This window comes from Streptomyces sp. NPDC001941 (assembly GCF_040296945.1).
In the GTDB taxonomy this organism is placed as follows: Bacteria; Actinomycetota; Actinomycetes; order Streptomycetales; family Streptomycetaceae; genus Streptomyces.
Genome location: NZ_JBEOYE010000006.1, coordinates 57672 through 112761, shown reverse-complemented (window position 1 = coordinate 112761; position 55090 = coordinate 57672). Strand labels below are relative to the sequence as shown.

At 72.8% G+C, this 55090-nt stretch carries 58 protein-coding genes (2 of these 58 only partly in view); 20 read left to right on the top strand and 38 right to left on the bottom strand.

Features of this window, described 5'->3' with window-relative positions:
* The 9 genes from ABT160_RS07895 to ABT160_RS07855 all read right to left on the bottom strand — a co-directional run.
* Positions 1 to 1154, bottom strand: the 5' portion of a protein-coding gene (locus tag ABT160_RS07895) for a glycosyltransferase family 4 protein (RefSeq protein WP_351644949.1). 4 nt of this gene lie to the left of the window's left edge; 1154 of the gene's 1158 nt are visible here — the first part of the coding sequence; it begins with the start codon at positions 1152 to 1154; the stop codon falls past the left edge of the window.
* A complete protein-coding gene (locus ABT160_RS07890; RefSeq protein WP_351644946.1) occupies positions 1151 to 2290 on the bottom strand; it encodes an endonuclease/exonuclease/phosphatase family protein in 1140 nt (379 codons plus the stop codon). Before ABT160_RS07890 ends, ABT160_RS07895 begins: the two co-directional genes overlap by 4 nt.
* On the bottom strand, positions 2287 to 3318 hold the full coding sequence (locus ABT160_RS07885; RefSeq protein WP_351644942.1) for a glycosyltransferase family 2 protein: 1032 nt from the start codon (positions 3316 to 3318) through the stop codon (positions 2287 to 2289). The genes ABT160_RS07890 and ABT160_RS07885 overlap by 4 nt, the downstream gene beginning before the upstream one ends.
* 65 nt (positions 3319 to 3383) lie before the next feature.
* Positions 3384 to 4355 carry a UbiA prenyltransferase family protein gene (locus ABT160_RS07880; protein WP_502984179.1) on the bottom strand — a complete coding sequence of 324 codons (972 nt, stop codon included), beginning with the start codon at positions 4353 to 4355 and terminating at the stop codon, positions 3384 to 3386.
* Positions 4356 to 4480: 125 nt separating this feature from the next.
* Positions 4481 to 5527 carry an NAD-dependent epimerase/dehydratase family protein gene (locus ABT160_RS07875; RefSeq protein ID WP_351644937.1) on the bottom strand — a complete coding sequence of 349 codons (1047 nt, stop codon included), beginning with the start codon at positions 5525 to 5527 and terminating at the stop codon, positions 4481 to 4483.
* A complete protein-coding gene (locus ABT160_RS07870) occupies positions 5515 to 7047 on the bottom strand; it encodes an aspartate aminotransferase family protein (RefSeq protein WP_502984178.1) in 1533 nt (510 codons plus the stop codon). Before ABT160_RS07870 ends, ABT160_RS07875 begins: the two co-directional genes overlap by 13 nt.
* On the bottom strand, positions 7044 to 8132 hold the full coding sequence (locus ABT160_RS07865; protein ID WP_351644935.1) for a lysylphosphatidylglycerol synthase domain-containing protein: 1089 nt from the start codon (positions 8130 to 8132) through the stop codon (positions 7044 to 7046). The genes ABT160_RS07870 and ABT160_RS07865 overlap by 4 nt, the downstream gene beginning before the upstream one ends.
* Positions 8129 to 9157 (bottom strand): glycosyltransferase family 2 protein, encoded by a 1029-nt coding sequence (locus ABT160_RS07860; RefSeq protein ID WP_351644932.1) that lies wholly within the window; start codon positions 9155 to 9157, stop codon positions 8129 to 8131. The genes ABT160_RS07865 and ABT160_RS07860 overlap by 4 nt, the downstream gene beginning before the upstream one ends.
* A complete protein-coding gene (locus tag ABT160_RS07855; protein WP_351644930.1) occupies positions 9127 to 9507 on the bottom strand; it encodes a hypothetical protein in 381 nt (126 codons plus the stop codon). Before ABT160_RS07855 ends, ABT160_RS07860 begins: the two co-directional genes overlap by 31 nt.
* A gap of 510 nt (positions 9508 to 10017) precedes the next feature.
* Between ABT160_RS07855 and ABT160_RS07850 the strand changes: the two genes are divergently transcribed.
* Positions 10018 to 11013, top strand: a complete 996-nt coding sequence (locus tag ABT160_RS07850) for a helix-turn-helix transcriptional regulator (RefSeq protein WP_351644928.1) — start codon at positions 10018 to 10020, stop codon at positions 11011 to 11013.
* A 76-nt stretch (positions 11014 to 11089) separates the two neighbouring features.
* Here ABT160_RS07850 and ABT160_RS07845 read toward each other — a convergent pair whose 3' ends face one another.
* The 3 genes from ABT160_RS07845 to ABT160_RS07835 form a co-directional block, all read right to left on the bottom strand.
* On the bottom strand, positions 11090 to 12130 hold the full coding sequence (locus tag ABT160_RS07845; protein WP_351644925.1) for a trypsin-like serine peptidase: 1041 nt from the start codon (positions 12128 to 12130) through the stop codon (positions 11090 to 11092).
* A 26-nt stretch (positions 12131 to 12156) separates the two neighbouring features.
* A complete protein-coding gene (locus ABT160_RS07840) occupies positions 12157 to 13005 on the bottom strand; it encodes a S1 family peptidase (protein ID WP_351644922.1) in 849 nt (282 codons plus the stop codon).
* Positions 13006 to 13206: 201 nt separating this feature from the next.
* A complete protein-coding gene (locus ABT160_RS07835; protein WP_351645066.1) occupies positions 13207 to 13662 on the bottom strand; it encodes a MarR family winged helix-turn-helix transcriptional regulator in 456 nt (151 codons plus the stop codon).
* A 91-nt stretch (positions 13663 to 13753) separates the two neighbouring features.
* On the opposite strand from ABT160_RS07835, the gene ABT160_RS07830 reads away from it, so the two are divergent.
* Positions 13754 to 14602 (top strand): alpha/beta fold hydrolase, encoded by an 849-nt coding sequence (locus tag ABT160_RS07830; RefSeq protein WP_502984177.1) that lies wholly within the window; start codon positions 13754 to 13756, stop codon positions 14600 to 14602.
* A 74-nt stretch (positions 14603 to 14676) separates the two neighbouring features.
* Here the strand turns inward: ABT160_RS07830 and ABT160_RS07825 are convergent, their stop codons facing one another.
* On the bottom strand, positions 14677 to 15630 hold the full coding sequence (locus ABT160_RS07825; protein WP_351644917.1) for an NADP-dependent oxidoreductase: 954 nt from the start codon (positions 15628 to 15630) through the stop codon (positions 14677 to 14679).
* A 57-nt stretch (positions 15631 to 15687) separates the two neighbouring features.
* On the opposite strand from ABT160_RS07825, the gene ABT160_RS07820 reads away from it, so the two are divergent.
* A complete protein-coding gene (locus ABT160_RS07820) occupies positions 15688 to 16302 on the top strand; it encodes a TetR/AcrR family transcriptional regulator (RefSeq protein WP_351644915.1) in 615 nt (204 codons plus the stop codon).
* A gap of 147 nt (positions 16303 to 16449) precedes the next feature.
* On the opposite strand, the gene ABT160_RS07815 is transcribed toward ABT160_RS07820, so the two are convergent.
* The 4 genes from ABT160_RS07815 to ABT160_RS07800 form a co-directional block, all read right to left on the bottom strand.
* Complete coding sequence (locus ABT160_RS07815; protein WP_351644912.1) at positions 16450 to 18780, bottom strand: serine/threonine-protein kinase; 2331 nt, start codon at positions 18778 to 18780, stop codon at positions 16450 to 16452.
* A 278-nt stretch (positions 18781 to 19058) separates the two neighbouring features.
* Positions 19059 to 21080 (bottom strand): Ig-like domain-containing protein, encoded by a 2022-nt coding sequence (locus tag ABT160_RS07810; protein ID WP_351644909.1) that lies wholly within the window; start codon positions 21078 to 21080, stop codon positions 19059 to 19061.
* Positions 21081 to 21332: 252 nt separating this feature from the next.
* Positions 21333 to 22148: a L,D-transpeptidase gene (locus ABT160_RS07805; RefSeq protein ID WP_351644906.1), complete on the bottom strand. Its 816-nt coding sequence runs from the start codon at positions 22146 to 22148 to the stop codon at positions 21333 to 21335.
* A 250-nt stretch (positions 22149 to 22398) separates the two neighbouring features.
* Positions 22399 to 22878, bottom strand: a complete 480-nt coding sequence (locus tag ABT160_RS07800; protein WP_351644904.1) for a hypothetical protein — start codon at positions 22876 to 22878, stop codon at positions 22399 to 22401.
* Between the two features lie 443 nt (positions 22879 to 23321).
* Here ABT160_RS07800 and ABT160_RS07795 point away from each other — a divergent pair, with 443 nt between their 5' ends.
* Entirely contained in the window at positions 23322 to 23711 is a 390-nt protein-coding gene (locus tag ABT160_RS07795) for a hypothetical protein (RefSeq protein WP_351644901.1), read from the top strand.
* A gap of 99 nt (positions 23712 to 23810) precedes the next feature.
* Here the strand turns inward: ABT160_RS07795 and ABT160_RS07790 are convergent, their stop codons facing one another.
* Both ABT160_RS07790 and ABT160_RS07785 read right to left on the bottom strand, forming a co-directional pair.
* Positions 23811 to 24656: an RNA polymerase sigma factor SigF gene (locus tag ABT160_RS07790; protein WP_351644898.1), complete on the bottom strand. Its 846-nt coding sequence runs from the start codon at positions 24654 to 24656 to the stop codon at positions 23811 to 23813.
* A gap of 504 nt (positions 24657 to 25160) precedes the next feature.
* Positions 25161 to 25568 (bottom strand): ATP-binding protein, encoded by a 408-nt coding sequence (locus ABT160_RS07785; protein WP_351644896.1) that lies wholly within the window; start codon positions 25566 to 25568, stop codon positions 25161 to 25163.
* Positions 25569 to 25697: 129 nt separating this feature from the next.
* On the opposite strand from ABT160_RS07785, the gene ABT160_RS07780 reads away from it, so the two are divergent.
* A complete protein-coding gene (locus ABT160_RS07780; protein ID WP_351644893.1) occupies positions 25698 to 26072 on the top strand; it encodes an STAS domain-containing protein in 375 nt (124 codons plus the stop codon).
* 40 nt (positions 26073 to 26112) lie between these two features.
* Here the strand turns inward: ABT160_RS07780 and ABT160_RS07775 are convergent, their stop codons facing one another.
* Positions 26113 to 26442, bottom strand: a complete 330-nt coding sequence (locus tag ABT160_RS07775; RefSeq protein WP_351644891.1) for an STAS domain-containing protein — start codon at positions 26440 to 26442, stop codon at positions 26113 to 26115.
* A gap of 294 nt (positions 26443 to 26736) precedes the next feature.
* On the opposite strand from ABT160_RS07775, the gene ABT160_RS07770 reads away from it, so the two are divergent.
* The 3 genes from ABT160_RS07770 to ABT160_RS07760 are packed head-to-tail and all read left to right on the top strand — an operon-like array spanning position 26737 to position 29008.
* Positions 26737 to 28440 (top strand): PP2C family protein-serine/threonine phosphatase, encoded by a 1704-nt coding sequence (locus ABT160_RS07770; protein WP_502984176.1) that lies wholly within the window; start codon positions 26737 to 26739, stop codon positions 28438 to 28440.
* Positions 28437 to 28613, top strand: a complete 177-nt coding sequence (locus ABT160_RS07765; RefSeq protein ID WP_351644889.1) for a hypothetical protein — start codon at positions 28437 to 28439, stop codon at positions 28611 to 28613. Before ABT160_RS07770 ends, ABT160_RS07765 begins: the two co-directional genes overlap by 4 nt.
* Positions 28610 to 29008 (top strand): STAS domain-containing protein, encoded by a 399-nt coding sequence (locus ABT160_RS07760; protein ID WP_351644886.1) that lies wholly within the window; start codon positions 28610 to 28612, stop codon positions 29006 to 29008. The genes ABT160_RS07765 and ABT160_RS07760 overlap by 4 nt, the downstream gene beginning before the upstream one ends.
* Positions 29009 to 29048: 40 nt before the next feature.
* On the opposite strand, the gene ABT160_RS07755 is transcribed toward ABT160_RS07760, so the two are convergent.
* Both ABT160_RS07755 and ABT160_RS07750 read right to left on the bottom strand, forming a co-directional pair.
* Positions 29049 to 29318, bottom strand: a complete 270-nt coding sequence (locus ABT160_RS07755) for a hypothetical protein (protein WP_351644884.1) — start codon at positions 29316 to 29318, stop codon at positions 29049 to 29051.
* Positions 29319 to 29479: 161 nt separating this feature from the next.
* Entirely contained in the window at positions 29480 to 29890 is a 411-nt protein-coding gene (locus ABT160_RS07750; protein WP_351644881.1) for an ester cyclase, read from the bottom strand.
* Positions 29891 to 30034: 144 nt separating this feature from the next.
* On the opposite strand from ABT160_RS07750, the gene ABT160_RS07745 reads away from it, so the two are divergent.
* Positions 30035 to 30433: a winged helix-turn-helix transcriptional regulator gene (locus tag ABT160_RS07745; RefSeq protein WP_351644878.1), complete on the top strand. Its 399-nt coding sequence runs from the start codon at positions 30035 to 30037 to the stop codon at positions 30431 to 30433.
* 69 nt (positions 30434 to 30502) lie between these two features.
* Entirely contained in the window at positions 30503 to 31798 is a 1296-nt protein-coding gene (locus tag ABT160_RS07740; protein WP_351644875.1) for a pentapeptide repeat-containing protein, read from the top strand.
* Between the two features lie 21 nt (positions 31799 to 31819).
* On the opposite strand, the gene ABT160_RS07735 is transcribed toward ABT160_RS07740, so the two are convergent.
* The gene (locus tag ABT160_RS07735) at positions 31820 to 33907 is read right to left on the bottom strand and encodes an MMPL family transporter (RefSeq protein WP_351644872.1); all 2088 of its coding nucleotides are present in this window, start codon (positions 33905 to 33907) and stop codon (positions 31820 to 31822) included.
* A 370-nt stretch (positions 33908 to 34277) separates the two neighbouring features.
* On the opposite strand from ABT160_RS07735, the gene ABT160_RS07730 reads away from it, so the two are divergent.
* The gene (locus ABT160_RS07730) at positions 34278 to 34913 is read left to right on the top strand and encodes a lipocalin family protein (RefSeq protein WP_351644869.1); all 636 of its coding nucleotides are present in this window, start codon (positions 34278 to 34280) and stop codon (positions 34911 to 34913) included.
* 182 nt (positions 34914 to 35095) lie between these two features.
* Positions 35096 to 35653 (top strand): DUF4383 domain-containing protein, encoded by a 558-nt coding sequence (locus ABT160_RS07725; RefSeq protein WP_351644866.1) that lies wholly within the window; start codon positions 35096 to 35098, stop codon positions 35651 to 35653.
* 64 nt (positions 35654 to 35717) lie between these two features.
* Here ABT160_RS07725 and ABT160_RS07720 read toward each other — a convergent pair whose 3' ends face one another.
* The 7 genes from ABT160_RS07720 to ABT160_RS07695 form a co-directional block, all read right to left on the bottom strand.
* Entirely contained in the window at positions 35718 to 36539 is an 822-nt protein-coding gene (locus tag ABT160_RS07720) for an SDR family oxidoreductase (RefSeq protein ID WP_351644864.1), read from the bottom strand.
* A 131-nt stretch (positions 36540 to 36670) separates the two neighbouring features.
* Positions 36671 to 36985 carry a transcriptional regulator gene (locus ABT160_RS07715; protein WP_351644861.1) on the bottom strand — a complete coding sequence of 105 codons (315 nt, stop codon included), beginning with the start codon at positions 36983 to 36985 and terminating at the stop codon, positions 36671 to 36673.
* Between the two features lie 3 nt (positions 36986 to 36988).
* Positions 36989 to 37411, bottom strand: coding sequence for a hypothetical protein (locus tag ABT160_RS07710; RefSeq protein WP_351644858.1), 423 nt, complete (start codon positions 37409 to 37411; stop codon positions 36989 to 36991).
* Positions 37412 to 37643: 232 nt separating this feature from the next.
* The gene (locus ABT160_RS07705; RefSeq protein ID WP_351644855.1) at positions 37644 to 38822 is read right to left on the bottom strand and encodes an MFS transporter; all 1179 of its coding nucleotides are present in this window, start codon (positions 38820 to 38822) and stop codon (positions 37644 to 37646) included.
* 119 nt (positions 38823 to 38941) lie between these two features.
* Positions 38942 to 39106 (bottom strand): tryptophan biosynthesis modulator TrpM, encoded by a 165-nt coding sequence (gene trpM, locus ABT160_RS47120; RefSeq protein WP_502984175.1) that lies wholly within the window; start codon positions 39104 to 39106, stop codon positions 38942 to 38944.
* A 272-nt stretch (positions 39107 to 39378) separates the two neighbouring features.
* Positions 39379 to 40020: a polysaccharide deacetylase family protein gene (locus ABT160_RS07700; protein WP_351644853.1), complete on the bottom strand. Its 642-nt coding sequence runs from the start codon at positions 40018 to 40020 to the stop codon at positions 39379 to 39381.
* A gap of 412 nt (positions 40021 to 40432) precedes the next feature.
* A complete protein-coding gene (locus tag ABT160_RS07695) occupies positions 40433 to 41272 on the bottom strand; it encodes a S1 family peptidase (protein WP_351644850.1) in 840 nt (279 codons plus the stop codon).
* 498 nt (positions 41273 to 41770) lie between these two features.
* Between ABT160_RS07695 and argJ the strand changes: the two genes are divergently transcribed.
* Complete coding sequence (gene argJ / locus ABT160_RS07690) at positions 41771 to 42967, top strand: bifunctional glutamate N-acetyltransferase/amino-acid acetyltransferase ArgJ (protein ID WP_351644847.1); 1197 nt, start codon at positions 41771 to 41773, stop codon at positions 42965 to 42967.
* A gap of 16 nt (positions 42968 to 42983) precedes the next feature.
* Positions 42984 to 43838, top strand: a complete 855-nt coding sequence (locus ABT160_RS07685) for an arginase family protein (protein ID WP_351644844.1) — start codon at positions 42984 to 42986, stop codon at positions 43836 to 43838.
* A gap of 109 nt (positions 43839 to 43947) precedes the next feature.
* Here ABT160_RS07685 and ABT160_RS07680 read toward each other — a convergent pair whose 3' ends face one another.
* Complete coding sequence (locus ABT160_RS07680; RefSeq protein ID WP_351644841.1) at positions 43948 to 44607, bottom strand: hypothetical protein; 660 nt, start codon at positions 44605 to 44607, stop codon at positions 43948 to 43950.
* Between the two features lie 339 nt (positions 44608 to 44946).
* On the opposite strand from ABT160_RS07680, the gene ABT160_RS07675 reads away from it, so the two are divergent.
* The gene (locus ABT160_RS07675; protein WP_351644838.1) at positions 44947 to 45897 is read left to right on the top strand and encodes a terpene synthase family protein; all 951 of its coding nucleotides are present in this window, start codon (positions 44947 to 44949) and stop codon (positions 45895 to 45897) included.
* A gap of 22 nt (positions 45898 to 45919) precedes the next feature.
* Here ABT160_RS07675 and ABT160_RS07670 read toward each other — a convergent pair whose 3' ends face one another.
* From ABT160_RS07670 to ABT160_RS07660, 3 genes are read right to left on the bottom strand one after another with little or no spacing between them, the layout of a single operon-like run.
* The gene (locus ABT160_RS07670) at positions 45920 to 46444 is read right to left on the bottom strand and encodes a hypothetical protein (RefSeq protein WP_351644835.1); all 525 of its coding nucleotides are present in this window, start codon (positions 46442 to 46444) and stop codon (positions 45920 to 45922) included.
* The gene (locus tag ABT160_RS07665; protein WP_351644832.1) at positions 46441 to 47886 is read right to left on the bottom strand and encodes an ATP-binding protein; all 1446 of its coding nucleotides are present in this window, start codon (positions 47884 to 47886) and stop codon (positions 46441 to 46443) included. The genes ABT160_RS07670 and ABT160_RS07665 overlap by 4 nt, the downstream gene beginning before the upstream one ends.
* Positions 47883 to 48566: a response regulator gene (locus ABT160_RS07660; protein WP_351644830.1), complete on the bottom strand. Its 684-nt coding sequence runs from the start codon at positions 48564 to 48566 to the stop codon at positions 47883 to 47885. The genes ABT160_RS07665 and ABT160_RS07660 overlap by 4 nt, the downstream gene beginning before the upstream one ends.
* Before the next feature lie 144 nt (positions 48567 to 48710).
* Here ABT160_RS07660 and ABT160_RS07655 point away from each other — a divergent pair, with 144 nt between their 5' ends.
* From ABT160_RS07655 to ABT160_RS07640, 4 genes are read left to right on the top strand one after another with little or no spacing between them, the layout of a single operon-like run.
* The gene (locus tag ABT160_RS07655) at positions 48711 to 49295 is read left to right on the top strand and encodes a hypothetical protein (protein ID WP_351644828.1); all 585 of its coding nucleotides are present in this window, start codon (positions 48711 to 48713) and stop codon (positions 49293 to 49295) included.
* A complete protein-coding gene (locus ABT160_RS07650; RefSeq protein WP_351644826.1) occupies positions 49292 to 50380 on the top strand; it encodes a peptidoglycan-binding protein in 1089 nt (362 codons plus the stop codon). The genes ABT160_RS07655 and ABT160_RS07650 overlap by 4 nt, the downstream gene beginning before the upstream one ends.
* Entirely contained in the window at positions 50377 to 51078 is a 702-nt protein-coding gene (locus ABT160_RS07645) for an ABC transporter ATP-binding protein (RefSeq protein WP_351644824.1), read from the top strand. The genes ABT160_RS07650 and ABT160_RS07645 overlap by 4 nt, the downstream gene beginning before the upstream one ends.
* Positions 51075 to 52304 (top strand): ABC transporter permease, encoded by a 1230-nt coding sequence (locus ABT160_RS07640; protein ID WP_351644821.1) that lies wholly within the window; start codon positions 51075 to 51077, stop codon positions 52302 to 52304. Before ABT160_RS07645 ends, ABT160_RS07640 begins: the two co-directional genes overlap by 4 nt.
* Before the next feature lie 32 nt (positions 52305 to 52336).
* Here ABT160_RS07640 and ABT160_RS07635 read toward each other — a convergent pair whose 3' ends face one another.
* The 4 genes from ABT160_RS07635 to ABT160_RS07620 all read right to left on the bottom strand — a co-directional run bounded on the left by ABT160_RS07635 (position 52337) and on the right by ABT160_RS07620 (position 54755).
* On the bottom strand, positions 52337 to 52498 hold the full coding sequence (locus tag ABT160_RS07635) for a hypothetical protein (protein ID WP_351644819.1): 162 nt from the start codon (positions 52496 to 52498) through the stop codon (positions 52337 to 52339).
* A gap of 201 nt (positions 52499 to 52699) precedes the next feature.
* Positions 52700 to 53629 carry an FG-GAP repeat domain-containing protein gene (locus tag ABT160_RS07630; RefSeq protein ID WP_351644817.1) on the bottom strand — a complete coding sequence of 310 codons (930 nt, stop codon included), beginning with the start codon at positions 53627 to 53629 and terminating at the stop codon, positions 52700 to 52702.
* Between the two features lie 227 nt (positions 53630 to 53856).
* Positions 53857 to 54270: a hypothetical protein gene (locus tag ABT160_RS07625; RefSeq protein WP_351644814.1), complete on the bottom strand. Its 414-nt coding sequence runs from the start codon at positions 54268 to 54270 to the stop codon at positions 53857 to 53859.
* Positions 54271 to 54425: 155 nt separating this feature from the next.
* Positions 54426 to 54755, bottom strand: a complete 330-nt coding sequence (locus ABT160_RS07620) for a putative quinol monooxygenase (RefSeq protein ID WP_351644811.1) — start codon at positions 54753 to 54755, stop codon at positions 54426 to 54428.
* A gap of 58 nt (positions 54756 to 54813) precedes the next feature.
* Between ABT160_RS07620 and ABT160_RS07615 the strand changes: the two genes are divergently transcribed.
* A protein-coding gene (locus tag ABT160_RS07615; RefSeq protein WP_351644809.1) for a MerR family transcriptional regulator crosses the window boundary here: on the top strand, positions 54814 to 55090 show its 5' portion. It continues 83 nt past the right edge of the window; the window shows 277 of its 360 coding nt (coding positions 1-277); the start codon lies at positions 54814 to 54816; the stop codon falls past the right edge of the window.

The window sequence follows — 55090 nt, the reverse complement described above, 5'->3', positions numbered from 1 at the left end:
GCCACCGCCCGGGCGACGTCCGCGGTCTCCTGGAACAGCGCCTCGTACGCGTCCACGCAGGCGTCCGTCCCGTACCGCGCCCGCGCGTCCCGCGCCCCCAGCTCCCGCCGCTCGGGCGAGAACGCGGCCACCTCCGTCAGCGCGGCCGCGAGGGCCCGCGCGTCACCGGGCGGGAAAAGCCGACCGAACCCGGTCTCGGTGACCGGCACCCGCATCCCCGGCGCGTCGCTCGCCACCGACGGCACGCCCAGCATCATGGCCTCGGCCTGCGAGATGCCGAACGACTCCTCGGCCACCGACGGGAGCGCGAACGCGTCCAGCGACCCGTAGAACCCGGCCACCCGCGCGTCGTCGAGGAACCCGGTGAACCGGACGCGGGTGTCGCCGCCGGCCCGCTCCCGCAGCGCCTCCACCACGCTCCCGCCCGCGACCTTCGAGTAGTCGCCCGCGATCAGCAGCCGCGCCTCGGGGTCGTCGATCGTCCGGAAGGCGTCCACCAGGTGGTGCAGCCCCTTCTCCGGGGCGATCCGCCCCAGGAAGCCGAAGTGCGGGCCGGACGTCTCGCGGAACTCCGCCCGCGCCGGCTCGCGCGGGCGGCACGGCGGGGCGATGGCGAGCAGCCGCCGCTCGCGCATCAGGTGCCAGTGCCGCGAGTGCTCCGCGTGGTCCACGTTGTTCACGACGACCGCGGCCGAGCGGCGCAGCGCCGCGCCCACGGACGCGTCGACCACCTTGACCTGGAGCGGGGCGAGCGCCCCGCCCGCCAGCCACACGTCGTCGTGGTGGGTGGCGACCACCGGCGTGCGCCCGGCGAGACGGGCCACCGCCCCGGCCTCCAGCATCGGCAGGTGGACGTTGACCACCCGTGAGTCACGGGCCAGCCGGCCCGCCAGCGGGGCGAACCCGGGGCTGAGGACCCCGCGCCCGAACCGGGCTGCCACCGGCGCCCGGAACACCTCGACCCCGCCGACCGTCTCGCGCGCCGGGTGCGACGGGTCGTGCCGGGAGGCGACGACCGCGACCCGGCGGCCCCGCGCGGCCAGCCCCTCGGCGACCGTGCGGGCCACCTCGGTCAGGCCGCTGGTGTACGGGAGGTAGTAGGTGAGGGCGATCGTCACGTCGAAGCGGGGCGAGCGCGCGGGGCGCCTGGTCATGGTCGGTCCTTCTCGGTGGGCGGGCCGGAGCGCGCGGCGGCGGGCAGGGACAGGCGGAGGTCGATCAGCGCGTGGGTGGACAGTCCGGCGGGCGGTGCGTCGACGTCCTGGCGGTGCAGGTCGACCCCGGGCGAGACGAACGCCCAGTCGAGGCGCCACAGGGCCGGACCGCCGGCCGGGAACGTCGCGGGGTGCAGCGGACCCGCGAGGGCGGCGGCGTCGCGCAGGCCGTCGAACCAGCGGAGGTCCCCCGTACCGGGCAGTACGTTGAGGTCCCCGCCGAGGACCACCGGGTGCGGGTTCGCGTCCAGGTCCTCGCGCAGCGCCCGGAAGTGCAGCGCGCGCCGCTGCGCCAACTGCCGGACGGAGCGGTGGTAGGCGGCGGTGAGCGGATTGCGGTCGACGTTCAGAAGGTCCGGCAGGTGGGTGTTGTAGAGCGACAGCGTCCGGCCGTCCACGTCGACGTCGGTGCGCAGCACCCGTACGTTCCAGTAGTCGGCCCAGGAGGTGTCGGGCGGCGCGAGCCCGCCGGGCCGCAGCGCCCTGGTGGAGACGATGGGGTAGCGCGACAGGGTGAGGAACTCGCCCTCGGTGGCCACGTGGTAGCCGGGGAACGCGGCCCGCAGACGGGCGAGGTCGTCGACGGGCACGGGCTCGTCGCCGCGGGCGTTCTGGTACTCCTGCAGGAGGTACACGTCCGCGGCGCGGTCCTTGAGGTAGGCGTAGAAGGCGTCGCGGTCGTTGTCCTGGTCCCAGAAGAAGGTGTTCCAGCTGACCACCCGCAGCGCCCCCGCGGGCACGTCGCGCGCGCCGCGCAGCAGTGCCTGCGGGTACAGCCCCGTCTGCCAGGAGCCCAGGACCAGCGAAGCCAGGACCACCCCGACGGTCACCCGCCGCCCCCGCCGTCCCCGCCCGAGCAGGGCGGCGGGGACCAACAGGGCCAGGGGGACCAGCAGATGGGCGACGGGCGGGGTCAGCCCCAGGCCGTTCCACGCCCACCACCGGCCGCTGAGGCCCGCGCGGGCGGCCACGTACAGCGTCCACAGGACGGCGACGGCGAGCAGCAGCCGGCCGGGCCACGCCCGGGCCGCCTTCCGGTCGGGCGCGGGGGCCTCGGGGTCGAGGACGGCCGTCACGCGGCGGCCCGCACGGGGGCGAGGTGCTCACCCGGCTCGTACAGCCGACGGAAGCGCCGGGAGGCGAGCCACTGCAGGACGCCGACGCCCGCGCCCGCCCCGATGGCCGCGTTGACCACCGTGTGCACCAGCGCGAAGTACGCGGTGAACAGCGGGCCCCTGCGCCGCAGTACGAACCGGTACAGGGCCGTGTCCGCGAGCAGGGCGCACACCAGGAGGAAGGCCGGGAGCAGCAGCCAGTGCGGGGCGAGGAGCCCCAGCGGCAGCGCGAGCACGGCGAGCAGTGCCGCGACGCTCGCCCCGGCGCGCGGACCGGTGGCGATGCCGCCGGGCAGGTCGCCGCGGCGCACGTACAGCGGGATGTGCAGCCGCGTGCGGTGGAACACCTTGCGCAGTACCACCCGCCAGGTGTCGTCGTGGTCGTGGCGCCCGCGCACGGTCGTGGAGCTGTGCACCTCGTAGCTGCGGCAGATCCGCGCGGCGTAGTCGCCGTCCTCGGTGTGCCGCAACCGCGGGTTGAACGGGCCGACTTCGGCGAAGACCCGCGAGGGCATGGCGCAGATCGCGGTGTGCAGGGTGCCGATGCGCCCCTCGGTCTCCGCCAGCCAGTAGTACTGGTGCAGACAGCGGTACTCCTCGATCAGGCTGTCCCGGATGAGGGGTTCGGCGTCGTACGTCCCGCAGACCGCGCCGATCCGCTCGTCCGAGCCGAGCAGCGCGACCGCGTTGGCGACCGCGTCCGGTTCCATCGCGACGTCGGAGTCGACGAAGACGACGATCTCGCCGCGCGCGTGGGCGGCACCGGTGTTGCGGGTGATCGCGACACCGCTGTTGACCCCGGTGGAGATCACCCGCACCCCGCACGCCTCGGCGACGGCCACCGAGTCGTCGGTGGAGCAGTCGTCGACCAGCAGCACCTCCATGGGCGCGTAGGTCTGGGCGAGCGCGGCGCGCAGGCAGAGCTCCAGGGCCCGGCCGTAGTTGTAGTTGGGGATGACGACGGAGACGAACGGCTGCTTCGGGTTCATGGGGTCCGCACCTTCGAGCGGTCGGGGATCAGCGGGACGGGAGGGAGCGCCGCGGCGGCGCGGGCTCAGGCCGGCGGCGGGGCGAGGAGCAGGGCGAGGCACACCAGCACCGACCACAGCGCGGCGTTCACGAGCGTCACGCGGTCCCGGAACAGCACGTGCACCGGGTTCCCGCCGCCGTCCTCCACCAGGAGCAACTGCAGGTAGCGGGCCAGGCCGAACACCGCGCACGGCGCGGACAGCAGCGTGACGAACGACGCGCCGGCGGCGAACCCGGCGTCGTCGCGCAGGTAGAGGACGTACGACACGGCGGTCAGCACGGCCACCAGGACGACCAGGTGGTCCAGGAAGGGCAGCGTGTAGCCGCGCAGGGCGGGGCGGTGGGCCCGGCCCGCCGCCGTCATCTCGTGCCGCCGCTTGCCCAGCGTCAGCATCAGGCAGAGCGCGAAGACGCACAGCGCCAGCCACTCCGACACCCCGCCGCCGACCAGCAGCGCCCCCTGCACCAGGCGCAGGACGAACCCGGTAGCGACGATGAAGGCGTCCACCAGCGGTACGTGCTTGAGGCCCTGGCTGTACGCGATGCTCAGCGCCAGGTAGACGCCCGTGGGCCACCACCGCCAGGCGGGACCTGCCAGCGCCCACGCCACCAGCGCCGCGGCCAGCACCCCGGCCACGGCGACGGCCGCGGCGGGGGAGACCCGGCCCGAGGCGATCGGCCGGTGCCGCTTGACCGGGTGCAGTCGGTCCCGCTCCTTGTCGGCCAGGTCGTTGACCACGTACACGAGCGCGGAGGCGAGGACGAAGCCGAGCACGGCCCACCCGGCGAGGCCGAGGGAGGCAGGGTGCCAGGGCCGGGCGTCGAGCAGCGCCAGCGGCACCACGACCAGGTTCTTCACCCACTGGCCGGGCCGGACGAGGGACAGCAGGTCACGGGCGGGCCTGCGGCGCGCGGGTGCGGGTGACGGGGAAGTGGCAGGTGTGGGGGACGGAGCGGGGGCGGGTGCGGGTGCGGGCGGCGACGGTAGTGCGGGCACGGGCTGGACGGTCTGGACGGGTTGAACGGGTTGAACGGGGGGTTGCGGTGCTTCGGGCGGCGGGCTCACCACGCGTACGGGCGTGGGTGAGGACCGGGTGACGTCCACGGCAGGCCTCCCCGCTCTCAGAAGAAGACCTTGGCCAGGCCCAGTGCGCCCTGGCGCCACGGGTCCCGGCTGGTCCGTCCGGCTCCGGGGGCGGGTGCGCCGCCCCGCCGCTGGGTGCGCCACCACTCGTAGGTGCCGAGGATGGCGTCCTGGTTGGACAGCTGCGGACGGAAGCCGAGGCGTTCGCGGGCGCGGCTGATGTCCACGTACGAGTCGTCAAGGAGCTTGAACAGCAACCGGCCGTAGACGGGGGAGAGCCGGGTCCGCTCCAGCAGCCGCAGGACCGACAGCGCGGGCCCGGCGGGCAGCGGCACGACCCGCTTGCCGTGCCCCGCGGCGTCCAGGACCGCCTGGAAGTCCTCGCGCAGCGTCCCGAACTCGGCCGCGCCCAGGTTGTACACGTCGTTCGCCACCTCGGGCTCCGCGTGCAGGGCCAGCACCACAGCGTCCACCAGGTCCGCCATGCCGAACATCTGGATGCGCACGTCGCCGCGCCCCAGGACGGGGAAGTTCCGGCGCTCCTCCGCCCACTCGAAGAGCATCGAGAACAGTCCCATCCGCCCCGGCCCGAGGAACGTCTTCGGCCGCAGCACCGGCAGGCACGTCCCGCGCGCCCGGAACTCCTCGCACACCTCCTCCGCCTCGGCCTTGGCCCTGCTGTACGGGTCGACGGGCTCGCGCGGGTGCTCCTCCGGCGTGGGCACCCGCTTGGGCAGGCCGTACACGGCGGTCGAGGAGATGTGCACGACCCGCCCGACCCGGGCGCGCTCGGCGGCCGTCAGGACCGACCTGGTCCCGTCGACGGTGATCGAGCGGATCTGGTCCGCCGGGTAGCTCGGCAGGGCGGCCGCGCAGTGCACGAGCGCGTCCGCGCCGTCGAAGGCGCGGCCCAGCGCCGCGCCGTCCCGGACGTCCGCGACGACGTGCCGGGCACCGCGCGGCGGGTGCGGGTCCTCGCGGAGGTCGACGCCGACCACGTCGTGGCCGTCGGCGGCGAGCCGCGCCACCAGGTGCGAGCCGAGCATGCCGGCGGCGCCGGTCACGGCGATGGTCATGCCGCCCACCGGGACACCGCCTTGTCCTTGAAGAAGGAGACCAGGAGCCGGTTCATGCCCCGGGCCAGCGTCTTCTCGAACGCGTCGAGGAAGACCTCCACCTCTTCCCGCCCGGCGACCAGCGAGGGCGCCGCGACCAGTGGACTGCGCCCGTTGAGGGTGTAGTACATGTACACGCCGTGGTCCTGGTACATCGCGTTGACGACCGCGCAGGTGATGACCTTCGTCCGCAGCAGCGGGTCGCGGGCCAGGCCGCCGGGGGCCAGCTTCGCCGCGAGGTCCAGCATCCGGGGACCGCCGTCGAGGAAGACGCCCCACAGCGCCCCGGCGCCCCGCACGTCCGCGATGACGTCCGGGTACCGCTCGCGCAGCCGTCGCAGGCCCGGCGCGAGGACCTCCTCGATGGCGCGGGCCCGGGCCGGATAGTCGTCCTCCACCGCGATGTTGACCGCTTCGAGCGCGGTGGCGGTCTCCTCGCCGAAGCCGTAGTAGGTGGTGCTGGTGGACTGGAGCATCGCGTCGCCCAGGCTGTCGTACGCCTTGCGGAACACGGGTTCGCGCGCGACGAACGCGGAGATGGACGACTTGCCGCCGCCGAACGACTTCGACGTCGTCACCACGTCGGGGACGAGTCCCGGATGGCGCATGAAGTGGAACAGGCTGCCGGTCTTGCCCCAGCCCGTGTAGATCTCGTCGAAGATCAGCACGATGTCCTCGGCGGTGCACAACTCCCGCAGTCCGTAGAGGAACTCGGCCGAGCACTCGGTCATCGTCGACGCGGAGAACGGCTCGATGAGCAGTGCGTACACGTCGCAGCGCCCCCGGTCGTCCCGCGCCGCGGCCACCGCCTCGCGCACCGACTCCAGGTCGCCGTAGCGGAAGGACGACACCCCGGGTATGCCGGGGAAGGCGAAGCTGTTCTGCGCGCTCCCGGTCAGGCTGCCCGAGCCGAGCAGCTTGCCGTGGAAGCTGATGTCGGCGTGCAGGATCCGCTGCCTGCGCCCCTCGTGGTACTTGTACGCGAGCTTCACCGCGCCCTCGACCGCCTCGGCGCCCGAGTTGGGGAAGAACGACATGTTCAGGTCGGCGGGCAGCAGTTCGGCCAGGTTGTGGCCGAGCGCCGCGATGTAGGGCGAGAAGTAGGTCTTGTGGACCTCCATGCGGCGCCGCTCCTGGAAGCGGCGGCGCGCGGCGAGGATGCGCGGGTGGTTGTGGCCGTGGTTGAGGACGCCCACCCCGCCGGTGAAGTCCAGGATCCGGCGCCCGTCGCGGGTGTGGATCCAGGAGCCCTCGGCGTGGCTGACGAGCTCGCGGCCGAAGCCGAAGGACGTCATCAGCGAGACCTGGCTCTTGTTGACGTGCGCCTTGTACAGGTCCTGGACCTGGCGCGCGGACAGCTCCTCGCAGGCGTCGAGGGTGATCAGCGGGGTCGCGCCGGCGGGCAGGGGAGGCACGCCGGGCGACGGTCTCCCGGTCGCCGCGGTGGGCGTCGCCACCTCGGAGGACGGGGGAGTGACGTCGGTGGTCATGCTGTTCCTTCCTGGAACGCGGATCGGGGTACGGGTACGGGCAGGGGGCCGGCGGCACGCGCCCAGAGCAGTGCGGCGCCGGTGGCGCCGACTTCGCTGAGCACGCACACCAGGCGGCTGGCGACGACCGCCGCGGCGGCCGCGGGCAGGGGCATGACGGCGCTGAGCGGCCCCAGCAGGACGAGTTCGCGGGCGCCCCAGCCGTCGGGCAGGACGAAGGCGAGGCTCCCGGCGACGGTGGCGAGCGCGAAGCCGCCCACGCACACCGGCAGCGAGGCGAGCGGTGGGGCTCCGAGGAGCACGGCGAGCGCCCACAGGTGCAGGCCGGAGACGGCCCAGGAGGCGCAGGCCCAGCCGATGGACAGGCGCAGGGAGCGCGGCGAGGACGCGGCGGCCCCGGCCGGGCGCCGGACCAGCCGCATCGTCCAGGCCACCAGACGCCCGACCCAGCCGGGCCGGACGACGGCCGCCACCGCCACCAGGACGAGCGGTGCGAACACCCAGGCGTACGTGCCGAACACCGCGGGGGCGACGAGCAGTCCGGCGGCGGCGCCGGTGGCGGTGCCGATGACGAGGCCGAGCCCGAAGGCGGCGACCATCCGCTCCGGCGCGATGCCGACGGCCTTGCCGAGCTGGACGTGGGCGAGCACGCCCCAGATGCGGCCGGGCACGAACTTGCTGATCACGCCGATGAAGAAGATCCGAGCGGTGTCGCAGGCGCGGGCGGCGGACCCGCCGTCGACGACGAGCACCCGCCAGGACAGCATCGACAGCACGAGCCCCGCCGCGTTGGCGAGCAGCGCCGCGACGAGGAGCGCCGCGCCCCCGGGCCGGCCGGCCGCGCGCACGACCTCCGTACCCGCCCCGCGCAGCGAACCGCCGACGGCGAAGCAGGTGGCGGCGACGAGGGCGAGCGCCACCAGCAAGCGCAGGACGCGGGAGCGCCGCGAGCGCACCGGGGCGTCGCCGTCGTCGTGCGGCGTGGGGGTTGCCGTGGGGGTGGCTTCCGTACGAGCGGCTTCCGCACGGGAGGCTTCCACACGGGAGTCGAGGGCGTCCCCGTCGTCGTGCGGCGTGGCGCTCATCGCGCCGCCACGGTCGGCGTCCGGTCCCGGCGGCGGCGCACGCTGGGGCCGAAGCGGGGGTCCACCAGCCAGCGCACCGCGCCGGTCAGCGCCCCGGCGACCAGGGCCAGGTGGACCGCGAAGTGCAGGGCGGTGAACCGCGGGAGGAAGAACCACCCCTGCCGCCGCGCCACGAACCGGGACAGCTGTACGTCGGCGAGCGCGAACGCCACCGCGCAGGCGGCCGGGACGGCGAACAGCCACGGGGTCCAGAGCGCGAGCGGCAGCGTCACCGGCACCAGCGCGGCGGCCAGGACGCCGCGGGTGGGGTTCGCCCGGAGCCCGCCGCCGCGCCGCCGCTCGACCGCGGCGACGGGGACCAGTAGCTGGGACCGGCGGAACTGCTCGGCGAGCATCGGCAGCAGCCGGTCCACGTCGTCGTGGCGGCCGGTCACCCGCTCGCTGAGCCGGATCCGGTGGGTGGCGGCGAGCCGGTCGCTGTACTCCACGTCCTCCGAGTCCCGCAGGTTCTCGTCGAAGGGCCCGGTCGCCTCGAAGACGCGGCGCTCGATCGCGGCCAGCGCGAAGAACGCGGTGCCGACGAGTCCGGCGCTGCGGCGCCGCCAGAAGTGCGCGTGCAGGCAGTGGTACACCTCCACCGGGCCGTCGTCGAAGAGCGGTTCGGGGTCGAGCACGCCGTGCACGCAGCCCGTCTCAGGCTCGTCCGCCAGGAGCGCGACCGCATTCTCGACCGCGTCCGGGGCGAGCGCGGTGTCGGAGTCGAGGAAGAACAGCACCTCGCCCCGTGACGTGGCGACGCCGAGGTTGCGCGCGGCCGACACCCCGCCGTTGTCCGGCCGGGCCACCAGGACGCACGGGAACTCACGGGCGACGTCGCGGGAGCCGTCGGTGCTGGCGTCGTCCACGACCACCACGTCCAGCGGCGGCAGGCTCTGGGCGAAGACGGACGCGAGGCAGGCTCGCAGCGTCTTCTCGCTGTTGTAACTGGGCACGATCACGGACACGGTGGGGTGCTCCCGTGACATGGGGGTTCCGGTCCTTTCGGTTCGGGCGGCCGGTGGGCCTCCTGGAGGCCGAGGGCGGCGAGGTACCAGCCGCGGCATCCGGGGTGGGCGGCGAGGGCGGCGAGGAGGAAGTCGAGGGCGGACAGCTCGGCGTGACAGGAGTCGGAGTCCTCCATGTAGAGCACGGCGCGCACGGTCCGGCCGGGGTGCGGGGTGGCGTACAGGTGGACCGGTACCGGCTCGTCCGCGCGGGGCCGCCGCGCGCGCTCCGCCGCGCAGGAGGAGCGCAGCCGCCGGGCCAGTTCCCAGGCGGTCCAGGTGGCCGGCCCGGGGGGACCCGTCCGCTCCAGCAGGGCGGTCACCAGGTACACGGGGGGACGTTCCTTCCCTCGTGGGTCAGCCCCAGGAGAAACCGTTCAGACCGGTGGACACGAGGACGGTGAGCAGCACGGGAGCGAGGGCGCACACCAGCGGGAGTCCGCGGGCGGGGGTGCGGCGGGCTTGCATCCTGAGCTCCTTCGCAACAACAGCGTGTGAATGTCTGGGCACGGGACGAGCATGGCGTCGACCGGGGCCGGGGGACATGGGCCGGGGGTGGCCGGGACTGCGCGGCACCACGCTGCCAGCCTGTGCCACGCGTCAAATGCCGCTGTCACCTGGGCTGTTGCCCGATTGGCAGCCGAGGGCCAGGCAGCTAGCGGCCACGGGTGACACGGGGTGCGGTGGCATCAGGCGGTGGCGCCCGGTGTCCATCTCGATGTCCACACCACGGACTTGGTCTATACCTATGCGGTCGGCTCGCTCTACACTCGCGCCGGTGCCGGGGAGGTTGCCCGGCGTCAGCGTTCACGCACACTGCGACATCGGCGGGGGAGCCAGAGGTGTTTCAGGTACTGGGACTGGATACGCGTACGGAACTCGTCTACCGGCTCGTCCTGGAGGAGCCCGAGCTGCGGCTCGACGAGATCGTCACGCGCCTGGGCAGCGACGAGCGGGAGGTGCGCGCGGCGCTCGACCGGCTGGCGGACCTCTGCCTCCTGGACAGTCACGACACCCGCGCCCCCGGAGGGGGGCAGCCGGTCTTCCGGGCCCTCGACCCGGCCGCCAGCCTGCCCTTCCTGCTCTCCCGCAGGGAGGCCGAACTGGCGCGTCAGCAAAGGGGGTTGGAGGTCGCCAGGGACGCGGTCACCGCCCTGACCGCACGCCGCGGGCGCAGGGCGCGCCGCGGGTTCGACGTCATCAAGCGGCTCGAAGGGCTCGACGCCGTGCGCGAGCGCATGACCGAACTCGCCGAGCTCGCCAAGGAGGAGTGCCTCTCCCTGGTCCCCGGCGGCGCCCAGTCGCCCGACACGCTGGCCGCCAGCAAGCCCCTGGACCAGCACGCCCTGGAACGCGGCGTCCGCATCCGCTCGATCTACCAGGACAGCTTCCGCAACGACGCGGACACCCTGAAGTACGTCAACTGGCTGGGCGGACTCGGCGCGGAGAGCCGTACCCTGCCGACCCTGCCCCTGGTCATGGTGGTCATCGACCAGGAGGTGGCCCTGGTACCCCTCGACCCCGAGGACGGCAGGGCGGGCGCACTGGAACTGCGCAGCAAGGGCGCCGTCGCGGTGGCCCGCCAGCTCTTCGAGAAGCTCTGGGCCGACGCCACCCCGCTGGGCAGCGAACCGCCCAAGGACAGCGACGGCCTCACCCCCCAGGAGACGGAGTTGCTCGCCCTCCTGGCCCAGGGCCACACCGACGCGACGGCGGCCCGCCGCCTGGGCGTATCGCTGCGCACGGTACGCCGCATGAACGCGGACCTGACGGCCCGCATGGACGCCCGCAGCCGCTTCCAGGCGGGCGCGGAGGCGGCGCGGCGGGGCTGGATCTGACGGTGGGTGCCCGGTCGCTGCCGGGCACCCGTGCGGACCCGGTGCCGCGCACCTCAGGCCCTCGACCGGACAGGTCCTACTTCATCCGCGCGTCCGCCTCCGCGAACAGCGGGCCGAACGTCCGCGACGTCAGGCGTCCCAGGGCCGTGGCCGAGCCGCTGCTGACCCCGCCCTGGGAGACCACGCCGACCAGGGACGTGCGTCCCGCCGTGTCGGTGCGGAACACCGGGCCGCCGCTGTTGCCCGGTGTGGCCAGGCAGTTGCGGGTCTCCATCTGCGGCCCGTCCGCGAAGGAGAGCGTGGCGCGCGCGGTGCAGTGGAACTGGCGGGACGCCCCGTACTTGCGGCCCGGGTAGCCGCGTACGTCCAGGCCGTCGAGCGCCGGCTCGTCGGCGTCGGTGAGCCGGGCGTCGACGGAGCCGGCCGCGTCCTGGAGGTGCTGCCCCCGCTCGTTCGGCGCGGTGCCGATGACCGCCACGTCGTAGCGCTGGCTCTCGGTCATCGGGTCGGCGGCCCAGTTCTCGGGCACCCACGCCTGGACTCCGGGGAACGCCCCCACCGGTCCGGTCGGCGCCTGGTCCTGCCGGTAGGCGGGGACGAACAGGAAGTTGCCGTGCGCGTAGGCGAAGGCCGTGCCGGGCGGGGCGATCCGGGTGGAGACGCAGTGCGCGGCGGTCAGCACCAGGCTGCGGCTGCCGGAGGTGACCACGGCCGCGCTGCACGAGGACGTGGTCTTCTGCAGCGGCTTGTAGAAGTACAGCTTGCCGGTGACCCTGGACTCGGCGTCCTGGTACGGGGTGGCCACGGGCGCGAAGCCCTGCCGGTCGCCGCCCGGGGTGAGCAGCAGGTCCGAGGGGACCTCGGGCTCCCCGTCGACGGGGTTGCGGCCCGCCGCGTCGGTCTCGGCGATCCGCTCCGGGGTCCAGAAGTCCCGTACGGCCTGCGGATCCTGACGGGGCGTGGCGCCCCAGCCCTGTCCGTCGGCGACGGAGACGTACTCCGGCTCGGGGTCGGCTTCGGCCGCGCCCGCGGGGGCGGTGCCGAAGGCGACCCCGGCGAGTGCGGCGGCCACGACGGCGATGCGGGCCGCGCGGGGTGTGGGGGTGCGTGCGTTCACGGTGCGGTGTCCTGTCGGCAAGGTGTTCAGGAGGAGGCGGCGACGCCGGTCACGGCGGTGATCCACGCGACGGTGTCCGCGCGCGTGAGGTCGACGCCGACCCACGGGTGGGCGCCGTACTGGTCGCCGGTGCCGGTCGGGCCGCCCCCGCCGCGCACGGACGCGACCTGCGTCCACCGGCCGTCGCGCTTGACGACGACCGGGCCGCCGGAGTCCATGGACGCGGCGGACTGGCCGCCGGGGTTGTCCAGGCAGACGGAGTAGCCCGGGTACTTCGCCACGACCTCGTTGCCCGCGCAGTCCGGCTCCGGCCGGTAGCTCACGTCGAGCTGCCGCAGCCGCACGGCGGGTTCGGTCGCGCCGATCGCCGTCATGCCCCAGCCCAGTACGCGGGGCCGTTCCGTGACGTCCTTGGCGGTGGTCAGCCGCACCGGGCGGGCGCTCGCGGGGGCGGGGTCCTTCAGCTTGAGCAGCGTCACGTCGTCGGCCCGGCCCTCGGCGCCGCCGCCGTAGCGGGGCGCGTAGTCGGGGTGGTCGACGGCTTCCTCGACCTCGATGAGGGTGCCGCCGGACGTCTGGTCCAGGGAACCGACGCGTACCTGGGCGCCGGCGACGATGCCGCAGTGCGCGGCGGTCAGCACCCAGCGGTCGGAGATGAGCGAGCCACCGCAGTAGTGGTGGCCGTACTGCTGGACGGAGACGGCGAACGGGTGCTCGCCCTCCTGCGCCTCCTGGCCGCCCACGATGGCCTGCGCGGGCGTCGCGGTGGCGAGCAGCACCGTGCTCGTGGCGGCGGCGAACAGCGCGGTGGCAGTGGTCAGTTGCCGCCGGGCGGTCCGGAAGGAGGAGAGGAACGGGGACGTCTTGAGCGTCATGAGTGTGAACAGGCCCTTGGTTCGGTCGTACGGAGACGTGCCGAAGGGACGGCCGGACTCACGGCCCGAAATCCCCCCGGACATCGGACGACGGCCCCCCACCGGCGAACCAAAGGTATCAGCAGGTCCAGACCATTTATTCCACAGGTGCAGCCCGTTCATGCTGGTGAAACAGAGGCCGCGTGATCACGGGCCGCGACCTCAGGCCGGGCGCGACTGGCGCGCGGACTCGAGCACCGAGGCCAGGAAACGACGGACCGTCGCCAGCTCGTCCGTGTCGAACTCCTCGGCCACCGAGACGAGTTCGCCGATGACCACCCCGAAGAAGGCCCATCCCAGGCCCCTGGCCTTGTCCTCGACGCCGAGCAAGACGCGTCGCCGGTCGGCCGTGTCCCTGGAGCGCCGGACCAGACCGAGACGTTCCAGCCGGTCCAGAAGGGCCGTGGTTCCGGCGGAGTTGAGGCGGAGTCGCTCGCCGAGCCGACCCGGAGTCGTAGGCGTACCGGCCCGTTCCGCGTCCAGCAGGTGGATCAACGCCCGCACGTCCGTGGGGTGCAGACCGTTGCGCCGGGCGAACTCCGCGCCGAGCAGGTCGAATTCGACGGTCACCGCGCGCAGCAGGTGAACCAGCTCGATTCCCGAGCCCTGTTCGTCCACGTCCACTCCTCCTCCTCGTCCTGCTCCCACTCCTGCGCCCCTTCCCCTTCTGTATTCTCTCGCCCAACGAGATTATCGTTGAGCGAGAGGAATGCCCGTGCCGCAGTCCGCGCAGACCGCCTTCGACCTTGCTTACGACGAACTCCGCGCGCGCTGGCCGGAGTCCACCAAGGACCTGGACGTCCCCACCCCGTACGGTCCCACCCGTGTCCACGCGTATGGCCCCGTGGACGGGACCCCGCTCGTGCTGCTTCCCGGCGGCTCCGCCACGGGGCTGGTCTGGTACGCCAACGCGCGGGCCCTCGGAGCGCACCACCGGATGTACGCCGTCGACCTGCTGGGGGACGCCGGCCGCACCGAACGCCGGGGCCGCCCCCTCAGGAGTGCCGCCGACCTGACCGCCTGGCTCGACGCGCTCCTCGACGGACTCGGGCTCGCCGGCGCGCACGTGTGCGGACACTCCTACGGCGCCTGGCTGGCCACCGCGTACGCCGTGCACGCCCCGCAACGCGTCGACCGGCTCGCGCTGGTGGACCCCACGCAGGTCTTCACCGGTTTCCGCCCCGGCTACCTGCTGCGCGCGCTGCCCACCCTGATCCGCCCGGACGAAGCGCGAGCCCGGGCCTTCCTCGCCTGGGAGACGTCGGGCGTCCCGCTCGACGAGGGCTGGATGCGCCTGTACGCGTCGGCGAGTGCGGTTCCCGGCCGAAAGGTCATCGCGGGCGGACGCCCCGGCGCCGCCGGCCTCCGCATGCCCGTCCTGGCGCTCTTCGCGGGGCGCAGCCGCGCCCACCACGTCGGCAGGGCGGTGGCGCGGGCCCGGCGGGTGCTGCCGCACGCGGAAGTGGCGGTGATCGACCCGGCCACCCACCACTCCCTGCCCCACGCCGCCCCGGAGCAGCTCAACGACAGGCTGGTGGACTTCCTGGTCAGGTCATAGGGGTCCCCCGGGGCCGGTCGAGGTCCCCCGGCCGGTGGCGGCGTCACCGCGTCCACCGGCGCGGGGGCGTCGGCCTACCGGGCGGCGAGGTCGATGACAACCTTCCCCCGTACGTGCCGTCCGGCCTGGAGCTCGGCCGCGCGGCGGACCTGCTCGATCGGGAAGCTGTCCGCGATGGGCACGCGCAGTCGGCCCGCCGCGACCAGGCGCGCGATCTCCTCCAGGGCGCCGGGGGCCGCGGTCGCCCCGTTGGCCGCCGTCACGCCGTCGATCTGGGTGGCGATGGTGCAGATGCGGCTGTCCGGGACGCCCAGTTCCCTCGCGACGTGCACGGTCTCCACCCCGTGCAGGTCGATGGCGGCGGTGATGCCGAGGGGGGCGAGCTCGCGGACGCGATCGGCCAGGCCGTCGCCGTACGCGACCGGTTCGGCCCCGAGGCCGCGCAGGTAGTCGGCCGACGTCGCCGATCCCGTTCCGATCACGCGGGCACCCGAGATCCGGGCCAGTTGGACGGCGAACACCCCGACCCCGCCCCCGGCGCCGCCGATCAGCACGGTGTCGTCGGGGCCGGGTGCGACCGCGGCGAGGGCGGCGGATGCCGTGCGGCCGGCGATCGTGAGGGTGGCGGCGGTGCGGTCGTCGACGCCGTCGGGCGTGTGGTGCACCTCGTTCGCCGCGGTCGCCCCGCTCGCGTCGACGACCACGAAGTCGGCGACCGCGCGGGACAGGGCGCCCCCGAAAACCCGGTCGCCGGGTGCGAAGCCGCTCACGCCGTCACCGGCCTGGTCGACCACGCCCGCGTAGTCGGTCCCGAACCCGACCGGCAGGGCCAGGCCGAAGCGGGCGGCGGTGTCCGCGTCGCCGGTCATGATCCAGTCCATCGGGTTGAGGCCGGCCGCGGCGACCCGGACCCGCACCTGTCCGGGACCGGCCTGCGGCACGGGGACCTCGCGGACGTCCAGCGTCTCCGGGCCGCCGAACGCGTCCAGTAGGACCGCCCTGCTGCCGCCCGTGTGCGATTCCTGCATGAGCGCCTGCCTCCTCGGTGCGGGGGTGTACACGTAAACGGACTATGCTCCGGTTACATGAACGACCGTAACATAACCGGAGCGCGCTCCGCTTCCGAGGCGGGGGGCGACCGCACGCCACGAGCGGATGCCGCCCGCAACCGCGAACAGCTGCTCGCGGTGGCCACGCGCGTCTTCACGTCAGCCGACACCGAACCGTCGATGCGCGCGATCGCCCGCGACGCCGGAGTCGGCATCGCCACGCTCTACCGGCACTTCCCGTCCCGCGAGTCCCTGGTCGACGCGGTCTACCAGGACCAGGTCGCGCGGCTGACGACCGGCGCCCGCGAACTCCTCGGCGAACTGCCCCCCGCCGCGGCGATGCGGCGGTGGATGGACCTGTTCGGGGACTGGATCGCCACCAAGAACGGCATGCTCGACACCCTGCTCGCGATGATCGAATCGGGTGAGATCACCCATGCGCGGACGCGGGCCGAACTGCTCACGGCCATCACCACGATCCTCGACGCGGGCAGCGAGGCGGGCGTCCTGCGCTCCGACGTCACGGCGGACGACATCGCCGCCTCGCTCATCGGCATCTTCACGGTGTTCCCCCCGCCCGGCCACGAGGCCAGGGCGAGCCGCCTGCTCGACCTCCTCATGGACGGCCTCAGGCCCGCGTCCAAGGGGTAGTGGGGAACGGCGGAACGCCGGGAGCGGTGAGGGGTTGAGCGTACGGTTTCGGATGAGGCCGAATCACGTCGACCTCACCCGGCGGAGCCCCGGCCCCCAGGCGCCGATGCGCACGATCAGTGCCGCGGGCCCGCTTCGCGCGGCTGCTCAGTGGGCCATGGTGGCCGACAGGGCGACGACCCCGGCGGGTGTGGCGACGTAGAGGCGTCCCGAATGAGCCGACGCGGTGAAGCTCTCCGGTGGGACGTGCTTCCAGCGTGAGGCGCCGCTCACGGCGTCCACGGCCCATACGAGCGGATGCTGGGCCCGGCCGGCACCGGCGTCGATGTAGCTCATGTCGTCGAACTCCCTGCGTACGAACTGCCCGACGAGGACGTACGCCACGGAGCCGTCGACCAGGACGGCGGGCTGGTCGCCGAGGTTCTCCGTCGAGTCGATCGGTACCGAGACGGACGAACTCCACTTCTGCTTGCCTGACTTGGGGTGGAGGGCCTGAAGGGTGAGGACGGCGATCCGCTGGCCCGAGCCGGTCGTCTCCTCGGTGTGGTGGGCGACGTACACGAGCGAGCCGTCCGTGCTGGCAGCCGGAGTGCTGAACCCGTCGTAGCTGCCGGAAGGCCGTTCGTTGGTCCACAGGCGGTCGCCGGAGGCGGGATCGAGGCCGATGAGAGACGTGGAGGCGTAGACGAGGACGTCGCCGGCGGCGCACGCACAGGGCTGATCACTCACGTCGCCGAGCGCCTCGGGCACCGTCACCTTCCAGGCCGGCACGTAGCCGTGCGCGGTGTCGAACGCCTGGAGCTGGGCCTCCTGACCCGATCCGCGCGTGGACGCGAGGTGGAACACCCGGTCGCCGGAGGCCGGGACGACCAGGGTGCTCGAACCGTCGGCCTCGGGGTTCTTCTTCTCGTACACGGCCTCGACAGCCCGGGCCCGCTGTCGTGAGGCGATGTCGACCACCCAGACCACGGGGCGCGGACGTCGCGCGGTCGTGGTGCCGGTGGCGTAGAGCATCCCGTTCCTGGGCCCGGACACCGAGTCGACGTAGCACTCGGAATCCGTGAGCTTCACCGACCAGGACTGCGTACCGTGGGCCAGATCGACGGCGACGATCTGGGTCGGCACGTTCTTCACGCCGTTGTCGTCCGCCAGTCCGGAGGCACCGAAGTAGAAGACTCCCTGATGAACTGCTCCCGCACGTATCCCGTCCGCCCGGATCACCGGGAACTTGGGCAGGGGCAGCTCCCAGGCAGTGCGGCCGGCCGCGTCCACGTTCCACAGGACGGTGTGGTTCTCGATGCCGACGGACTCGGAGCCCATGCAGACCACGCCGTCGGAGTGCGCGGTGACCGAGGTGAGGTTCAGCGGGCCGCTGCCCTGCCAGAGCGGCACGGCGGCCGTGACCTCGGCGAGCGGCGTGGGAGGTTTCGCGGTGTCCTTCGCCTCGCCGGTCAGCCGGGTCGCGGCGAGCACGCCGCCACCGGCGAGCACGAGAGCGCCTCCGGCCAGGCCGAGGACCTTGCGACGGCTGGGCCTGTCCCTGTCCGGAGCGCTGGAATCACCGGAGGGCGCCATGTTCCGTGCGGCCGTGACGGTGGACAGGTCCTGCAAGGCCAAAGGGGCCCTGGGGGCGGGCCGTTCGAGGGCCGTGGGAGAGGGGGCGTCCGGTCTCCGCCAGGTCGACGGAGCCAGCATCGCCACGAGCCGTTCGACGTCAGGGCGGTCGGCCGGGGCCTTCGCGAGGCATGCCTCGATGGTGTCGCGCAGGGGACCCGACAGCCCGCCGAGGTCGGGTTCCTCGTTGACGATCCGGTGAACGATCGCCGGGATCGTCTCCGCGTCGAAGGGCCCCCTGCCCGTGGTGGCGAAGGCCAGCACGGCGCCGAGCGAGAACACGTCGCTCGCCGCGTCGGTCCGTTCCGCTCGCACCTGCTCGGGCGACATGAACGCGAAAGTCCCGATCACGACGCCCGCCGAGGTCAGCGAACTCGCGCCCACCGGGCGGGCGATGCCGAAGTCGATGATCCGCGGACCGTCGTCGGACATGATGACGTTGCTCGGCTTGACGTCCCGGTGCACGATCCCGCAGGCGTGGATGGCCGCCAGCCCTTCGGCGAGCCCCGCTCCCAGGGCGCCGACCTCGTCGGTGCCGAGCGGGCCGTCGCTCATGACCACGGCGTGCAGCGAGCGCCCTGGGATGTAGGCGGTGGCCAGCCAGGGCGATTCCGCCTCCGGGTCGGAATCGATGACCTGCGCGGTGTGGAACCCGCCGACCTGACGTGCGGCCTCGAGCTCCCGGGCGAACCGGGCGCGGAACCGCGCGTCGGCGGCGTACGTCGGCCGGATCACCTTGACCGCCACGCGCCGCCCGCCGGGGGAGCGCCCCAGGAAGACCTCGCCCATGCCGCCGGCACCGAGCCGTCCTTCCAGGCGGTACGGACCGATTCGGTCGGGGTCGGCCGGGAGCAGCGCGTCCATCTGCGGTTCCTTCGGGCGGAGTCGGCGTAGCCGGTGGTCTCGTGGTTGCTCATGCTCAGTCAAGTGCAGTGTGTCAGAGAGGTAGTTGGCGGCCGTACGGCGAGGCGCCGAACCTGGCCGGTGCCACCGGGCTGCCCGGCGGGGCCGAGAAGCCGCCACCAGCGGACATCCGCGTCCCACGCGCCCGGCCCCGCCCCCACGCACTCGGCCCCGCCCGCCCGGTCCGAGACCGGGCGGGCAGGGCCGTTGGCCGTGCTGGTGGATGGGGTGGGGCGGGGCTACTTCTTCTTGTCGTGGTCGTCCTTGATGCAGATCCGTACGGGCTTGCCCGCGACGGTCAGGGTCCCGATGGTCTGGTACGGCGTCAGGATGTGGCAGCCGGGCGCGAGCCGGGGAGCGCAGGTCCAGGTGCCGTCGGCCTTGACGGTGGTACGGCAGATGACGTTGCCGAACTTGTCCTTCACGGCGATCTTGGCGCCGGGCTCGCCCTTGCCGCGGAGCGTGCCGGTCGGCCCGACGGGGCCGCCGTGGTCGATGCTGGGGGTCCTGCCCCGGCAGGGGGCGGTGACGTTGACGGAGACCTTGTCACGGGTCACGGCGGCGCCGGGGGCCTTCTGCTCGGCGCTCAGGACGTTCTTGCCGCAGGGCAGGGGCTTGGTGGGGGTGCAGCCCCAGGTGCCGTCCTGCGCGACCGTGGCGGTGCAGACGGTGTTGCCGTCCTTGTCCTTGACCGTCACCGTGCTGCCCGGGGTGCCGGTGCCGCGGACGGGGCCGGTGCCGGGGAAGTTGCTGCCATTCTTGGGCCCGGTGATGTCGACGGGCTTGGTGCACGGCTGGGTGACGCTGATCGTCATCTGGGACGTCGAGGTGTAGCCGTCGGTGGTCGTCTGCTTGGCGTTGACCTCGTTGTCGCCGCAGGGCAGCGGCGCGGACGGGGTGCACGACCAGGTGCCGTCGGGGCGCACCGTGGTGGAGCAGATCGGGTTGCCGTTCTTGTCGGTCAGCTCCACGGTGGCGCCGGGCTCGCCGGTGCCGGTCAGCGGCCCGGTGCCCGGTGTGCCACCGGCCGGCGGGTCGATGGCCACGTCCTTGGCGCACGGGTCGGTGACGTTCACCTTGCGCTTGACGGTCTCGGTGGTGCCGTCCGGCTTGGTCTGGACGACGTCGAGTTCGTTCGGGCCGCAGGGCAGCTTCTTGGTGACCGTGCACGTCCACGAACCGTCGGCGGCGACGGTGGTGGAGCACAGCTCGTTGCCGTCCTTGTCCTTGATGACGATCTGGGAGCCGGGGGTGCCGGTGCCGGTCACGGGACCGTTCTCGCCCGGCAGGTCGCCGCCCTCCTGCGGGCCGGTGACGGCCAGCGGCAGGTTGTAGCGGATGGTCACCTGGCCGGGGGAGTAGGTGGTGCCGTCGTAGGCCGGGCCGCCGCCGCCGACCGTGGTCGTGGCGTTGCTGACCCCGGGGCCACCGGTGTAGCCCGAACCGCCGCCACCGCCGGAGTCGCTGTTCTGCGTACCGGAGTTCTCCTGGCAGGTGCCGCCGCCACCGCCGTACCAGCCGCCGCCTCCACCGCCACCGGCGTCCGCGCCGGCGGGACCGAAGCCGCCGTTGCCACCCCGGAACTTCGCCCCGGCCGTCGGCGCGGTGGCACACGCGTTGGCGGGAGTGGTGGCCGCCGCGCCGCCCTGGGACTGGGTGCCGCCGCCCGCCCCCGTGCCCCCGTTGGCGGAGGCGGGGGCGTCGGCGCCGCTGGTGCCGCCGCCCTCCGCGCCGCCCCTGCCGCCCAGGGCCCGGCCGCCGCCACCGCCCGCGATCAGGATCGGGGTGCCGGTGAGCGACGCCCCGGTCCACAGGGCGCTCATGCCGCCGCCGGTGACGCCGTTGTACCGGGTGCCGGTGCCGCCGAAGCCGCCACCGCCGTAGCTGCTGGCCCGGGCCTCGCCTCCGGCCTCACCCACCATCACGGTCACGTTCTGGCCCGGGCTGACGGCCACGTCGCCCACGGTCCGCCCGCCCGCCTCGGAGCTGCCCGCACCCCGCAGCGTGGCGTTGATGCTCGTGACCCCGGCCGGGACGGTGAACGTCTGGTCGCCGCTCGCCTCGAAGTCGTACTGCTTGCACAGCGCGAAGCCGTTCGCCGGCGCACAGTCGGTGACGGCACGCGCGAGGGCGCCGGCGGCCGGAGCCGTCCGGGCCGCGACCGCGGAGCCGCCGGGCAGCGCGACCGCTGCCGGGGCGGCGCCCACGAGCAGGCCCAGGGAGGAAGCGACCAGCGTCAGACCGGCGCCGCCGGCGACCACGCCCCGCAGGGACCGCGCCGCCCTGGTCCCGCGGACTGGGCGGTCACCTCCGGGCGACGGCTGGGGTCTGTGAACCGAGAACTGCATCCGAACTCCTCGCGATGTGACCTCCGGCGCGAAAAGGAGCCGGAGTGGGGGGAATGCGCGCATTCATTCACGCCGCCACGCAGTGCACGTGCTCGCTCAGAGAGACAGTCCGAGGTGAATTTCGCTCGTTGGAGTCGGCCCGCTGACCAGCCTGGCCGAATATCCCTATTCCCGTCCGGCGGGCCCGACCGGCAGGTCAGCGGTCCAGCGCGGCTCGATGCGGGCACCGCCGAAACCGTCCGCGACCAGTACGTCCTCCATGAAACCGGGCTCGTCGGACGTGGCGGAGCTCCTCATCTTGGTACCCGGCTTCGTGCCCCACACATAGACCCGGCTCCCGTACCCGATCGTCTTCCACAGTCGGGCGGCATCCTTGACATAAAGATTTACGCACCCACCGGAACCCGATGTGAAAAGGTCCTTATAAGTGCCGTGAAAAGCCTGGCCGCCGGAGAAGAACTGCGCGTACGGCATGGGCGCCCCGTCGTAGAGCGTGGAAAAGAACGTCCGATGCCGGGAGTACACCCGGTGCCAGCCGCGCCTCGTCTCCAGCCCGTTGCGCCCACTGCGCATCGGCACCGGTCCGAAGACCACCTTCGCGCCGCGCTGCACCCACAGGATCTGCCGTCCCAGATCGACGCACGTGACACTGGTGCGGCGCACAGGACACCGTTTGCGTGCGTTGGGATTCCGCCGTGCCTCGTCCACGAGCAGCAGCCGGTACGTCTTCAGCGTGGCCTTGCCGTCAGCGGGCCGGACCCCCAGACGGCGCTGCAGCTTGCGGATCGCCGCGCAGTCCGTGGCCGACTGCACCCCGTCGTTCCTCAGACCCAGCTTGATCTCCAGCTGTCCCTGGTACGGACCGGTCGGCGCCGCGCACCGGACCGGCACCGGACCCGCCGGCCCGGCCGCGGCAGCGGGCAGCGCGCTCCCCAGCACACAGGCCAGCGCGGTCATCACGGGCAGCCAGGCACGACCCACAGCAGCTCTCCATTCCTGGCATGACCTCACGAAGACGGACCACGGGTTACGGGCAGGAAGCCCTCCGGCCCATCCTCGGCACCCCCGTCGGCACCCCGCAGAACGAGGTGCGCCCTTCAGGTGACGTGGGCAGGGCAGGGCAGGCCGCGGAGCCTCCGGTCCCGTCCGGGGGTCCGGGGAGCTCTCCGCGCTCACCGTCGGAGGACCTCCGACCACGGCTCGTGAACGTGTGCGCATGGCGGCACGGTCGTCAGTTCGCTCCCACGGGGAGATCGTCCGCGTACAGCTTGCCTGTCCAGGTCCTGCCCTTGTCAGTGAACGAGGCCGTCACTGCGTCGACCCGGTCGGGGTGCTCCTCACAGACGGGGTTCGTCAGCGTCCACGTACCGCCGTGGAAGCGCTCGGTCTTCCATGTCAGGGAAGGCACCGGGCTCGAGGTGAAGGTCACGTCCTCCAGGTAGGACTCGCTCTCCGGGAACTCGCGGGCCTGCGTCTGGCCCTTCATGCCGCCGTATGCGGGCAGGGTGATCAGAGCAGCGATGACGGGGATCTTCTCGTCGCCGAGGTAGCCGCCCCACTGCCCGCCGACACCGGTGGCGAAGGATTCCCAGTTGGCAACGGTCCCTCCGCAGACGGGAGCGGCGTGCGCGGTAGCCGCACCCAAGGGGACCGTCAGTCCGGCGGTGAGCACGGGCGCGGAAATCAGTGCGGCAAACCGTCGCTTGAGCATTCTTCGCCTTGTCTGTGTCTACGTGATGTCCGGGTGCCCCTCGGCGGGCACGCGCCGCGGTCGGCCATACGGTTGATCTGGCCCGGCGGGCGATCCGGGAGGGACCTCTCTGCGGGTGTAGCGCGTCAGCGACGGTTGACGAGCCCAAGCTCGCGCACGGTGACCTGGTTGGCCCCCGGGTTTCCCCCGGGTGGCCGGTGGTACCGCCCTTCCAAGGATTTCGCGCAGTCCGCCGTGCCTTACGGCAATGCGAGGAGCCGGAGGCAATCCGCGCGCACGCGGGCGACGAATGACCCATACGGAGCGCGAGGGATCGCCGGGTCCGGCTGGGGGCGTGCTGATGGGACGAGCGGTGCCGTGGGCGCCACAGAGGGCTGTGCCGTGGCCCGAGGGCGCGAGGTCCGCCCCGGCACGCCGACACCTACGGATGGGATGTGCCCGGCATGACGTGTGACGAGTCCGTGCCGGTGTGCCAGGTCGTCTGCGGCGTCGACGCGTCAGCCTTCGTCGTCCGCCTGTGCGACGGCCTCCCCGGCCCGGCTCCGGGGACCCCTGGAGAGCACGGGGTGGACGCGGCGGGTCAGCTGCTGCGCGCCGTCGAGCAGGGCCGCGCGTCCGGCAAGCGGCTGATCGTGGATCTGGCGGGCCTGACGGTCCTGACCCGCGACCTCCTCAACGTCCTGCTCGTTCCGATCCGGCGCGGCGGCCAACTGCCCTGGCTTGCCGGGCCCCTGAGCACACAGGCGCTGCGTCGCCTGCGGGTGACCGGGACCTACCCCCTCTTCGAGGTCTTCCCCACCCTGGCCGCGGCGCTGCGCCGCGCCACGGTCTGAACGCCCGGCCCGTACGAGACGGCCCGCGCGCATTCTCCGTACGAGAGCCCGCGCCCGTCAGCCCGTACGAGACCGCCCGCGCGCGTCGACCAGAGCCCCTCAGTCGGTGGCGAGCAGGCCCCGTCGCAGGTGCTTGATCGTGCGGGTGAGCAGGCGGGAGACCTGCATCTGGGAGACGCCGAGGCGCTGGCCGATCTCGGCCTGGGTGAGCTCGTCGGCGAACCGCCACTGGATGATCTGCCGGTCGCGCTCGTCGAGTTGGGCGAGCAGCGGGGCGAGGGTGTGGAAGTCCTCGACGAGTTCGAGGTTGTGGTCGTCGACGCCGATGAAGGCGGCGAGGGCCGCTTCGCCTTCGTGGCTGGTGTTGAGGGTGGCGTCCAGGGAGTGGGAGTTGTAGCCGTTGGAGGCGAGCTGGGCTTCGCGGACCTCGTCCTCGGACAGGCTCATCAGCTTGGCGAGCTCGGCGGTGGTGGGGGCGCGGTCGAGGCGGGTGCGGAGTTCCTCGGTGGCCTTGGCGAGTTCGACGCGGGCTTCCTGCAGGCGCCGGGGGACGTGGACGGCCCAGGTGGTGTCGCGGAAGAACCGCTTGATCTCACCGATGATGTAGGGGACGGCGAAGGAGGTGAACTCGACTTCGCGGGTGAGGTCGAAGCGGTCGATGGCCTTGATCAGGCCGATCATGCCGACCTGGACGATGTCGTCCATCTGGTCACCGCGGCCTGCCCGGAAGCGGCCGGCGGCGTAGCGGACCAGGGACATGTTCATCTCGATGAGGGTGTTGCGCGCGTACGCGTACTCGGGCGTGCCCTCCTCCAGCGCCGTGAGGCGGTCGAGGAAGAGCCGGGACAGTTCGCGGGCGTCCTTCGCCGCCACCTTGGAGGGTTCGTCGACCCGGGGCAGTTCCTTGGTCCGCGTGCCGTCCGTGGTCGCGTTCATGAGTGCCATCGCGAATCCCTCCCCGAAGCCCGAAGGCCGCCGTTCGCTTCACCCCCGTGGCGCCAACGTAGCCGCTGGCAGCGGCCCGTCTACCCACGGACACCGCCCCTACACACACATCCACGCGAACGTGTCACGGGCGAAGGCGAGAGCGAATGGGGCAAGGGGGTGAGGGCGCGTGGGAGTACGAGCGGTCGGGCGCTCTTCTCACGGCTTCCGCGGGCCCGGACGTCTCCGGCTCTCGAATGCGCACCGCACCGCTCGAACGAAAGTCCCCACTCGCTCCCGGGCCGGGCCGCCGTCCCCGACCCGGCGCGAGGAACGCGCTTTCACCTCGACGCGCTGGTGGGAAGGGGCAATTCGTGGCCACGGACGGGCTGTTGATCTGCTGATCATCCGAATCGCCTGATCGGGTGACCATAGGTACCGGCCGTGCGGGGTACGTGCGGGATATGCCCCGCTGTCACCGCCTGCCCCCGAGAACGCCCCGCCCGACGCCGCTGCCGGAAGCGGTCAGAGGGGTGTGGCGCCGGTGGTCAGCGCGATGTGTCCGCGGATGCGTTTGCCGCCGGTACGGGGCCGGGTGACCGTCACGATGCCGCACGCCGCGTTGACCACCTTCCAGCCGTGTCCGCCCCCGAGCCCCGCGCGCACGTCGGTCTGGTCCGGTCCGGCGCTGACGGCGTCGCAGACGGTGATCTCCAGATGGCCGTCGAGGAGCGCCGCGATGAACGCGGTGACGCCTCCGGCGTGGGCGAGGGCGTTGCTGACCAGTTCCGAGGCAACGATCACGCAGTCCTGCTCGGCCGTGGCCGTGAGGGGACCGGTGTACTGCCGCAGCAGCGAGCGGACCGCCTCGCGCGCCTCCCTGGCCGTGAGGGGCCGCCCTCGCATCGTGTCGCCGAGTCGCAGTAGCGCCATCCGGAACAACTCCCGCCACGATCACGTTGATATGACTTATCCACCCGGTTGCCCCGCCCTCCCCGCCCGACGCCCGAAGCACCTCCACGTCACCCGAACGGGCGACACCCGAAACTCCCTGGACAGTTCATGTACCTGCCCGGCCCCACCACGCCGGCTGACGACCACCCCGGCTACCAGGTGACCCGCTCCGTCCGCTCGGGCACCCTCACCCTGCACCTGGGCGGCGAGATCGAATGGCGCGACATGCCCGCCCTACGCACCCTGCTGTGCCAGGCGGGCCAGGCGCAGGACCGGTTCGAGGTGATCGACCTGACCGGTCTGGAGTTCGCCGACTCCGCCTTCCTGCACCTGCTCCTCGACGTCCAGCGCCACCAGCGCACCCACGGCATCCCGATGCGCCTGGCCGGGCCGCTCCAGCCGATCGTGGACCGGCTGTTCACCCTCACCGGAGCCGACGCCTACTTCGACTTCCACCCCCGCCACCTGCCCAGCCGCCCCTGAACCCGGCCACCGGGAGGCCGCCCCCGCGGGGGCGCGTCGCTCACGGCTGCGGGGTGCCGTGGGGGAGGGGGGTGAGCGTGATGACGGTGTGCAGGCCGAGGCGGATGAGCAACGCGTGCGGGTGCTCGCCGAGTTCGGTCATGCTCAGCGTCCCGTTCAGGGAACTCAGGCGCTGGTAACAGTGGATGAGGACGGTGATGCCGGTGGAGTCGAGGCAGGTCGTACGGGAGGCGTCGAGGGTCAGATGGCGGCAGCCTTCGTCGACGATCCGGTCGAGCACGGCGCGTACGGCGGGCGTGGTGTGCAGGTCGAGGGCGTCGGGCAGGACCGCGGTGGCGCGGTCGCCGGCATGGTGGACGCTGTCGAGCACCGGAGCACCTCCTGGTGCGCGGACCGCGAACCTCCGTGGCCCTGAAGGGAACGTCTCAGCGGCTGTTCGCTGAACCGTGTGACCAGACTAAGGGCGTGAGCTCCGTCTCCGGGCCCGAGGGCCCGCTTCCAAGGGGGCGAGGACACTCGGAGGGCGGCGTTCCTGTGGCGTGTACATGTGCCTTTTCCCGGCGGGTTGCCCGGGTGGGGGTGGGTGCGGGACCGTGTCCTGGGGCACGCTTGTTCCCCAGGAGCCGGAAGGTGGTGAGGTGCGCGCGACGCGTACCTGTTGCCTGTGACTGCATCCCGAGGCCGTCCCGCCCCCGGACCCGCTCCGCCGGCGGGCACCGTCTGGAGCCAGGTTCCCTCTCCCGTGCTGGTCGCCGACCGGCACGGCACCCTCACGTTCCTGAACGCGGCCGCCCGGGACCTGCTGCCCGACGCGGCCCCCGGCACTCCGCTCGGCAGCGGTCAGGTCCCGGCCTGGCTGGCCGCCGCCCACGGACAGCTCACCTCGCGGACCCGGCCGCAGGGTCCGCGTGTCCCGCAGCCCCGTGCGGGGAACGCCCCGGCCGCATTCCGGGGAGAGATCGCGGACGGTTTCTTCGAAGCGCATCCGACCGAGGGCCCCGAGGGGAAGGTGGTCTGGTGGCTGGTGGACGACACCGGCCGCCACGCCGCCCAGGGCGCCCTCGATGACGCGCGCTCACGCGCGCGGGTGCTGGCGGAGGCGTCCAGCAGACTGCAGTCGACGCTGCACGTGCCGCGTTGCATGGAGGAGACGGCGTCGATGGCAGCCCAGCACTTCGCCGAGGCCGCCGTACTGGTGGCCCCGCCCAAGGGACGCACCTGTCAGCTCACCTACGCCCGTCGCGGCATGCCGGTCGTCCAGGCCACCCTGGCCGTCGACGTCGCCTCCGTACCCGGCCTGTCCGAGGCGTTGCAGGGCTTCCCGCCCGTACCCGCCCGCTGGATCGACCCGGCCGGCATCCCCGCCTGGGCCATCCCGGACGGCTTCACCACCCCGCTCGGATCCGTGATCATCACCCCGCTGCCCGGCCACGGCGTTCCGGCCGGCGCGCTGATCCTGCTGCGCTCCAGCACCGAACAGGCCTTCACCGAAGGCGAAGAAGCGTTCGCCCGCCTGTTCGCCGCCCGTGCGGGCGCGGCCCTGTCAGCCGCCCGCCTCTACACCGAACAGGCGGCCATCACCGCCACGTTGATGCGCGACCTGCTGCCGCCGACCCTGCAGGCGGTGGCCGGCGTGGAGTACGCCGGCCACTACCGCACCGCCGAGGACCACGAACGCATCGGCGGCGACTTCTACGACGTCCACCCCGGTGCCTCCACGGCCGAGGAGACCCACGTCGTCCTCGGCGACGTCGCGGGCAAGGGCCTGGACGCCGCGGTCATGACCGGCAAGATCCGCAACACCCTGCACGCCCTGCTGCCCCTCGCCGCCGATCACCAGCACGTCCTGAACCTCCTCAACAGCGCGCTGCTCTCCTCGCACCACACCCGGTTCGCCACGCTCGTGCTCGCCTCCGTACGCCGCCACGGCAGCCGCGTACGCCTGCGGCTGACCAGCGCCGGCCACATGGCGCCGCTGATCCTGCGCGCGGACGGCACCGTCCAGGAAGCCGCCACCCAGGGCACGCTGGTCGGCGCCCTGCCCGCCGTCACCGCCCGCACGGTCGAGGCCGTCCTCCACCCCGGTGAGACGTGCCTGCTCTACACGGACGGGATCACCGAGGCCCGCGGCGGACCGATGGGTGATGAACTCTTCGGCGAGGACCAGCTCAAGCAGGTCCTCGCCCAGTGCGCCGGATTCCCGGCCGACGCGGTGGTCGAACGCGTACAGATGCTCGCTTCCCAGTGGGCCGGCACGGGACCGCACGACGACATGGCCGTCGTCGCCATCACCGCGCCCCGGGCGCGCGCCCTGAGCCTGGTCCCGGACACCGACGACGAGACCGGCGCCAGGAGGGGCAGCAGTTGATCCAGACCACCGCCACCAGTGACGTACCGCGGCGACCGCAGCGGGCCGTCGCCGACGGCGACGAACCCCGCGCCACCCCCGACCAGTCCCTCCTCCACCGCACCCACGTGCGGTACGGCGCCGCCGCCCTCGACGCGTACGCCGACCGCCCCGGCCCCGACACGAGCCCATGACACAGCAGCCACCCAGCCGACTGGTCCTCGCCGTCCACCACGGGCCGGCCACCCTCACCGTGGCCGTCAGCGGCGAACTCGACCAGGACACCGGCCACGCCCTCATCACCGACGTGTGCGCCCACCTCGCCGACCTGCCGCACCCGCCGCACGACGTACGGCTGGACTTCCGCGAGCTGACCTTCATCGACTCCTCGGGCCTGTCCGCCCTGCTCATGGTCCACCGCCACACCGATGCCCTCGGCGCCACCCTGCACCTGGACAACCGTCCGGGCAGGCTCGAACGCATGCTCCGGACCACGGGAGTCCTGGACCACCTCACCGCCCCGCCCGCCCGTGCCACCGACCGGCGGACCGACGACGGCGACGAACTCACCGGCGCCGGCACCCCCTGACCATCCCGGGGGTCCCGGCCCGCCGGGGCGGCCGAGGTCGTCAGCCGCCGATGTGCAGGTGTGCGCCGCCGAGGTCGACGTCAGCGGCGCCACACGACGCGAATTCGCTGACGAAGGTGAACGGGTCGGATGAGCCGGGGCTCTGGAAGTAGGCGCCGCCGTTCTGGAAGTCCACGCCGTACGAGACGCAGTCCATCGGCAGCAGCCTGGGGGCCGCGGCGGGAGCGGCCGCCGCGGCCAGCGGGGCGGTGAACAGGGTGAGGCAGGCCGCTGCCCCGGCACCCGCGAGCGCGAATCGCTTGATGTCCATGACCGTCGCTCCTGACCTTGAGGGTTGCCCCCTCCTTCAAGGATCCGCCCGACAGCCTCCGATGTCGCATCCGGCCCAGCCGACGACCGCGCACCGGTGGACGGCCGGTGATGGCCGGCGGGGCTCCGGTGGCGGTTGCGGCGCCCCGCGAAGAGGGCGGGTCAGGAGGTCAGCTGGAGGTGGAGCTGGAGGAGCTCTTCGACGTGGCGGATCTCGGTGACCTTTCCGTCGACGATACGCATGAGGTCGGTGCCGGTGAAGGAGACGTCGCGTCCGGTGGCGGGGGTCCCGAACCAGTCGCCGGTGTGGGTGGCGGTCATGCGCCAGTGGCTGACCACCCAGCCGTCACCGGCCTCGCCCTGGAAGACGAGCTCGTGGCGGGTACCGGTGAAGCCGTCCCGCACGGCGGCGACGAGGAGGCGCAGGCCCTCGATGCCCGAGGCGGCGCCGGGGACGGGGTTGTGGTCGACCAGGCCGGGGGACAGGACCTCGTCGAGGCCGCCGACGTTGCCGGTGTCGAAGAGCTCGTAGACGCGGGCGGCGACGGCGCGGGGGTCGGTGATCGTGTTCATGGGTGGCTCCTTGCGAGCGAGGGGGGAGGGCGGATGTGCCCGGTGGGGTCCGTGGGACCGCAGCCCCACATCCGGCACAACGGGCGCGGAAGCCGACATAATTTCCAAAAGAGACCAATATCCTCAAAGTGCTATAGTTCCCTAATGGAAACCAACCAGGTCAGCAGTGGTTCGCCACTTCCGAAGCGAGGGGACCTGCGGGTCCCGGACTGCCCCAGCCGGGACGCACTGGACCGGCTGGGCGGCAAGTGGAGCGTCCTGATCATCCTGACCCTGGCCTCCGGCACCCACCGGTTCTCCGCCCTGCGCCAGGAGATCGCCGGCATCACCGCCAAGGTCCTGACCGCCAACCTCCGCGACCTCGAACGCGACGGCCTGGTGACCCGCAAGGTCTACGCCGAGGTCCCCCCGCGCACCGAGTACACCCTCACCCCGCTCGGTGCCAGCCTGATCGGTCCTTTCCTCGCGATCCGTGACTGGGCCGAAACGCACGCGGCCGAGATCCACCACCACCGCACCACCCACGACAGCGCGCGCCGCTGACCGGCAGGGTGACCCTAGGGATGGGCGAACTCCCGGCGGGATCAGGGTGGTTGGGGGCATCGTCGGGGGATGAACCTTCCTTCCCTCCCCCCTGCCGTGCGGCATCCGGTGCGTACGGCACGGGAACGGCGGGCCCGCTCCGAGGAGTCGACCGCTCTGGAGCAGCGGCGCGAGCGTGCGCGGCGGGTGCTCGTCCGGCGGCGCCGGGGCCTGGCCGCCGGGGTGGCCTTCGGCGGCCTGGCGCTGGTGTTCGGCCTGCCGTTGCTGATGTGGCAGGGGCCCCATCTGTTCGACGGCAAGTACCTGGACGAAGCCGAGCTGCGCAAGGGCTCCGCCGCCCTGGTGACGGGGTTGCGGACGTCGATGGTGGCGCTGGTGGCCGCGATCGGTGCGGGGGTCGCGCTGCTCTACACCGCCCGTACGTACCGGCTCACCCGGCGGGGACAGATCACCGACCGGTTCACCAAGGCCCTGGAACGCCTCGGCTCCCCGGAGGTCTACGTACGGATCGGCGGCATCCTCGCCCTGGAGCAGATCGTCCAGGACGCCCCCGAGCAGGCCGCCACCGATGCCGCCCGGGTACTGGGGCACTTCATCCGCGACCGCGCGCCCAAGGCGCGCCCCACCGGCGCACCCGACGAACCGGAGGGGGAGGGGCTGCCCGAGCGGCCGGCCGCGGACGTCCAGGCGGCGCTCACCGCCCTGACCCGCCCCGAGTCCCGCACGCACGTCGACGCACGCGAACGGCTCGACCTGGCGGGCCTCCACCTGGCCGGAGCCGACCTCGGGCACGCGGACCTCACCGGGGCCCGCATGACGGATGCGACGCTGGCGGGCGCCGACCTGCTGGGCGCGACGCTGACAGGGGCCGACCTGCGCCGTGCGACGCTGACGAGGACCGGTCTGGCGGGTGCGACGCTGACGAAGGCGTGCCTCGTGGGCGCGACGCTGACGCGGGCCGACCTGCGGGGCGCGACCCTGACGAGGACCGATCTGTGGGACGCGACGCTGACGGGTGCCCTGCTGTGGGAGGCGACGTTGACGGAAGCCAATCTGCGGGCCGCGAGGCTGACGGGGGCGGACCTGCGGAGTGCGTCGCTGACGGGAGCCGATCTGGTGGGTGCGGCGCTGACGAGGGCCTATCTGGTCTGCGCGACGCTGACGGGGGCCGACTTGTGGGGTGCGACGCTGGCGGAGGCCGATCTGGACGGCGTGACGCTGACGGGGGCCAACCTGGCGGACGCGACGCTGACGCAGGCGAAGGGCCTCACCGTCGGGCAGGTGAGCGCCGCCCGCGTGAGCAGGCACACGGTTCTGCCCGAGCGGTTCTACCCCTCGGTGGACCCCGCGGGTCCGGAGGCGTGAGCGGCGCCGCGGACCGCGAGGTCAGTCCCGTACGGACGGCTGGTCGGTGACCCTGCTCAGCCGGGTGGGCCACCATGCGCGGGCGCCCAGGTCCCGGGTGAGGGCCGGGACCAGCAGGGAGCGCACCACGAGGGTGTCCAGCAGGACGCCGAAGGCGACGATGAAGGCGATCTGGAGCAGGAACGCCAGTGGGATCACCCCCAGCGCGGCGAACGTCGCGGCCAGGACCACGCCGGCGGAGGTGATCACGCCGCCGGTCGCGGTGAGGCCGCGCAGCACGCCCTCGCGGGCGCCGTGCCGCAGGCTCTCCTCGCGTACCCGGGACATCAGGAAGATGTTGTAGTCCACGCCGAGGGCGACGAGGAAGACGAACCCGTAGAGGGGCACCGAGGCGTCGGTGCCGCTGAAGCCGAGCAGGTGCTGGAAGACCAGGGACGCGATGCCGAGCGTGGCCAGGTAGTTCAACGCCACGGTGGCCACCAGCAGTACGGGCATCAGGAGCGAGCGCAGCAGGGCGACGAGGATGACGAGGATGATGACCAGGACGACGGGGACGATGAGGCCGCGGTCGCGTTCGGCGGTGGTCTGGGTGTCGTACTGCTGGGCGGTGTAGCCCCCCACCAGGGCGTCGGCCCCGGGGACGGCGTGCACGGCCTGGCGCAGGCGGCTGACGGTCCGCTTGGCCGCGTCGCTGTCCGCGGCGTCCTCCAGCGTCGCGTTGATCTGGGTGCGGCCGTCCACGACCAGCGGATCGGCCGGTGCGGGCCTGCCCCCGGCGCCGAGGGGCACCGCCCCGGCCACGCCCTCGGTGCCGGACGCCGCCTTGAGGACCTGCTCGGCCGCGGAGGCGTTGGTGACGATCACGGCCGGGTTGCCGGAACCGGCGGGGAAGTGGCGGGCCAGTTCCTGCTGGGCCGCCACCGAGGGGGCGTCGTTGACGAAGATCTCGTCCAGGGGCACGCCCTTGGAGTCGAGCGAGGGCGCGAACGCGGCGCACGCGACGAGCGCGGCGAGGGTGACGGCCCAGATCCGGCGGGGAGCCCGGTCCACCCATCCCGCGACCTTGTCCCACAGCCCGCGCGAACTGTCCTCGCCCGCGGCGCGCGGCCGGGCGGGCCAGTAGGCGGCGCGGCCGAGCAGCAGCAGCGCGGCGGGCAGGAAGGTGAGGGCGCTGAGCAGGGCACAGACGATGCCGATCGCCCCGACCGGACCCAGGGCACGGTTGTTGGTGAGGTCGCTGATCAGCAGGGCGATCAGGCCCAGGGCGACGGTGGCCGCACTCGCCGCGATCGGCCCGGCGGACTGGCGCAGCGCGGACCGCATGGCCGCGAACCGCTCCTTGCCGTGGGCGAGTTCCTCGCGGAAGCGCGCGGTGAGCAGCAGGGCGTAGTCGGTGGCGGCGCCGATGACGAGGATCGAGAGGATCCCCTGGACCTGCCCGTCCACGCGTACGACACCGTGGTCGGCCAGCACGTAGACGATCGCGCAGGCCAGGCCGAGGGAGAAGACCGCGCCCAGGATGATCACCAGGGGCAGCAGCACGCTGCGGTAGACCACCAGCAGGATCAGGAGCACGGTCACCAGCGCGACGGCCAGCAGGATCCCGTCGATCCCGGCGAACGCGTCGGACAGGTCGGCCTGGCTCGCCGCCGGACCGGCCAGCCGCACCGTGGTGCCGTCGAGCGCCACTGCCTTCCGTACCCGGTCGAGGGTCGGTGCGAGCTCGTCGCCCAGGTCGGGCTTGAGCTGCACCACCGCCTGCAGGGCCTCGCCGTCCTTGGAGACGGTCGCGGGGGAGACCGGCCCCGCCACGCCCGCGCTGCCCGCCAGGGCCGCCACCGCCCGGGTCGCCGCGGGCTGTCGGGTGGCCGCCGGTGCGTCGTCCGCGGTCCACAGGACGATCACCGGCAGGGTCTCGCCCTGGCGGAACGGCTTCTGCGCCTCGATGGTCTCGGTCGACTCGGCGCTGCGCGGCAGGAAGGCGGCCTGGTCGTTGGTGGCGACCTCGCCGAGCTTGCCGGCGAACGGGCCGAGGCCGCCGCCCACGGCCAGCCAGACGAGCAACAGGACCACGGGGGTGATCCAGCGAGTGGGTGAGCTGCGGGGCATGGAGGCGCTCCAGGACATCGAAGAAACTCAATGGCTGAGTATCTTAATCATTGAATCAATGACCCTGTGCCCCGGGTGCCGCCGGGTATGCCTGTACTTCGCCGCTTCACGCCCGGGCGGATGCACCCTGTGGCGCTCGACGTGGCGGCGGGGCGAGTCGAGCCGCACCGGTGCCGCCCCGGTGCGGCTCAACTCGCCTTCACCGAGGACCAATCCGGGTGGTGCCGGGCTCCGAAGGCAGTGTGTGGACGCGTTCGGACGGGCTGCCCGCAGCCCGGACGCGGCGGAGCTCTCGACCACAGTGCCACCGCCCCCGACGCGGCCCGCACCACGTGCCCGACCACGACCCGCCCCGAAGGAGACCCGTCCCATGGCTGACCTGCTGCGCCGACGTGCCCGTCACTCCCTCGCCTGCGCAGGGGCCCTCACCGTCCTGGTGGCCACCGCGGCATCCGCTGCCGCCCAGCCCCGCAGCCACCCGGCCCCCGCCGCCGCGCCCGACCGCGTGGACCTCGCCCGCTACGCGGGTTCCTGGTACCAACTGGCCTCGGTCCCCCAGCTGTTCGAGCTGCAGTGCGCCAAGAACGTCAAGGCCCTCTACACCCCGACCGCGGACGGCCGGGTGGCCGTCCGCAACAGCTGCCGCACCTGGCTGAACACCACCAGCAGCATCGACGGCGAAGCGCTCGCCCTGGACGCGACCGGCACGCGCCTGAACGTGTCCTTCCTCAAGACCGGCGGCTCCTACCAGCACACCCGACAGGCCAACTACGTCATTGTCGGCCTCGGCGACGCCTACGACTGGGCCGTCGTCAGCAATGACAGCCGCACGGCCGGATTCGTCCTCTCCCGCACGCCGTCCCTCACTCCCGCCGCGTGGCAGCACGTGCACCAGGCCATCCGCGCCGCGCACCTGGACCCCCGCGCCTTCCGCACCACCCGGCAGGACGGCGGCCCGCAGCACACCGGCGCCCTGCGCGCCGCCACCCCCGTGGCCGCCCCCTGACCACCCCGGCCGGGGCCGCCCGCACCGGCCCCGGCCACTCGCACCGGCACCCCTCGGTACCCCGCGGCCCGGGCGCCGGGTGAAGATGCGCTGCCCGCCCGGGAGCCGGACGATGGAACGAGCCGGTGTGTGCGCGGGGGCGCGCCCGGAGACCGAACCCCGGTACCGGAAAGGCAGGGGTCATGAAACTCAGTGACGAGCTCCCCGTCGACCATCAGCTCGGCAACGTGTACCGCTACGGCGCCGCCTTCTGCGGCCTGGTCCTGCTGGTGTTCGGCTGCCTTGGCTTCGCCGACGCGCTGAGCTCCTTCGACACCGACGGCAAGATCGCCGGTCTGAGCACCAACACCGCGCTGAGCGTGATCTCCGTGGTGGTCGGACTCGCCCTGATCGCCGGCGGGGTCGTCGGCGGGAACTTCGCCTCCACCCTCAACATCGCGATCGGCGCACTGTTCCTGCTGAGCGGCTTCTACCACCTGTTCACCCTCGACAAGGGCGCCAACTTCCTGCACTTCGGCATGACCAACGTGGTCTTCAGCTTCGTCATGGGCCTGATCATCATGACGTTCGGCATGTACGGCCGCGTCTCCAGCAGGCTGCCCCACGACAACCCGTACTGGCGCAGCCGCCACCCCCGCCAGGCCGCCGAGGAAGCACGCGCCCTGCGCCGCTCGCTCAACGAGGCCGCGGCCAAGGCCGTGGCACCCGCTGCCGGTCCGCTCCCCCGCAAGCTGACCTAGACGCGGCGACGACCGGCGCCCCTGAAGGCTGAGGGCAGGCGCCCTTGAAGGCTGAGGGCAGGTGCTACGACACCCATCCCCGGGTGAGGCCCTGGACCGCCGAGCCGTCGAGGTCCTTGAGCTTCGTCCCCGCGAAGGCGCGTGCGCGGTCCGAGGTCAGCACGCGGAAGGCGGGCCGTTCGGCATTGAGCAGGTCGACCAGCGTGTGCGCCACCTCCTGTGGCGCCTGCGCGTCGGCGAAGGCGCCGCGGGTGCGTTCGAGGTAGGCGGACAGCGCGGGGGCGTACGGGCCTGCCGCCTCCGGCGCCGTGGCGTCGATGCCCACGTTGCTGACGAACTCGCTCGCCACCGCGCCCGGTTCGACCACGCTCACGGAGACGCCGGTCGTGGCGGCCACCGGGGCGAGGGACTCCATGAAGCCCTCGACCGCGAACTTGGCGGCGCAGTAGGCCTCGTTGAAGGGCTGTCCGACGACCCCGCCCACACTGGTCACCGTCACCACGCGTCCCCTGCTCGTACGCAGGAGGGGCAGGGCGGCCCGGGTGACGTGCAGCACGCCGAAGAAGTTGACCTCCATCACCGCCCGTACGTCATCGACGCTCTCCTGCTCCAGCGTCCCGACGTGCCCCGCGCCGGCGTTGTTCACCAGGGCGTCCAGTCGGTCGAGCCCGGTCAGACAGGCGTCGACGGAGGCGGGATCGGTCACGTCAAGGGCCCGGACGTCCAGGGAGACGCCGGCGTCCCGGGCCGCCGCCTGGAGGGCGGGGGACTTCGTGGTGTCGCGCATCGTCGCGATCACGTGCCAGCCGTCGCGCGCGGCGGCGACGGCGGTGGCGAGGCCGATGCCCGAGGACGTTCCCGTGATCAGAACCGTTTTGACACTCATCTCAGTGGCACCCGTTCGCGAAGTTCCGGAATCTGACCGCAAGTATGCTGCCGCGTGATCCGCTCCGGGTCCCGGGGCGCGGCGTTCGCGTGTCGGAGGGCACCGGGAACGCCGCCGCCGTGGCCTCCGGCTCAGTCGTCGCCCACGATCGCCCGCAGGCGGGCGAGGTAGGCGTTGAACCGTTCCCGCCCGGTGTCGGAGAGCCGGAGCTGGGTCACCACCTTCCGGTTCTGGCGCAGCTTGGCCACCTCGACGATCCCCTCCTCCTCCAGGATCGCGACCTGGCGGGACAGTTCGGGGGTGGTCAGGTGCAGGGCGTCCCGGACGTCGGCGAAGGACACGTGCTGGACCCGGCGCAGGGTGCCGAGGATCGCCAGGCGCGTGGGTGAGTGCAGGAGCGTGGGGAGCGCATCGCGGGGCTGCTCGGCCGAGCCGTCGGTGGCCACGGGTCACTTCCTCCAGCGCGAGACGAGGTAGGCGCCGGTGAGCACGGTGGGGATGGCCGCGGTGACGAGGTGGCCGGCCGTGCTCCGCGGGCCTTCGCCGAACAGCAGCGTGGAGGCGGGGAAGGCGAGGTAGACGGCGGCGAGGAACTGCAGCCCGTTCTCCACCCGCGTGTGCGGGCGCCTGCGCGCCGCGTCGAGGTGGTGACTGCGCCAGGCCAGGACCATCGCGAACGCGACGACGTACACCGCGAGTCCCACCCACACGGACACCCGGGCGGCCATCGCCGCGTACAGCATTCCGTACAGCACGACCAGGGACACGACCCCGGCGGTGCGCTCGCGCCCGGAGGCCGACCTGCGCAGGTCGGGAGCCGCGTCGACCGCTGCGAGCTGGGCCTGGGGATCGGACTGTGGTGCGTGCATCATGCCGCGACTGTCGCATCTGGTTGCATAAAGTGCAACTGGATGCGTCGAGCGGGACTCGGGGGTGGTCGCGGCCGGACTGGCGACGACGTCGTGGGAGCAGCGGTGGCTGCCCCGGCGGCAGAGGCGAGAGCCGCAAAGCAGCGGTGGCTGCCCCGGCGGCGGAGGCGAGAGCCGCAGGGCTGCCGTGCATCCCGGGCGACCGTTTGAACGACGCGTCGGGCTCCGCAACCCCCTACCCAGCCCGCCCACCCGCGTCTTCGGGCCTGCGGAGGCGGGTGCGGGGGAAGGCGTGTGCGCGACCGATGGCCACGGTGGCGAGGGCGGGCAGCAGGAGTGCCAGGACCGCCCAGGGGAGGGAGCCCGCGCCGAGGTGGGTGAGGAGGAGTCCGCCGAGGGCTCCGCCTCCGGCGATGGCGGTGTTGCAGACGGTGACGAACAGGGTCTGGCCGCGGGTGCCCGCGGCATCGTTGACGGCGGTCTGCAGCAGCGTGGCGGCGCCGCCCCAGCCGAGCCCCCACAGCACGGCCGCCGCGTACAGGGCGGCGGAGCCGCCGTGCGGGGTGGTCAGCAGTGCGCCGCCGGCGATGAACGACAGGGTGCCCGCGAGCATCAGGGCGCGCGGACGGCGGTCGACGAGCGCCCCGGTGACCGCGACGCTGGCCGTGCTGGCGATGCCGAAGACGAGCAGGACCGCCTGCCGGGAGCCGCCGGCACCGCGGTCGTCGAGGAAGGCCGCGATGTAGGTGTAGAGGATGTTGTGGGCCAGTACGTAGCAGGCGGTGGCGATGAGGACGGCCGCGACTCCGGGCAGCCGCAGGGCGCTGCGTACGCCTGAGGCGCGTGCGGGGCTGTGGCCGGGGGCGTCGGGGACCGCTGCCCGGATCCAGCCGAGCAGGGCGAGGGCGACCAGGGTCACCAGGACGAAGGTGGGCCGCCAGCCGACGAGCCGGCCGAGGAAGCTGCCGAGGGGGATGCCCAGGGACATGGCCAGCGGGATGCCCGCCAGGACGATGGCGATGGCCCGGCCCTGGAGGTGCGCCGGTGCCAGACGACGTGCGTAGCCGACCAGTTCGGCCCACACGGCGGCCGCGGCGACGCCCGCCAGGACGCGGGAGCCCAGGGTCAGGGCGTAGGAGGGGGAGAGGGCGGTGACGGTGTTGGCGACGGCGAAGACCGCCACCGCCGTCAGCAGCAGGCGCCTGCGCCGCCAGGTGGCGGTGGCCCTGGACAACGGGATCGCGGACAGCCCGGTGGCCAGCGCGTAGACCGTGAGCGACTGCCCCATCGCGGACGGAGAGACGGACAGGTCGTGCGCCATCTCCGGCAGTACGCCGGCGGGCAGGCCCTCGGTCAGCAGCGTCACGAAGGCCGCGGTGGACAGCGCGAGCAGCGGGAACAGGGGTACGGACATGTGGATGGCCCCGGAGTCTTCACCGTGCGCGGGCCCCGACAGGGCGCGCCGCAGGGCGAGTTGGTGCGTACGTGGAAGATTCGGCGGCGCACCGGTGGCGGAGCAGGGACGGGGGCGTCTCAGCTGCCCGGGGCGGTGCGCGGGAGGCGGGGCCAGCGCATGCCGTCGACCTGTCCGCGCTCGGAGCCGATCGCGTACCGCACCCGGCGCCCGTGGACCCGCCGTGCGGGAGCCCGGCAGCCGCGGGGGCGACAGCCAGGAGCGAGACGGGCGGCGAGGGACATGGCAGCAACCTACCCCCGCCCACCACCGGCCTCGGACGGCGAAAGCCCCGAGACCCGCGCCCATTGGTCCCGAGACGCCCCGCTCGCCGCCGGTACCGCCCCGCACCTGCGCGCGCACCACCGGCCACTGACGACGACGGCCCGTGCGGCGCCGCTGCCGGACGCGGCCCCGGACAGCGGAAGCAGTACGAGCCGGTGCCTCCGCGTCCCCCGTGGTCATGCCCGAGTGGCCTCGGGGGCGGGGAGTCGGTAGCCCGCGCCTGGAGGAGCGCCTACGTGCAGGCGGGGGAGGCCTGGCTGAGGCGGACGAAGCGGGTTCCGCGGTCGAGGAGCAGGGGCAGCGCGCGGGCGTACCCGAGGGCGGTGGAGCCCTCCGGATGATTCATGTGGGCGAGGACGATGGCGCCGGTGGGAGCCTCGGCGAGCCGGCCGGCGATCGTATCCGCGGCGGCGGTCGCGCCCTCGTCGGCGTTGACGGTGAAGCCCGCGCAGCGCAGCCCCAGGGCGGTCACGATCTCTGATGCGACCTCGTCGCAGTGGGCTGTTCCCGGGCGGAAGAACCGCGGGGCACGGCCCGGGAACCGGGTCATGCCGTCCTGATTGCCCACGACCTCGTCGTACACCTCGGCGGCGCTGCGCGTCCCGGTGATGCCGTATGCCGTATGCCCGGTGACGGACAGCGGGACGTGGGCGGTGCCGTGGTTGGCCAGCTCGAAGAGGGGATCGCCGGCCAGCTCGGCGGTGGCCTGCGGATTGGCGCGGATCCACCGGGCGTTGAGGAACAGCGTCGCGGGCACCGACAGCTTGCGCAGCACGGCCACGAGGGCCGTGTCGATTCCCTTGCCCTTGACCGACCCGCACGCGTCGAAGGTCAGGGCGATCCCTGCCGAATGCGTGGGCAGACGTGTGAGCACCCCCGGTGCCTGCATGCCCCAGTAGCCGGGCCGGCGGTGGCCGAACGCGGCGACGATGTCCTCACGCCCGGGCCTACCGCACGGACTACCGGGGTCCGGAGAAACCGCGCTGCTCCTGGCCGAGGCCGTGCGGGGGAGGGACAGCAACCCGGCTGTGGTCGCGGCAAGGACCGTGCGGCGCGCGAGCATGTTGCCTCTTTCCCGGAACACGGCGCGTGAGATCGTTCGCGGAGCCTATCCGCAGCCATCGTTCCCCGTGCCGCACCGGGATGCCTGGTGTGTCGCCACGGGCACCTGCCGCTCGGTGCGCTGGGTCCTGCTCGGACCCCGGATCCCCCGTGGAAACCGGGGAGGTGACACACTGCGCCATCGACTGCCGCTCGCGGTCCAGGAGTACCTGCCGCCCGCGCCGTCACCACCCGAAGAGCGACTTGACCAGGGCGAAGGTGCCGATCCAGTGGTCGCGCAGCAATTGGTTCGCCCCTCCCCGGGTTTGCACGTGTTCCGCACCCGGCCTGTCACCTGCCCGGTCATCCAGTGGACGGGCTGCGTGGGTGCCCTTGAGCACGGTGTTGATCCACTGTCGGTGGGTGGTGACGTCGGCGAAGGTGTTGGTGTAGCCCTTCTCGCCCCAGCCTCCGCTGCTGGTGACGCCGGCGAGTTTCTCGACTCCGCGTTCGCGGATGGTGGCGGGGCCTCCGGAGTCGCCCTGGGCGGTGCCGACTTCGGTGGGCGTGAGGATGTTCAGGGCGCCCTTGCTGGTGCTGGTCAGGGGCAGGGAGCGCTCGTGGAGGTGGTCGGGGAAGCGACGTTCGTCGACGATGGCTCCCCAGCCGAGCATCCGCAGCTGGGTGTTGACCTTCGGTGTGCGGGAGGCGAGGGGGAGCGGGGTGTAGGGGACGGGGTGGTCGAGCCTGATCAGGGCGAGGTCGAAGTCGCCGTCCTTCGTGGGGTCGGGGCGGTGGATGTTCTCCTGGCGGACGGGCAGGAGGATGCCGCCGCTGTTCTTGTCCAGGCTGCCGATGCGCATCTTCCGCATCACGGGGCGGCCGTCGACCTTGGCGTCCACGCAGTGCTTGGCGGTCAGTACCCACTGCTCGTCGATGAGGGTGCCGGTGCAGACCTGGCCTTTGGCTTCGGGCAGGGCCTGGCCCTGGAAGTCGACGGCCCAGGGGGTGGGGTTCTTGGTCGTCGTGCCGCCGGTGATGGCGAAGGCGGGGCAGGCCCCGGCCAGCGCGATGCCGGCCGCCACGGCTGACACCACCGCGGTACGGGCCCTGCCGGTCACCGGCCCGGCCGGGCCGTGGGGGCGGAGGACTGAACTACGTCGCATCATGAACCTCTTGCTCTCTCGTGCCGGGGCGAAGGAACACGGACCCGCACGGGCCCGGCACCCCGTACGGGGGTGTGCCCGGGACGCCGCGCGTGCGCGGCCACGGTCCTGGCCGCAGCGGCCCGGGAGGCTCCTTCGCCGCCCGGCTAGATGCCGGTCCCACGGGCATGGTTGCGGCCCGGCGGCGTAGCGGGCAGAGAGACGACGAACGGCCCTGCCGTCCGGCCCGAAGCCGGGGTGGACATCGACGCTTCCCGGCTGGTAGCGGTCGACCGGCGCTCTGGACCGCGTACAGGTTCACATCGGGCACCCGCGGACCGGTGCCCCAGCTGGGCGGGGGTGTACGCGGAGACCCGCGCGGCGTGCGCGGTCGAATAGGGATGGACAGCCCACCCGAGGCCTGTAAATATATGCGTCATGACGCATGATCATGCACTGAGTCGAGTCCCGGACCCCGTGACGTGGCCGACGGGCTTCCGGGCCCACACAGGTCACGGCGGACTGCGTGAGCTCGGCGACGACGTCTCCATCGTGGTGTCGGACCGGCCGGCGACCAGCGCCGCCATGTTCACCCAGAGCCTCTTCGCCGGTCCGGCCGTAGTCCTCAGCCGCGTACACGCCTCGGGGCGGAACCTGCGCGCCGTGACGACCCTGGCGCAGAACGCGAACGTCGCCACCGGGTGTCAGGGCGAACAGAACGCTGCCGAGGTCGTCCGCCGCGTCGCCGGCATGGCGGGTGTCCCGGAGGACGAGGTCCTCATCGGCTCCACCGGCGTCATCGGACGCCCCCTGCCGATGCCCGCCCTGCGCGCGTACTTCGACGCGACCGCCGGGCGCGGCCCCGCGGCGTTCGGGGCCCGGCCGTTGGACGTGGCCCGCGCGATGATGACCACCGATACCCGCCCGAAGACCGCCGTACGGACCGTCGGGCAGGCCCGCATCGTGGGCATCGCCAAGGGCGTCGGCATGCTGGAACCCAACATGGCCACGATGCTGGCCTACCTGTTCACCGACGCGGACCTCCCCCCGGCCGACCTGGACAACGCCTTGCGCACCGCCGTGAACCGCACGTTCAACTGCCTGAGCGTCGACACCGACACCTCCACCTCCGACACCGTGGCCGTCATCGCCAACGGCGCCGCAGGGCACGTCGATCCAGCGGAGTTCTCCGCAGCCCTCGCCGACCTCTGCCTCGACCTCGCCCAGCAGATGGCCAGGGACGGCGAAGGCGCCACCAAGCTCCTGCGCGTCACCGTCGCCCGGGCCCGCGACCACGCACAGGCCAAACGCATCGCCAAGAACGTACTGAACTCCCCGCTGGTCAAGGCCGCCGTCCACGGCGCGGACCCCAACTGGGGCCGCGTACTCATGGCCATCGGCAAGAGCACCGACGACACCGACATCACGCCGGACCGCGTCACCGTGAGGTTCGGCGACATCGAGGCGTACCCCGAGGAACCCGGGGCCGGCACCCTCGACGAACTCACCGACGTCATGCGCCAGGACGAGGTCGACATCGTCATCACGCTCGGCACCGGCACGGCCGAAGCCACCGTCTACGGCTGCGACCTGTCAGCCGAGTACATCCGCGTCAACGCGGACTACACCTCATGAACGCGGAGTACACCCCATGAACGGCATCGACCGCGCCGTCGGACCCCCTGACGTCCTCGTCATCCCCCAGTGGCAGGGATCGGCCGCACGCGATCCCCAGCGGCTGGCCGAGGGCGCGCACCGACTGGGTGCGCTGCTCCCGGCGGGCCGACGCACCGTCGTGGAGGTCGACCCCCGCCCCGGACAGGACAAGGACGGCGTACGCCACCTCGACGTGCTGGCCCGCTCGCTGGAAGCGACCAGGACCGCGCTGGCCCGCAGCGGCGGCGACGCACTGCTCTCGGTGGGCGGCGACTGCGGCATCGAACTCGCGCCCGTCGCCCACGCCGTCGCCCGCCACGGCGACGACGTGGCAGTGGTCTGGTTCGACGCCCACGCCGACCTCAACACCCCCGAGACCTCTCCCTCGGGAGGATTCCACGGAATGGTCCTGCGCACCCTGCTCGGCCAGGGACCGCCACAACTGGTACCCACACCGGAGGAGCGCCTCTCCACCCGGCAGGTCGTCCTCGCGGGCGCTCGTGCCCTCGACCCCGCCGAGCAGGACTTCATCGAGTCCGAACACATCCGGGCCCTGCCCGTCCAGGCCCTCCGCGAACCGGGCCGGCTGGTGTCCGCGGTGACGAGTACAGGGGCCACGCACGTCTACATCCACCTGGACCTGGACGTACTGGATCCCGAGCACTTCCCCAGCCTGTCCTGCCCGGAACCCCAGGGACTGCACCCCGACCAACTGCGCGCCGCCCTCGCCGCGTTGACCGAGCGCTTCACGTTCGCCGGGATGGGAATCACGGAACACGCTCCCGCCGCAGGCACGACCAGCGGCGACCACGTCGTGCAACAGATCCTCGCCGGCATGGCTTTCCCGTGACGATAGCCGGCGCCGGGCCAGTCGACACCAGAGCGGTCCCGCGGCCCGCGTGGGACCGCGTTCGGGGCGGGCTGCCGGACTGCGCGCTCGCCCGCCCCGGTGGTCCGGCTCAGACGAAGCGTTTGATCTTGGGGAACTTCGCGGTGGTGTCCACGTAGTACTTGCGCACCAGCGGGCCGAAGCCGCTCTCCGCGTCGCCGAGGATCATCGTCCTGACGACACCCAGGCTCTTCGCCGGAGTGAAGTCCGCCGGTTTCGTCTCGGGCTTCCCGGAGACCAGCGTCTCCCACGCCTTCCGGGATTCCGTCGTGGCGCTGACGTCCGGGTCGAGGCCCAGGTAGTAGACGCTCTCGTCGGTGTCCTTCCCGACGGCCAGGAAGACGATCACGTGGAAGCCGCTGGTGAACTTGCTCGTGGCGCCGCCCACGTGCTCGGCCGGACCGTTGACGAAGACGGCGGACCCGGCCTTCAGGGCCTTGTCGATGCCGGCCCACGCGGCCGAGGCGACGAGTACCGACCCGAGGTCGGCGGGCTTGAAGAGGCCACCCTTCGCGGGGCTCAGCAGTCCGCCGATCCTGTTGCCGCGCCCCTGGCAGTCGCTGTCCATCATCTTTCCGAACGATGAATCGACCGGCATCTGCAGCCAGCACGTGAGGCGTTCGAGGCCGGAGCCGTCCGTCGCGTCCACCGCCGTCGCGATCCGGTCCCTGATGTCCTTGAGCGCCGGCGTGGGCTCGTCGCCGGCCTGAACGTACGCCTGTCTGATCACGAAGCATCCCCCGATTCCGGGGCTCACTTGGCCCCATCGTGATGCGCGCAGCGTATCCACGAAGGGGCGGAGAGTGAAGACATCCGACGGTCAACACTGCGCTGTCCAGGTGGAGTTGGGGACCTCCCGGGCCGGGCCCGCAGGGCGCGTGTGCTTGCGTGCCGGATGCGTCAGCGCGCCCCCCTTACGCCGGGATGCGTACCGCTCGGGCAGGGAATTCCAGACAGTCCGGCAGCCATCCGTCGAAGGGTTCGGAGGAGCGAGATGCAGCCGCACACCGCTGGAACGGCCGCGCACAACGGCGGCCGCTTACCCGTGCCCGCTACTCCGCGGGAACCCGTGGAGTACCGGGCAGCACAGCGCCAGACGAACATGCCGGAGCTCGACTTCCCCTTCCCCACCCACGTGAGCGGCCACTACCTGTACGTGCGGCCCCGCATCCACGACTGGTTCATCGCCAAGAACGTCCTGCACGGGCAACGGCTGCAGCGGTTCCTGCTCGGCGACTACACGCTCTTCGTGGCGATGATGCACGCGGGCAGTGACGAGAGCCGCCTGGAGCGGCTGACGCGCTACTACATCCTGTGGTTCGCGATGGAGGAGTACTGCGAGAGCCTGTGGCTGGACGACACGGGGAAGGCCGGCTCCTTCCTCGCCGCGTTCATCGACTACCTGCACAACGGCAAGCGCGGCCCCGCGGACCCGTGGCTGGACGCCTACGCGGAAGCGGTCGAGGACCTCCTGCTCTCGCCACGGCAGAGGGCGCTCCTGGTCACCTGGATGACCGACTGGCTGCGCGGCGAACAGCGCGTGGCCGCCTACAAGGGCGAGCCGCGCGAGGAGTTCATGCGGGACCGGTTCCACACCATCGGCCAGCACCTGGCGTTCCGCCTGTTCACCCAGTACGAACTGGCCCTGGACCTGCCCGCCGCGATCGCGGAACACCCCGAGGCCGAGACGTTCATCTGGACCCTGGTCCGGGCCGGCTCCTGGCACAGCGACGTGCTCACCCTGGAGGCCGAGGAGTCCCGGGGCGAACTCGTCAACACCGTCCACGTGATCGCCCGCCGGCCCGGGGCGACCCGGGAACACGCCATCGAGACGATCACCCGGCGGTTCCACGACGACTGCCGCCTCACCACACGGCAGGCACGAGCCCTCAGGCGCGCCCACTGGGCGGGCGACCACCAGCACGACCTCGCCCGCTGGGTGGACGCACTCATGGGCTGCTCGGCCGGCTTCCTCTCCTGGAACAAGATCACCGACCGCTACGCCGTGGCCCTGCAGTGACGCCCGCCCGCCGCATGTCCCGTCAGGGCGTCTGCGCGTCCGTAGGGAAGTCGTCGCAGCGGTACGGGCCCCGGGCGTGGTCGCCGTCACCGGTCAGGCGTACGGGGATCTGGGCGAGGGAGTCGCGGCGCGCGGCCTCGGCCGACCAGGCGGTGCAGACCACTTGGCCCACCGCGAGCTTGTCGAGCCGTCGTACGTCGTAGGGGAGCACCACGGTCAGTTGCCCGGCCGGGGACGCGAGGACGTCGACCCGCGGTGTGCCACCGCCTTCGGGCAGCGGAGGGAGCCGGGTGAAGAGGTTGGCCGCCGATACGGCCCCGTTGAGTCCGGTCAGCAGGGAGCGGACGGCGTCGGCGGTGCCGGGCTGCGCGGGTTCCTTGGCCGGGACCACCCCGCGCAGGTGGTCGTCGTCGGTGGCCCAGTACTGGCGGGCCGCGACGGTGACGGCGGGCGGTGAGCCCTCGACCGGCTGGACCCCGCTCGCGCCGACGCCGCAACCGGTCAGCAGGAGTGCGAGGGGCCAGGCGCACAGGCGTACCGCTCTCATGACCGCTCCTGGGGGTGCTGGGGGAGTCGTACGGTGAACACCGCACCGCCGCCCGGCCGGTTGGCGGCGGTGAGGGTGCCGCCGTGCAGCCGGGTGTTCTCCCGGGCGAGGGCCAGGCCGAGGCCGCTGCCCTCGGATCGGGTGCGGGCCGCGTCCGCCTTGTAGAAGCGGTCGAAGAGGTGGGGCAGCACGTCGTCGGGGATCCCGGGGCCGCTGTCGGCGACCTCGATCACCACCTCACCGCGGGCCGGGTCCGTGCCGAGGGCGAGGACGACCGGTTCGCCGCCGTGCCGCAGGGCGTTGCCGACCAGGTTCGCGACGATCACGTCGAGTCGGCGCGGGTCGAGGCGCGCCCGTACCGGCGGGCTCGGGCTGACCACCACCCGGTCCTGCCAGCCGCGGGTGCACAGGGTGGCGGCGAGGCGCGCGGGCACGTCCACCTCGTCCGGGCGGAGCCGGGCGGCCCCGGCGTCGAAGCGGGAGATCTCCATGAGGTCCTCGACCAGCTGGACCAGGCGCCGGGTCTCGCTGCTGACCAGGCGTGCGGCGGTGGCGCCGTCGCCGGCCATCCGCGGTGCCTCCTCGTCCAGTACGTCCGTCACCGCGGTCATCACCGACAGCGGTGTGCGCAGCTCGTGGGAGACGTCGGCGGCGAACCGCCGGGCCTGGGCCTCCATGGTGCGCAGCTCGGTGACGGCCGTCTCCAGCTGTTGCGCGGACTGGTTGAACGTCCTGGCCAGTTCGGTGAGTTCATCGTCGCCGGTCTCCGGGACCCGGTGGTCCAGGCGGCCGGCGCCCAGCCCCCGTGCGGCGCGGGCCAGCTCGCGCACCGGCCGGAGGACCCGGCCCGCGCAGAGCAGCCCGAGCAGGATCGCGCAGCCGGTGACGGGCAGCGCGGCCGCCCAGGCGGCGGACCTGACCGCCGCGACGTCCCGGTCCTCGGCCCCCAACGAGGCGACGAGGTACAGCTCGAACGACCCGGCGGCCGTGCCCGCCGGATGCCGGAGTGCGACCGGCGTGCCGATCACCAGCCAGGGCACGCCGTCCCGGACGACGCGCTGCCGGGCGGGGCGGCCGGTGTCACGCACCCGGCGGCTCAGTGGGGCGGGGACCGGTACGGCGGAGGCGAAGGTGTTGCCCGCGATGTTCACCCCGCCCTGGACCAGGCGTACTCCCGCGGGGCGGGTGCGCGGGGTCAGCTGGTCGAAGAACCGGCCGAGGACCGCCCGGTCGGCGGGCCAGGCCAGGGCCGGTGCCAGCTCGCCGCTCTGCTCGCTGAAGTCGGTGACCAGGGCGGATTCGGCGCGGTCGATGAGCGAGGCGCGCGCCTGGCGGTAGGTGAGGGTCGCCGTGGCGACCGTGCTGAACGCGGCGAGCAGGACGAACGCGACGACCAGCCGCGCTCTCAGCCCGCGCAGCCACCGGGGGCGCCGCGCCGTCACAGCGGCCCGAAGCGGTAGCCGAAGCCGCGCAGGGTCTGTACGTACCGGGGCGTGCCCGGCTCGTCCTCGATGCGCAGGCGCAGCCGCTGCACACAGGCGTCGACCAGGCGCGGTTCGATGTGGCGGTCGTGCCCCCAGACCGCGGTGACCAGCTGCTCGCGGCCGAGGACCCGCTCCGGCTCCGCGCTCAGGGCCAGCAGCATGCGCAGCTCGGTCGGAGGCAGCGCCAGCGGCCGGCCGTTCTTGGCGACGGTCAGCGCCGCGCGGTCGATGACCAGGTCCCCGTGCCGCTCCACCGGCCGGGCCCGCGCGGGGGAGGCGTCGGTGCGCCGCAGGACCGCGCTGATGCGGGCGGTGAGCACCCGGGGCATGACGGGCTTGACGACGTAGTCGTCGGCGCCCGCCTCCAGCCCGGCCACGACGTCCATGTCGTCACCGCGCGCGGTGAGCATGACGATGGGGAGCGGCCCGGAGGCGCGGATCCTGCGGCACACCTCGAAGCCGTCGATGCCGGGCAGCATCAGGTCCAGCACGACGACGTCGACCGGCCCGGTCTCCAGGGCGCGCAGGCCCTCCTCGCCGGTCGCGCACGCGACCACCCGGTGCCCGGTGCGGCGCAGGGCCATCTCCAGTCCGGTGCGCAGGGCGGGGTCGTCCTCGATCAGCAGTACATGGGACATGCGGGTCATTATGGGCACCGCTGATCGGGTCCTCGGGCATGTCGAGGCCGGTACGAGGACGTCAGGCGCATTCCGGGCCGGTTTGTTGCACAGCCATGATGTGGAGCTGAACCGGCGCTGATGTGACCGGCCCACTGTGAGGGCATGAAGACGATCCGGAAGTACTCCCACAGCTCACGCACCCTGCGGTCCACCGTGGTGATGGCCCTGCCCGTGCTCGCGTTCACCATGGCGTGCGGAGCCGGAGGCGGCTCCGACACACCGGTGGCCAGCGCGCGGAAGCCCGCCCAGGGCCAGGACACCGGCACCGGCGGCACCACGAGCGGGGACAAGCCCGACGAGCACGCCCTGATGCTGAAGTGGATCGGGTGCATGCGCACCGCCGGGGTGAAGATGGCCGACCCCAAGCCCGACGAGGGCCCGGACACCCAGAGCGCCTACCGCGACGCCGGCGAAGCCGCCTTCATGAAGGCGAAGAAGACCTGCGAGAAGACCGAGGCGCAGTGGATGCGGGCGGCAGAGGCCAACCGGCCCGCCGACTCCGACGCCAAGGACAGGGACTCCCAGCTGAAGTACGCGCGGTGCATGCGCGAGAACGGCATGAAGGACTGGCCCGACCCCCGCGACGGCCGGCTGTTCCCGGAGGGCGCCAACGCCGACGACGTACTGGCCGACCCGGCCTTCCAGAAGGCCGACCCCGTCTGCCAGAAGCGGGTGTACGGCAAGTGAGGCGACCCGCCGGGAAGTTCGCCGCCGCGGCCGCCGTCGTCCTCGTCGCCGCGGGGGGCGCCACCGCGCTCGCGCTCCGCGACGACGCCGACCCCACCCCCGCCTCCGCACGGGCGCAGGCCCGGCCCACCGACCGCATCACCCGCGGCGACCTCCAGCAGAAGACCTCCTTCCAGGGAGTCCTGGGGTTCGCCGACCGGCGCGACCTCAAGGCGGCCCGGGGCGGCACCCTCACCGCCCAGCCGCCCGCCGCCGGCACCACCGTGCGCCTCGGCCGACCGCTGTACGAGATCGACCGCGTCCCCACCGTCCTGCTGTACGGCAAGGTGCCGATGTACCGGGACCTGGCCCAGGGCGCCAAGGGCATCGACGTCTCCCAGCTCCAGCACGGACTGCGCTCACTGGGCTATCACGTCACCGCGAGCGGTACGTACGACGACGCCACCACGTCCGCCGTCAGGAAGTGGCAGAAGCAGCTGGGCGCCCCGGCCACCGGAACGCTCACAGCGGGCCAGGTCGTCTTCCTCCCCGACGCCGTACGGATCGCCGAGGTCAAGGCCCTGACCGGCGACAGGATCGAGGCGGCCGGCCCGGTCCTCACCCTCAGCGGTCGCACCCGCGTGGTGACCGCCCAGGTCAAGAACGACGTACGACAGCTGCTCAAGCGGGGCCGGAAGGTCACCCTCACGCCGCCCGACGGCAAGCCCGCGCAGGGCACGGTCACCGCCGTCGGACCCCCCGCGGCGCCCGCCCCCCAGGCCGGAGCCCCCTCCGACGGCCAGGACACCCCCGGCGCGGGCAAGAGCCCCGTCACCATCGAAGTGCCCGCCAGGTCCGGCATCGGCGACGGGGACGACCAGGTCCCGGTGACCGTGTCCGTCACCGCCGAATCCGCGCGCGACGTCCTGACCGTCCCCGTCGAGGCGCTGCTGGCGCTGCGCGAGGGCGGCAAGGGCCTGGAGATCGTCACCGACACGGGCACCCGCACGGTCGCGGTCACCACCGGCATGTACGCCGACGGGCGGGTCCAGGTCACCGGCGAGGGCCTCCGGGAAGGCATGAGGATCGGAGTGCCCCCCAAGTGAGCGCCGTCATCGAACTGACCGACGTGGTCAAGACGTACGCCGGAGACGTCCGGGTCCTGCACGGCGTCGACCTGCGCGTCGAACACGGCGAACTGACCGCGATCGTCGGACCGTCCGGCTCCGGGAAGTCCACCCTCCTGAACATCATCGGCACCCTGGACCGCGCAAGCTCCGGCACGGTGCGGGTGGCCGGGCACGACGTCGGCACCCTCACCGACCGGGAACTCTCCGCACTGCGGGCCACCCACATCGGCTTCGTCTTCCAGCAGTTCCACCTGGCCCCCGGCCTGAGCGCCCTGGACAACGTCGCCGACGGCCTGCTGTACGGCGGACTGCCGCTCGGCGAACGCCGCGAACGCGCCCACGGGGCACTGCGCGCCGTGGGCCTGGCCCACCGCACCGGACACCGGCCCGCCCAGATGTCCGGCGGTGAACGCCAGCGCGTCGCGGTCGCCCGCGCCGTGGTCGGCGAACCCGACCTGATCCTCGCCGACGAACCCACCGGCAACCTCGACACCCGCTCCGGCCGGGCCGTCATGGACATCCTGCGACAACTGCACGCCGACGGCTCGACCATCGCCGTCATCACCCACGACAACGACATCGCCGCCGCGCTGCCCCGACAGGTGCACGTCCGCGACGGCCGCGTCGCGGACAGCCCGGCCCGCCCCACCGCACCCCGGGGCGGCACAACATGACGCGCCCCGCACCCGCCCCACGCGCCCGAGGCCACCGCGACACGCGACTGCGCCCCGCCCGGCTGCGCCCCCGCGACGTCGTCAGGGTCGGCGCCACGGGACTGCGCACCCGTCCGGTGCGGGTCGTCCTCTCGGCGCTCGGGATCGCCATCGGCATCGCCACCATGGTCGCGGTCGTCGGCATCTCCAGCTCGAGCAAGGCCCAGCTCATGGCCAAGCTCGACCGGCTCGGCACCGGCCTGCTGACGGCCGAACCGGGCCAGTCCCTCGGCGGCGGACAGGCCCGGCTCCCCGAGTCGGCCATCGCCATGGTCGCCCGCATCGGCCCGGTCACCCGGGCCAGCGGCACCGGCAAGCTCGACGTCACGGTGCGGCGCACGGACTCCGTACCCGAAGCCGAGAGCGGCGGCCTCGGCGTCCTGGCCGCACATGCCGACCTCGCGGACACCCTGGGAGTGAAACCCGCACGAGGACGCTGGTTCACGGCCGCCACCGCGACCTACCCCACCACGGTCCTCGGCACCCAGGCCGCCCGACGGCTCGGGGCGGAACCGGGCTCGCTGGTCTGGCTCGGCGAGCGCTGGTACACCGTGATCGGCGTACTGGAGCCGGTCGAACTGGTCCCGGACCTGGACCGCTCCGCACTCGTCGGCTGGCCCGCCGCGCGGAAGTACCTCGGCTTCGACGGCCATCCGACCACGCTCTTCGAACGCTCGGACAGCACCGCGGTCCCGGACGTGCGGGCGGTACTGGCCGAGACCGCCAACCCCCAGAACCCGGAGCAGGTGAAGGTCAGCCGCCCCTCCGACGCGCTCGCCGCCCAGGCCGCCGCCGACGGCGCCTTCACCAACCTCCTCCTCGGCCTCGGCGGAGTCGCCCTCCTCGTCGGCGGGGTCGGCATCGCCAACACGATGATCATCTCGGTCCTCGAACGCCGCGCCGAGATCGGCCTGCGCCGCTCCATCGGCGCGACCCGGGGCCAGATCAGGACCCAGTTCCTCACCGAGGCCCTGCTCCTCTCTCTGCTCGGCGGAGCGGCCGGAGCGGTCCTGGGCACCACGGCGACGTACGCCTTCGCGGCCCTGCAGGGCTGGACGGCGGTCGTACCACCGTGGGCGATCGGCGCGGGCATGGGCGCCACCGTGGCCATCGGCGCGATCGCGGGCCTCTATCCGGCCGTCCGGGCCTCACGGCTCTCCCCGACCGAAGCACTCACCACCGCCTGACCACCTGGACGGGCTCGCGGAGGCGACCGGGGTCAGGACGGGCCGAGTACGCCGTGCTGGCGGAGCGAGACCACCACGTTCTCGGCCAGGTCCCACGCGTCCAAGTCGTCGTCCCCGATCTCGTCCAGGTAGGAGTTGATGGCTTTGGCCGCGATGGTGATCGGGTCCGTCTCACGGGGCTCGGTTGTGCTCATGCCCGCAGCATACGGGCGACCCGGTACGAGCCCTGAGCGCCCGTCAGCGCCCCGGCGGGTCCGTGCCGCACCAGGCAGGAGAGCCGAGCACCGAGAATGCTCGACCAGCGGTTCCTGAACGCGTCGAGGAACACGTGTGGGCGGGACGCGTGACCGCGTCCCGCCCACACGCGGGGTGCTACAACGTCAGCCCGTGGGGCGTCAGTTGATGATGTCGTACGCGTTGAAGCCCGTACCGATCTTCACGCCCTTGGCGAGGGGGGCCTTGGCGTTGCCGGTGCCGGAGAAGCGGTAGATCTCTCCGGCGGAGTTGCGGGCCATCAGGTCGGAGAGGCCGTCGAAGTCGTAGTCGCCGACGGAGAAGATGCGGTTCCAGCCGTTCCAGCCGGTGGCGATCTTCACGGCCTTGGCGAGCGGCGCCTTGTAGTTGCCGGTGCCCGCGTACAGGAACAGGTTGCCGGACTTGTCGCGGGCCACCACGTCGGCCTTGCCGTCGCCGGTCAGGTCGCCCTGGCCCGCGATCTGGGTGAAGTTGTTCCAGCCGCTGCCCAGGCGCACCCGGACGCCGATGGCGCCGTTGGGGCGGCCGAGGTAGAGCCAGGCGACGCCGGTCTTGTCGATGGCGAACAGGTCGGCGTCGCGGCTGTGGCCGAGGTCGCCGGGCGAGGAGACGCGGTAGGTGGACCAGCCCGAACCGCGCGCCCAGCCCCCGTTCTCGTTGCCGTAGCCCAGGTAGCCGTCGCTCAGGACGACCCAGTTGCCGTCGACGTAGCCGTCCTTGTTGCTGTCGTCGAAGAGGACGCTCTTGACGTCGCTCCAGTCCTCGCCGGTGTCGGTGCGCTTGCCGAAGCCGCCCGACCCGTTGGGACCGAAGTGCGACATCTTCTTGGTCTTCTTGTTCACCAGCACCAGCGGGTAGGTCGGCGTGCTCACCGTGGCGGCGCGGGGCGCGGCCTGGGCGGCGGGCCGGGCCTGCTGGGCCTGGAAGGCCCTGGCGGCCGTGTCGGCGGCGTGGGCGGCCGGCGACGGGTTACCGGTGGCGAACGCGGTGCCGGCGGCGGACGCCAGCGCCACGGTGACGGCGGTGACGGCCAGGGCGCGCCGCGGCAGACGGCGCGTGGTGGTGCTCATGAAGGTGGGACCCCCCTGCAGATGCGTACGACGCACGCTGATCGAACGCGCGTCGCAGAAACGTTCGCATCTTTGCACACTGTCTTCACTCTATTTTTACGCCCCTCATAATCGCCGATCCGGCCACGGCCCCGCTGGGCGGGTGCCTCGCCGACGGCGAAGGCCTCCGTCCCGGGACACCACGGCCACGCTTGCGTTGGGGAATCTGCCGACAGGGCACCTGCCCTTCACTCGCTGTCGAGGGCCTGGGCGATCTTGTTGGTGATGTCGGCCGCCGCCGGGCCAGGACGGCCCGCGCCGGCGAGGGCGGCGGTGTCGAGGGCGCGCAGGACGATGCTCCGGAAGGCGTCGGCATCGACGGGGTGTTCGGCCTTGAGCAGTTGCATGACCTGGGTGAGGGCGGGCAGGACGTGGTCGGCCATCGCGGCGACGGTCTTGCCCTGGATCGTGATGCTCCCGGCCTTGTCGGCGAGGACGTGGCCGATGGGCCCGGTGGAGGAGGCGAGGGCGATGCTGCCGGCGGTGGCGGCCTTGTGCGGGGAGCCGGCCGGATCTGCGGCGGCGAGGAGGGAGACGGCGCCGTAGGCGGCGGTGCGCAGGAGGGTCTTGTCCTGGGCGGTGAGGGTGAGGGTGTTCGTCATGGTGAAGGTCTCCTGGGCTCGGCCGGACCGTCCCCGCCTGGGGGCGGTCCGTGCGGTTTCTGATGGCCCTACTTTCGCGACGCGTCCTGTCACCCGGCTTTCACGCCCCTGACAGCTGCGCCGTCACGCGAACGCCGAAGGTGCCGGCACCTGCCTCAGGCGGGAACGGGCTCCGCCACGGGGTACGGGCTGAGCATGGTGTCGAAGTAGCCCTCCGGGGCTCCCTCCAGGAAGGTCGACAGGTTTTCCAGGAAGGCGCGCAGCGGGGGAGTCGCGTTGTGCAGGTCCAGGTCTTCCTGGGAGCGCCAGACCTCGTACAGGAAGAAGCGGCCGTCGTCGTGCTCGTGGAGGTGGTACTGCAGGTTGCCGGGCTCCTGCCGGGTGGGCTCGACGAAGGAGGTGAGGATGCGCCGGACTTCGTCCGCGCGCTCCGGCCTGGGGCGGAGGAAGCCGTAGAGGGCGATGGGGTGAGCCGTGTTCGTCATGGCCTCACGCTAAGATCTCACATCGATGTGAGGTTCAAGGGTTTGTGAGGGGCGCCACATGAAGATCGGCGAGCTCGCCGCGGCGACGGACACATCCGTCCGGCTCCTGCGGTACTACGAGGAGCAGGGCCTCCTGGCGTCCTACCGCCTCGACAGCGGCCACCGCCGCTACGACGACGGTGCCCCCGCCGTGGTCCGCCGCATCCGCGCACTGCTGGACGCCGGCCTTCCGACCCGGGTCATCCGCGATCTCCTGCCGTGCGTCGGCCAGGACGGCACGGTCGCCGGATGCAAGCTGGAGACCCTTCAGGAGCACCTTCAGGGTCTGGACGACC

Excerpts from the sequence above, each read along its gene's own strand:
- ABT160_RS07625 (WP_351644814.1), bottom strand. The coding sequence starts at position 54,270 with ATGACGAACACCCTCACCCTCACCGCCCAGGACAAGACCCTCCTGCGC.
- ABT160_RS07635 (WP_351644819.1), bottom strand. The coding sequence starts at position 52,498 with ATGAGCACAACCGAGCCCCGTGAGACGGACCCGATCACCATCGCGGCC.
- ABT160_RS07730 (WP_351644869.1), top strand. The coding sequence starts at position 34,278 with ATGGCTGACCTGCTGCGCCGACGTGCCCGTCACTCCCTCGCCTGCGCA.
- ABT160_RS07870 (WP_502984178.1), bottom strand. The coding sequence starts at position 7,047 with ATGACCACCGACGTCACTCCCCCGTCCTCCGAGGTGGCGACGCCCACC.
- ABT160_RS07785 (WP_351644896.1), bottom strand. The coding sequence starts at position 25,568 with ATGGCGCTACTGCGACTCGGCGACACGATGCGAGGGCGGCCCCTCACG.
- trpM (WP_502984175.1), bottom strand. The coding sequence starts at position 39,106 with ATGTCCCTCGCCGCCCGTCTCGCTCCTGGCTGTCGCCCCCGCGGCTGC.
- ABT160_RS07790 (WP_351644898.1), bottom strand. The coding sequence starts at position 24,656 with ATGGCACTCATGAACGCGACCACGGACGGCACGCGGACCAAGGAACTG.
- ABT160_RS07620 (WP_351644811.1), bottom strand. The coding sequence starts at position 54,755 with ATGACGAACACGGCTCACCCCATCGCCCTCTACGGCTTCCTCCGCCCC.
- ABT160_RS07750 (WP_351644881.1), bottom strand. The coding sequence starts at position 29,890 with ATGAACACGATCACCGACCCCCGCGCCGTCGCCGCCCGCGTCTACGAG.
- ABT160_RS07830 (WP_502984177.1), top strand. The coding sequence starts at position 13,754 with ATGCCCGTGCCGCAGTCCGCGCAGACCGCCTTCGACCTTGCTTACGAC.
- ABT160_RS07660 (WP_351644830.1), bottom strand. The coding sequence starts at position 48,566 with ATGTCCCATGTACTGCTGATCGAGGACGACCCCGCCCTGCGCACCGGA.
- ABT160_RS07780 (WP_351644893.1), top strand. The coding sequence starts at position 25,698 with ATGTACCTGCCCGGCCCCACCACGCCGGCTGACGACCACCCCGGCTAC.
- ABT160_RS07630 (WP_351644817.1), bottom strand. The coding sequence starts at position 53,629 with ATGAGCACCACCACGCGCCGTCTGCCGCGGCGCGCCCTGGCCGTCACC.
- ABT160_RS07885 (WP_351644942.1), bottom strand. The coding sequence starts at position 3,318 with ATGAACCCGAAGCAGCCGTTCGTCTCCGTCGTCATCCCCAACTACAAC.
- ABT160_RS07840 (WP_351644922.1), bottom strand. The coding sequence starts at position 13,005 with ATGACGCTCAAGACGTCCCCGTTCCTCTCCTCCTTCCGGACCGCCCGG.
- ABT160_RS07705 (WP_351644855.1), bottom strand. The coding sequence starts at position 38,822 with ATGTCCGTACCCCTGTTCCCGCTGCTCGCGCTGTCCACCGCGGCCTTC.
- ABT160_RS07720 (WP_351644864.1), bottom strand. The coding sequence starts at position 36,539 with ATGAGTGTCAAAACGGTTCTGATCACGGGAACGTCCTCGGGCATCGGC.
- ABT160_RS07735 (WP_351644872.1), bottom strand. The coding sequence starts at position 33,907 with ATGCCCCGCAGCTCACCCACTCGCTGGATCACCCCCGTGGTCCTGTTG.
- ABT160_RS07825 (WP_351644917.1), bottom strand. The coding sequence starts at position 15,630 with ATGCAGGAATCGCACACGGGCGGCAGCAGGGCGGTCCTACTGGACGCG.
- ABT160_RS07740 (WP_351644875.1), top strand. The coding sequence starts at position 30,503 with ATGAACCTTCCTTCCCTCCCCCCTGCCGTGCGGCATCCGGTGCGTACG.
- ABT160_RS07755 (WP_351644884.1), bottom strand. The coding sequence starts at position 29,318 with ATGGACATCAAGCGATTCGCGCTCGCGGGTGCCGGGGCAGCGGCCTGC.
- ABT160_RS07685 (WP_351644844.1), top strand. The coding sequence starts at position 42,984 with ATGAACGGCATCGACCGCGCCGTCGGACCCCCTGACGTCCTCGTCATC.
- ABT160_RS07640 (WP_351644821.1), top strand. The coding sequence starts at position 51,075 with ATGACGCGCCCCGCACCCGCCCCACGCGCCCGAGGCCACCGCGACACG.
- ABT160_RS07760 (WP_351644886.1), top strand. The coding sequence starts at position 28,610 with ATGACACAGCAGCCACCCAGCCGACTGGTCCTCGCCGTCCACCACGGG.
- ABT160_RS07725 (WP_351644866.1), top strand. The coding sequence starts at position 35,096 with ATGAAACTCAGTGACGAGCTCCCCGTCGACCATCAGCTCGGCAACGTG.
- ABT160_RS07800 (WP_351644904.1), bottom strand. The coding sequence starts at position 22,878 with ATGCTCAAGCGACGGTTTGCCGCACTGATTTCCGCGCCCGTGCTCACC.
- argJ (WP_351644847.1), top strand. The coding sequence starts at position 41,771 with ATGACGCATGATCATGCACTGAGTCGAGTCCCGGACCCCGTGACGTGG.
- ABT160_RS07860 (WP_351644932.1), bottom strand. The coding sequence starts at position 9,157 with ATGTCACGGGAGCACCCCACCGTGTCCGTGATCGTGCCCAGTTACAAC.
- ABT160_RS07865 (WP_351644935.1), bottom strand. The coding sequence starts at position 8,132 with ATGAGCGCCACGCCGCACGACGACGGGGACGCCCTCGACTCCCGTGTG.
- ABT160_RS07795 (WP_351644901.1), top strand. The coding sequence starts at position 23,322 with ATGACGTGTGACGAGTCCGTGCCGGTGTGCCAGGTCGTCTGCGGCGTC.
- ABT160_RS07745 (WP_351644878.1), top strand. The coding sequence starts at position 30,035 with ATGGAAACCAACCAGGTCAGCAGTGGTTCGCCACTTCCGAAGCGAGGG.
- ABT160_RS07815 (WP_351644912.1), bottom strand. The coding sequence starts at position 18,780 with ATGGACGCGCTGCTCCCGGCCGACCCCGACCGAATCGGTCCGTACCGC.
- ABT160_RS07655 (WP_351644828.1), top strand. The coding sequence starts at position 48,711 with ATGAAGACGATCCGGAAGTACTCCCACAGCTCACGCACCCTGCGGTCC.
- ABT160_RS07820 (WP_351644915.1), top strand. The coding sequence starts at position 15,688 with ATGAACGACCGTAACATAACCGGAGCGCGCTCCGCTTCCGAGGCGGGG.
- ABT160_RS07670 (WP_351644835.1), bottom strand. The coding sequence starts at position 46,444 with ATGAGAGCGGTACGCCTGTGCGCCTGGCCCCTCGCACTCCTGCTGACC.
- ABT160_RS07710 (WP_351644858.1), bottom strand. The coding sequence starts at position 37,411 with ATGATGCACGCACCACAGTCCGATCCCCAGGCCCAGCTCGCAGCGGTC.